The sequence below is a fragment of the Mitsuaria sp. GD03876 genome (genome assembly GCF_029840635.1).
In the GTDB taxonomy this organism is placed as follows: domain Bacteria; phylum Pseudomonadota; class Gammaproteobacteria; order Burkholderiales; family Burkholderiaceae_C; genus Roseateles.
In genome coordinates this window covers 56,261-111,737 of the sequence record NZ_JAOCCU010000010.1, presented here as the reverse complement: position 1 = coordinate 111,737, position 55,477 = coordinate 56,261, and the positions used below count along the sequence as shown (strand labels likewise).

The following is a 55,477-nucleotide window of genomic DNA, read 5'->3' as shown; positions in this document are numbered from 1 at the left end:
TCGAGGATCGCGGCTCGCGGATCAACGGCGCGGCGGTCGATCTCGCGGGCATGCTCCGTGCCGGGAATCCGGGCCGGACGATCGCGGGCGAGGCCGGCTGGACGCCGCCGTACCGGCTGGCCATCGAGCCCGCCGACGAGGCGGCCGCCCGGGTCCGCGCGGGCGCGGGCGCGGGACGGCTGTGGTGAAATCCCTTCTTTCCAAGAACACCTTGCGCATGGATGACGATCTGAACGACGGCAGGCAGCAGCCCGAATCGGTGGCGGCTGTCCTCAAGGTCTTTGCCATCCTGCAGGCCCTGTCGGAACGCAGCGACACCGGCATCTCCGAGTTGTCGGTCCGCCTGGCGATGCCCAAGGCGACGGTCTACCGCTTCCTGCAGACGATGAAGACGCTGGGCTACGTCCGCCAGGAAACCGACAGCGAGCGCTACGGGCTGGCGATGAAGGTCTTCGAGATCGGCGCCAAGGCGCTGCAGTACCCGGACCTGGTCGACCTGTCCAAGCACCACATGCAGATGCTGGCCGACGCCACCGGCGAGACGGTACACCTGGGCACGCTGATCGACAGCGAGATCATCTACGTCCACAAGGTCGATTCGAAGCACATGCTGGGCATGTACTCGCGCATCGGCCGCCGCGCGCCGCTGCACTGCACGGCGATCGGCAAGGTGCTGATGGCCTGGGAGCATCCGGACCGGCGCGCGCGGGTGCTGGCGGGCGCCGAGTTCCAGCGCTTCCGCGACAAGACGATCACCGACGCGACGGCGTTCCAGGCCGAGCTCGACCGGGTGCGGGCACAGGGCTTTGGCGAGGACCGCGAGGAGTTCGACGATCACATCCGCTGCCTGGGCGTGCCGATCTTCGACCGCCTCGGCCAGCCGATCGCCGGCATGAGCGTCAGCTTCCCGACCTTCCGCTACGACGAAGCCAAGGCGCCCGAGGTCGTGGCGATGCTGCAGGGCGCCAGCCGCGACATCTCGGCGCGGCTGGGCTGCGCCAAGTTCCCGCTGGACCAGGCCTGAGCCGCCGCCGCTTGCGCCTCCGGGACAATCCGCTGTCCCCCGCCGGCCCTTCCGACACCGCTGCATCGGCGCGACACCGCGAAAACGCGGTTGTCGTGCCGGCCTATGTTGTCGTACAACTTAACCCGTGATGACCGCTTCCCTGACCCGTTCTCGCCCGAAATCGCTGGCCCTCGGACTTGTCCGGGCGCTGGAGGACCGGATTCGCGCGGGCGCGCTGGCCGCGGGCGACAAGCTGCCGACCGAGGCGGCGATCATGGCCGAGTTCGAGGTCAGCCGGACGGTGGTGCGGGAGGCGATCTCCAAGCTGCAGGCGGCCGGGCTGGTGGAGACGCGGCACGGCATCGGCACCTTCGTGCTGGGGCTGGGGGAGGGCGGTCCGTTCCGGATCGGCGCAGAGCAGATGGCCACCTTGAACGACGTGGTCGCGGTGCTGGAGCTGCGCATCGGCATCGAGACCGAGGCGGCGGCGCTGGCCGCGCAGCGGCGCACGGAGGCGCACCTGCAGCACATGCGGGTGGCGCTGGCGGCGTTCGCGGAGGCGGCGGAGGCCGGGCGTGACGCGGTGACGCCGGACTTCCAGTTCCACCTGGAGATCGCCCGCGCCACGGGCAACCCGCACTTCGAGCAGCTGATGGCGACGCTGGGCGCGCCGAGCATCCCGCGGGCGCGCCTGGCGAGCCTGCGCGCCGCCGGCGACGAGGACCCGCTGGCGCAGCGGGACTACCTATTGCGGGTGAACGCGGAGCACGAGTCCATCCTCACCGCGATCGAGGCCCGCGACAGCGAGGCGGCACGGGCGGCGATGCGCACCCACCTGGCCAACAGCCGCGAACGGCGCCGCCGCGCGGCGATGGCGTTGCAGGAAAAGCGCTGATCCCACCAGCGCGCGGCGTCAGGCGTCGACCGTCGCCTCGCCCGAGTCCTGCTCGACCTCCTCGACCTTGAACCGCCAGCCCTTGCGGCTCGACGTGGCCACGATCCTTTGATGGACCAGGCGCTCGACGGTCATGATCTGGTCGAAGGCGGCCTTCAGCGATTCGTCTCCGGAAGCGTGCTTGAGATACAGAAGTCGCTGAAGCGTGTCGTTGGACTTGGGCACTCGGCCCCGGCGCTCCCACAAGCTGATGTTCTGTTCACTGACACCCTGGAGCTTGGCCATGGCGGCTTGCGACAGATGCATGTGCGACCGGAGGTAGCGGAACTCCTTGCCGGTCAGCCGCGCCGGCTTGCGCACCAGGTGCGCGGCGATGGCGTCGAGCAGCTCATCCAGCGCGGCGAAGGAGACGGCTGGTCCATACGCCGTGTCCTTGTACGCAAAGCCGTTCTGCAGCCAGACGTTGTCGAGCCCGCATTCGGTGAAGTGGTACAGCGTCATTTCTTCTCCTATGCAATCACGGTGACAACGATCAACTCCGGGTCGCCGTCGTCCAACCCCACGCAGACCGCCAAGTCGCGAGCGCCGCCGTACCACTGCATCCGGCAGACGATGTGTCCCGTCTGAAGGTCTTCCTCCGGAGGCAGGCCGATCCGGCCTTTTCGAAGACATTCCAGCGCATCGTCCAGGGAGACCCGTCGCTGGCGCATACGCTGCATGGCGTGATTCGTCCAATGGATCCGTGTGGAATGCGCGGCGGTCAAGCGGATGTGTCGCTCCAGCTGTGGGATGGAAAACTTCTTGAACGTCACGTCAGTCGCGCCTCCGCGCCCGTTGCTCCCCGTAATTTTTATGGGTTGCATCGTAGGCCCGGCCGGAAGGGCGGCGCGAAATCGGTGTCGCGAAAAACCCATAGTTTTTATGGGTTGCTCCCTCACTGCAATGGGTGATCCTCCGCGTTTTCCCTGATCGCCCAGCGGGCCGACACGCCTTGTCATCCATTTCAGTCAACTTGTATGATGACTGACAACAAGCCGCCAACGCGTCCCGGACCCGCGCCGTGAGACGCACCCAGAGCGGTTTCACGGTTCCTTCCGGAGACAACCCATGACCGTTCTGACCCGCCGCCTGGCCGTCAAGGCCGGTGCCGCCCTCGGCGCCGCCGTCCTCTCCCTGTGCTCGGCCGGCCTGGCCCACGCCAGCACCTTCCCCGACCGCCCGGTGACGATCGTCGTCCCGTTCCCCGCCGGCGGCTCGACCGACATGCTGGCCCGCGCCATGGGCGCCGAACTCCAGAAGAAGTGGGGCCAGACCGTCATCGTCGACAACCGCCCCGGCGCCACCGGCACCCTCGGCACCGCCCAGGTCAAGCGCGCCGCGCCCGACGGCTACACGCTGCTCGTGTCCTCGCTCGGCCCCTTCGTCATCGCGCCCCACCTGATCAAGGCCGTCCAGTACGACGCCCTCAAGGACATCGACCTGCTCACCGTCGCCATCCAGGCGCCCAACGTGCTGGTCGTGCCCGCCGCCTCGCCGCTCAAGAGCGTCAAGGACGTCGTCGACACGCTCAAGAAGGACCCCGGCAAGATGAGCTTCGCCTCGTCCGGCAACGGCTCCTCCGACCACCTCACCGCCGAGCTGTTCTGGCTGCAGACCGGCACCAACGGCCTGCACGTGCCCTACAAGGGCGGCGCCCCCGCCATCAGCGACCTGCTGGGCGCGCAGGTCGACGCCTCGTTCCAGAACGTCAACGCGGTGCTGCCGCACATCCTGGGCGGCAAGCTGCGCGCGCTGGCCGTCACCGGCGACAAGCGCTCGGCCGTGCTGCCCAACGTGCCCACGCTGTCCGAGTCCGGCATCAAGGGCGCCGACGTCTATTCCTGGCAGGGCGTCGCCGCGCCCCGCGGCCTGCCGGCCGCCGTGCGCGCCCAGCTGCAGAAGGACATCGCCGCCGCGCTGCACGAGCCCGCGGTGAAGCAGAAGTTCAGCGACATCGGCATCGAGACCGTCGCCAACACGCCCGACCAGGCGCAGGCCTTCCAGAAGACCGAGTTCGCGCGCTGGAAGCAGGTCATCGAGACCCGCAAGATCACCGCCGATTGAGCAGGAGCCTTTCGTGAGCAGTCCCCTCGTCACCTCCGCCCGCGCGATCCCCGTCGCGGGCCAGGACGGCATGCTGATGAACCTGAGCGGCGCCCACGCGCCGTTCTTCACCCGCAACCTGCTGATCCTCGAAGACAACGCCGGCCACGTCGGCATCGCCGAGATCCCCGGCGGCGAGTCCATCCGCAAGACCCTCGAGGAAGCCGGCGCGCTGCTGATCGGTCAGCCGGTGGCCAAGTGGAACGCGCTGCTGGCCCAGATCCGCGAGCGCTTCAAGTCGCTGGACAGCGGCGGCCGCGGCCTGCAGACCTTCGACCTGCGGACCACGATCCACGTGCTCACCGCCGTCGAATGCGCGCTGCTGGACCTGCTGGGCCAGCACCTGGAAGTCCCGGTCTGCGAGCTGCTCGGCGAAGGCAGGCAGCGCGACAGCGTCGCGATGCTGGGCTACCTGTTCTTTGTCGGCGACCGCGCGAAGACCGGCCTGGCCTACAAGACGCCGGCCGACGAGGCCGACAGCGACCAGCCGTCCGACGCCTGGCTCAAGGTCCGCCACCATGTCGCGATGACGCCGGAGACCATCGTCGAGCAGGCCGTCGCCGCGCAGGCGCGCTACGGCTTCAAGGACTTCAAGCTCAAGGGCGGCGTGCTGCGCGGCGAGGAGGAGGTCGAGGCGATCAAGGCCTTGAAGGCCCGCTTCCCCGAGGCCCGCATCACGCTCGATCCCAACGGCGGCTGGCTGCTGAAGGACGCGATCCGGCTGCTGCGCGACCTCGGCGGCGTGCTCGCCTATGCCGAGGACCCCTGCGGCGCCGAGGACGGCTTCTCCGGCCGCGAGGTGATGGCCGAGTTCCGGCGCGCCACCGGCCTGCCGACGGCGACCAACATGGTGGCCACCGACTGGCGCCAGTTCACCCACGCGCTGAGCCTGCAATCGGTCGACATCCCGCTGGCCGATCCGCATTTCTGGACGATGTCCGGCGCGGTCCGCGTGGCGCAGACCTGCCGCGACTTCGGCCTGACCTGGGGCTCGCATTCCAACAACCACTTCGACGTGTCGCTGGCGATGTTCACCCATGCCGCGGCCGCCGCGCCGGGCCGCCTGACCGCGATCGACACGCACTGGATCTGGCAGGACGGCCAGTTCCTGACCCGGCAGCCGCTGAAGATCGTCGACGGCGAGGTGGCCGTGCCGACCGCGCCGGGCCTGGGCGTGACGCTGGACATGCAGGCCGTCGAGGCCGCCCATCGGCTCTACCTCGAGCACGGCCTGGGCGCGCGCGACGACGCGATCGCGATGCAGCACCTGATCCCGAACTGGACCTTCGATCCCAAGCGGCCCTGCATGGTCCGCTGAGGTCGCGTCCCGCCATTCCCCAACGTCCCTGAGAGACACCCGGAGAGAGACATGCAAGATCGGAAGCCTTCCCGCCTCACCCGCCGCGCGCTGATCGCCGCGGCCGCCGTCGCCGCCACGGCGGGCGTCGCGCCGAGCGCCTTCGCCGAGGCCCCCTGGCCCAGCAAGCCGCTCAAGATCATCGTCCCGTACACGCCGGGCGGCTCCTCGGACATCATCGCGCGCATCCTGTCGCCGCTGCTGTCGGAGCAGCTCAAGCAGACCGTCATCGTCGAGAACAAGCCCGGCGCCAGCGGCAACATGGGCGCCGACCAGACGGCCAAGGCGGGTGACGGCTACACGATCATGCTGTGCGACGTCAGCGCGCTGGCCATCAGCCCGTCGCTGTACACCAAGCTGCCGTTCGACCCGTCCAAGGACCTGAAGGGCGTGGCGATGCTGGCGTACTCGCCGCACATGCTGGTCGTGCATCCGTCGGTGCCGGCCAACAACCTGAAGGAACTGGTCGAGCTGTCCAAGAAGTCCAAGATCGACTTCGCCGTCACCGCGATGGGCAGCGCGCCGCACCTGGCCGGCTACCAGGTCGCCAGCCTGACCGGCGCGAAGTGGGAGTACATCCCGTACAAGGGCGGCTCGCAGGCGGTCACCGACACGATCGCCGGCCAGACGCAGGTGCTGATGAACGGCATGCTGGCCACGCTGCCCTTCGTGCAGCAGAACAAGCTCAAGGTCATCGGCGTCAGCAAGTCGACCCGCGTGCCGCTGCTGCCCAACGTGCCCACGCTGGCCGAGCAGGGCGCCACCGGCTTCGAGTCCGGCACCTGGCAGGGCATCCTGGCCCCGGCCAACATGCCCAAGGCCCACATCGACAAGCTGTCGGCCGCGCTGATCGCCATCATCCGCACGCCCGACGTCCGCGCCCGCCTGGCCGCGCAGGGCGCCGAGGTCAGCACGATGAACGCCGCCGAGATGGACACCTTCTTCAACGCCGAGCGCAAGAAGTGGGCGGGCGTGGTGAGCAAGAGCGGGCTCAAGCTCGATTGACCTTCCCCCGACGCCCGAAAAGCCCGCACCCAGGAGCCCCGTCATGCCGACGCCGACCACGCCTTACTCCGCCTTCCCCAACACGCTGCGACAGCGCCTGATCGCGGGCGAGCGGCTGATCGGCTGCTGGTGCTCGCTGGCCAGCCCGATCAGCACCGAGGTGCTGGGCCTGGCCGGCTTCGACTGGCTGCTGCTGGACGGCGAGCACTCGCCCAACGACGTCAACAGCTTCGTGCCGCAGCTGATGGCGCTCAAGGACAGCGTCAGCGCGCCGGTCGTGCGGCCGAGCACCAACCACGCCGTCGAGATCAAGCGGCTGATGGACGCGGGCTTCTCCAACCTGCTGATCCCCTTCGTCGAGTCCGCCGAGCAGGCGCGCTACGCGGTGCAGGCCACGCGTTATCCGCCGCAGGGTTTCCGCGGCGTGTCGGTCGCGCAGCGCAACAACCGCTACGGCACGGTGCCGGGCTACTTCCAGGGCATCAACGACAACGTCGCGGTGATCGTGCAGATCGAGAGTCCGGCCGGCGTGGCCGCGGTCGCCGAGATCGCGGCGGTGGACGGCATCGACGCCGTGTTCATCGGCCCGCAGGACCTGGCGGCTGGCTACGGCCAGCTCGGCAACCCCAGCCATCCGGACGTGCAGGCCGCGATGGCGGCGATCTTCGAGGCGTGCAAGGCCGCCGGGAAGCCGGTCGGCATCCTCGCGCCGGTCGAGGCCGACGCGCGCCGCTACCTCGACATGGGCGCGACCTTCGTCGCCGTCGGCAGCGACCTGGGCGTGTTCCGCTCGGCCACGCAGGCGCTGCGCGACAAGTACAGAGATTGAAAGACAGGAGTTCCTGACATGAGCATCAAGATCGGCTTCATCGGCCTGGGCATCATGGGCGCGCCGATGGCGGTCCGCCTCGCGCAGGGCGGACACGCGCTGTTCGTCCACACCCGCAGCCAGGTCCGCGAGGACGTGACCGCCGCCGGCGCCACCGTCTGCGCCAGCGCCGCGGAGGTCGCCCGCCAGGCCGACGTGATCTTCACGATGGTGCCGGACACGCCCGACGTCGAGCGCGTGCTGTTCGGCGCGGACGGCGTCGCCGCCGCCTTCGCCGAGGGCCGGGGCGCGGGCAAGACGGTGGTGGACATGAGCTCCATCTCGCCGATGGCGACCAAGGACTTCGCGGCGCGGATCGAGGCGCTCGGCGCCGAGTGGCTGGACGCGCCGGTCTCCGGCGGCGAGGTCGGCGCGAAGGCCGGCACGCTGTCGATCATGGTGGGCGGCCGGGCGGCCACCTTCGAGCGCATCCAGCCGCTGTTCCAGCTGATGGGCAAGAACATCACCCTGGTGGGCGGCGCGGGCGCCGGCCAGACGACCAAGGTCGCCAACCAGATCATCGTGGCGCTGAACATCGCCGCCGTCGGCGAGGCACTGGTCTTCGCCGCCAAGGCCGGCGCCGATCCGGCCAAGGTGCGCGAGGCGCTGATGGGCGGCTTCGCCGCCAGCCGCATCCTCGAGGTCCATGGCGAGCGGATGATCAAGCGCACCTTCAACCCGGGCTTCCGCATCGCGCTGCACCAGAAGGACCTGAACCTCGCGCTGCAGAGCGCCAAGGCGATGGGCCTGGCGCTGCCCAACACCGCGGGCACCGCGCAGCTGATGCAGGCGGCCGCGGCGCAGGGCTGGGACCAGCTGGACCACTCGGCGCTGGTCAAGGCGCTGGAGCTGATGGGCAACCACGAGCTGGGCGCGGCGAACGCCTGAGGTCGCGAAGGCCCGATCCCTGACCGCCCGCGCCGGGGGGTCCCGTGCGCGGGCGCCCCGGGCGCGGCCCGGCCGCCCCACAATCGCCTGCCATGAGCCAGCCCCACGATCACGCCCCGGCGGCCGCGGATGCCGCGTCCCTCCTCGACGACCCCCGCGCGCTGCTGACGCATCTCTACCGCGTCGCGGTGGACCGGGCGCTGCCGGGAAAGATCCTCGCCGGCCACCTGCCGCCGGTCCCGCGCGGCCGCACGCTGGTGATCGGCGCGGGCAAGGGCGGCGGGTCGATGGCGCAGGCGCTGGAGGCGGCCTGGCCGGGGAACGCGCCGCTGACGGGGCTGGTGATCACGCGCTACGGGCACATGCCGCCGGGCTACGTGCCCCGGCGCCTGGAGATCGTCGAGGCCGCGCACCCGGTGCCCGACGCCGCCGGCGAGCGCGCCGCGGCCCGGATGCTGCAGCTGGTGCGCGACTTCAACCCCACGGCCGACGACCAGGTGATCTGCCTGATCTCCGGCGGCGGCTCGGCGTTGATGCCGTTGCCGGCGCCGGGGCTGACGCTGGCCGACAAGCAGGCGGTGAACCGCGCGCTGCTGGCCAGCGGCGCCAACATCGGCGAGATGAACTGCGTGCGCAAGCACCTCAGCGCGATCAAGGGCGGCCGGCTGGCCGCGGCCTGCGCGCCGGCGAAGGTGCTGACGCTGATGATCTCCGACGTCCCCGGCGACGACCCGCAGGTGATCGCCTCCGGCCCGACCGTGCCCGACGCGACGACCTGCGCCGACGCGCTGGCGATCTGCCGCCGCTACCGGATCGCGCTGCCGCAGGTGGCGGTCGACGCGCTCGGGCGCGGCGAGTGGGAGACGCCCAAGCCCGGCGACGCCTGCTTCGACGGCCATGAACAGCGCATCATCGCGGCGCCGCGCCAGAGCCTGCTGGCCGCGGCCGATGCGGCGCGCGCGCTCGGCCTCGTCGCCCACGTGCTGTCCGACGAGATCGAGGGCGAGTCCCGCGAGGTCGGCCGGGTGCACGCGGCGCTGGCCCGCTCGGTGGCGCGCCACGGCGAGCCCTTCGCCCGGCCCTGCCTGATCCTGTCCGCCGGCGAGACGACGGTGACGCTGGTGCCGCAGCCCGGCCGCGGCGGCCGCGCCGGGGAATTCGTGCTCGGCTGCGCGATCGCGCTCGACGGGGAGGACGGCATCTGGGGCCTGGCCGCGGACACCGACGGCATCGACGGCGTCGAGGACAACGCCGGCGCCTTCCTCAGCCCCAGCACGCTGCGGCGCGCCCGCGCGCTGGGCCTGAAGCCGGCCGAGATGCTCGCCGCCAACAACGGCTACGCGCTGTTCGAGGCGCTCGGCGACCTGCTGGTCACCGGGCCGACGCAGACCAACGTCAACGACTTCCGCGCGCTGCTGATCCGCTGATTGCGGCTGCAACCCGCGCGCGCCTGCCTTGGCTGACACGAGGCTGTCGGCCCTCCCTCCATCGAGCGATGGGGCGGAAAGAGTGAAGGGATGTTGACCAGCCTCAAGGCAATTTCCGGCGAGTGCCGCGACAGTCCGGCTTCCCCGATTTCCGAGACTGCCGTGAGCGCCCCCTTGACGTCCGATCCCGCCGAAGCCGCCTGCGGCGTTCCCGTGCATGCCGCCCCCGGGGCGGCTTTCCCCGCGCCCGCGGGCGCCCTGGTCCCCGGTCCCGCCCATCCCGTGCCCTGGCGCGCGCTGCTGGGCGACGTGCTGCTGGACGCCGACAGCTGGGCCGCGCTGGGCAGCATGACGCGGCTGCGGCGCTGGAAGGCGGGCGAGCTGGCGATGCACCGCGGCGACGCGGCGGTGTCGATGCTGGCGCTGTGCGAGGGCAGGCTGGTCGCGCGCGCGCCGCTGACCGGCCCGGCCTGGCTGGACCTGCACACCGCCTGGCTGGAGGGGCGCCACGAGGAGGACGCGCGGGTCGTGTCGGCGTCGGCGCTGGTGATGGAGTGGCCGATGCCGGTGGCGCTGCTGTGGCTGCGCACCCAGCCGCTGGTGCTGGAGGCGCTGGTGCGGGCGGTGTCGGCGGGGCTGGGCGACGCGCGGGCGGCGATCACCGCGCTGACGACCAAGGACGCGACCGGCCGGGTGGCCGCGTGGCTGCTGGCGCAGGCCGGCGGCGCGGCCGAGGTGCGGCTGGCCGAGCGCAAGCGCGACGTGGCGGCGCGGCTGTCGATCACGCCGGAGACGCTGTCCCGGACGCTGCGGCAACTGGCCGATCGCGACATCCTGACGGTCCAGGGCTACCGGATCGGCCTGCGGGACCGGGTGGCGCTGCTGGCGCTGGCGCGCTGCCGCTGAGCGTCATAGACTCGCCTCCACTGCCGCCCAACAGGCACAAGGAGGCACGCCGTGACGATCGCCCGCATGACCCCGGTGACCCCTGTCAGCTCCAGCGCGGAGCGATTCTTCGGAGGGCATGCCAGCCTTCCCGTGATGCCCGAGGTCGGGCGCAAGCTGCTGCGCAGCCTCGATGACGACGGGGTCTCGCTCGGCCAGATCGCCGAGCTGATCGGCAAGGACTCCACGCTGGCGGCCAAGGTGCTGCGGCTGGCCAACTCGGCGCGCTACAGCCCGTCGCACTCGATCGGCACGCTGCAGGACGCGGCGATGGCGCTGGGGCTGGAGACGCTGCGCAACCTGGCGATGGCGGCCAGCATCTCGGCCAGCTTCCCCGAGGTGAAGGGCCTGGACCGCCAGCGCTTCTGGCGCCACAGCGTGCGCACGGCCGGCTACGCGCGGCTGCTGGCCACGCTGCTGCGCGGCGACACGGACACCGCCTACCTCGCCGGGCTGATGCTGCGCACCGGGCAGCTGATGATGGCGATGTCCGAGGCGGCGCAGGTCGCCGACGTCGAGGCCCACGCGGCGGAGCCGGGCAGCCGGTTCTCGCTGGAGATGCACCGCTTCGGCTGCACCCACGCCGACGTGACGGCGGCGCTGGCCGAGCACTGGCACTTCCCGGCCGACCTGGTCGAGGCCTTCAAGGACGCCAACGCGCCGCTGGAGGTGCGGCCGTTCTCGATGCTCGCGGCGATCCTGCACCTGGCCGAGGTCATCGCCGACGCCTGCGACGCGGGCCTCGACCGGATCGAGGCCCTGACGCTGGCGGTGCCCGAGCTGGTCGAGCACGTGCGCCTGGACCTCGAGTTCCTGCGCGTGCGGCTGGACGGCTGCGGCGATCCGGGGCAGGACGTCGAGCTGATGCTCAAGTAAGGGCGGCCGCTCAGGCCGGCTGCGTCGCCAGCCAGTCCCGGAAGGACACCTGGCCCAGCCACGGCGTGACGCCCGTCGTGGGCACCAGCGTCGTGTCGTCCAGCCTGGCGCCGAAGTACAGCGCGGCGGGATCGCCCTGCACGCGGCGCGGATCCTTCCTGGCGTCGATCCACAACGCGACCAGTTCGTCGATCCGGAACCGTTCGGGGCCGGCGATCTCGCGCGTCCCGTTGAGCGGCTGGCCCAGGGCCGCGTCGGCCATGGCGTCGGCGACGTCGTCGGAGGCGATCGGCTGGATCGGCGCCGTCGGGAGACGGATCAGGCCGCCCTCGGTCGACGACTGCGCGATGCCGCCGCAGAACTCGAAGAACTGCGTCGCGTGCACGATGGTGAAGGGCAGGCCGGACGCCCGGATCAGGTCTTCCTGCGCCTGCTTGGCGCGGAAGTAGCCGCTGGCCAGCAGCCGGTCGGTGCCCACCACCGACAGCGCGACGTGGTGGCGGACGCCAGCCCGGGCCTCGGCGGCCAGCAGGTTGCGGCCGGAGGTGGTGAAGAGGTCCATGACGGCCTGGTCCTCGAAGGACGGCGAGTTGGCGACGTCGACGACGACGCTGGCGCCGGCGAGCGCGGCGTCGAGGCCGGCGCCGGTGAGCGTGTCGATGCCGGTCGAGGGCGATCCGACGACGACCTCATGGCCGGCGGCTTGCAGGCGGGCGACGAGCTTGGAACCGATCAGGCCGGTTCCACCGATGACGACGACTTTCATTGCTGACTCCTGGGGGTTGGCCGGCGCGGGGAATCGGCGCCGACACCGGTAAGACGGGATGGCGGGAGCGGTTGTGACATCCGCCTGTCGGAAGGCCGGTGAGGTAAGGTCGCCGGCTTCCAGACACTACGCAAGGTAGGAGACGGCATGACGACGTTCAAGGGAAGCTGCCACTGCGGACGCGTGGCCTATGAGGTGGACGGGGAGATCGACGGCGCGATGGCGTGCAACTGCTCGATCTGCCAGCGCAAGGGCTCGCTGCTGTGGTTCGTGCCGAAGGCACAGTTCCGGCTGCTGACCGACGAGGCGGCGGCGAAGGTCTACGAGTTCAACCGCCACATGATCAAGCACCGCTTCTGCCCGGAATGCGGCATCCATCCCTATGCCGACGGGACCGATCCGAAGGGCAACGCGATGGCGGCGATCAACGTCCGCTGTCTCGAGGGCATCGACCTGGAGAGCATCCCGGTGACCCATTTCAACGGCAGGGACATGTGATCCACACCGACGCCAACACCGACGCCAATACCGAGGCCCAACTCGCAGACGTCCAGGCGGTGCTGACGCGCCACCTGGGCGCGGACCTCGTCGCCGTGCACCTCTACGGCTCGGCGATGGCGGGCGGCCTCAAGCCGCAGAGCGACCTGGACCTGATGGTCACGGTGGCCGCGCCGATGACGGACGCGACCCGGGAGGCGCTGATGCGGGAGCTGCTGGCGCACTCGGCGCCGCCGCTGAACTCGGATGAACGCCGTCCCCTGGAGGTGACCGTCGTCGCGCGGGACGAGGTGGTGCCGTGGCGCCATCCCGCGCGGCGCGAGATGCAGTTCGGCGAATGGCTGCGCGAGGACATCGAGGCCGGGCGATTCGAGCCCGGGATGACCGACCCCGACCTCGCGATCCTGATCACGAAGCTGCGGCAACACAGCGCCTGCCTGCACGGGCCCGAGGCCGCGGTCCTCTTCGAGCCAGTGCCGCCGGCCGACTTCCGGCGCGCCTTGCTCGACACGATCGCGCAATGGAACGAGCCCGCCGACTGGGAAGGCGACGAGCAGACGGTGGTGCTGGCGCTGGCGCGCATCTGGTACAGCGTGTGCACCGGCGGGATCGCGTCCAAGGACGCGGCGGCGGCGTGGGCGATCGACCGCCTGCCGCCGAACCACGCGGCCGTCATGGCGCGCGCGGCCGCCGCGTATGTCGACGGCCGGCCGGACGACCTGGCACGGGATCCGGGGCCGCTCGCCGCGGCCATCCACTTCTGCAAGACGGAGATCCAGCGCGCGGCCGGGTGACCGCGGCGCTGGTGATGCACCCATGGCGTTTTTCGATTTCTTTCGCGGCGGCAAGCCCGACGGTTCACAGGACAAGGCGGATGTCGCCACGGAGCCTGGCAACCTGATCTCCATCGGCCATTTCAAGAACGAGACGGACAAGCCGATGCTCATCTTCCTGGAGATGCTGTGCCAGGAGATCTGGATGTCTCCCGGTCACGAGATCGAGCTGCTCGTCGAGGCGGAGCCAGACTTGCTTCCAGTGCAGATCTCCGTCGTCGAGAACGGCCTGGTGATCTATCCACTTCGCGTCTTCGACCCGAAGTGGATGGTCCGATTCAACGGCAAGCTCATTCCCGCCGGCTGGCCGACCCGCTTGTCGGATCACGAATGAGGGGACGGGTAGGCGACGCAGCCCTCACAGCTTCGTTACCCGCACCCAGTTCAGATTCCACCCACCGGCCTGCGCGTAGACGCCGAGGTTGTACGTCCCCGCGTTCACCGTCACGGTGTGGGACACCGTCGTCCAGTTCTGCCAGCCGCCGGTGGCCGGGATCGCCACCTGGCCGAGCTGGATGCTGCCGCCGTTCAGGTCCAGCGACAGCCGCGACCCGCTCGGGCTCGCCACGCGGTACTCGACGCGGTAGCTGCCGCTCGTCGGGAAGTTGACGTTGCCGTAGACCATCCAGTCGCCGGCGTCGATCCAGCCGACGTTGCGGCCGCCTTCGCTGCAGGCCTCGGTCTGCACGCCGTTCTGGTTGCTGTAGTTCTCGGCCTCGATCAGTTGCCCGGACGGCGGCGGCGTGGTGCCGCCGATCTCCGCGCGGATCGCGCCGAGCAGGCTGTTGGCGCCGGCCGCGTCCTGCGACAGCTCCCAGATCATCACGCCCGAGCCCTGCTGCAGCGCCAGCCGCGTCTTGGCCTTGATCGTCGGGATGCCGTTGTAGGTGATGTAGCCGCAGCTCGCGCACAGCGTGCCGATCAGGTCCTTCTGCGCGGCCGCCGCGCCGAACTGGTTGACGATGTCGTTGAACCCGTAGTCCGACGCGTAGCCGTTGAAACCGTAGCCGTAGAACGGCACGCCCAGCACCAGCTTGTCCTTGGACAGCCCGCGCGCCTGCCAGGTCGCGACATTGCTTTGCGCCAGCGACAGCGGCGAATGCTCGGTGCCGACCTGCCCCCAGCTCGGCCCGACCGCGTCGTAGGCCATGATCGTCACGAAGTCGAAATGCGGCAGCGAGGACACGGGGATCATCCCGCCCTCATAGGTCGCCGTCGCCGCGGTGACCAGCTTGCCGGGCAACGCGCCGCGCAGGCCCTGGATGAACGGCGTGTAGTTGCCCGCCTGGTCGATCGCGGTCAGCAGCGCGCCCTCGAGGTCGACATCGACCCCATCCAACCCGAAGGTGTTCACGAACTGCGCCAGGCCGTTGATCGTCGCCGCGCGGCTGCCGGGCTGCAGCAGCCCCTGCCAGTTGCCCGAGCAGCCCGGGATCACACCGCCCGCGACCGACACCAGCACCTTCACGCCGGCCGCATGCGCCTTCTGCACGACGTAGCCGATGTCGGCGCCGCTGGCCGATTCCATGCAGGTCGGATTGCCGCCGCTGAGGAAGCTGCCGCTGGCCGACGGATTCGCGAAGGCGAGGTTCAGGTGGGTGAGCTTGCTCAAGTCGGTCCGGTCGGCGACCGCGCGCAGGCCCTTGTACGACGGGATGTAGCCGACGACCTTGGTCTGCGCGAGCGCGCCGCCAGCGACGCCGCACAGGGCCAGCGCGGCGATCAGGGCAGGGCGGGTGAACGGGATGGGCAATGACATGACAGGCTCCCTTGAAGTGCGGACCCGGCCGGGACATCCGGCCGATCGGTGGGGGTCCGCGGCGATTCTGTGGGTTTCTTGAAACCGCTTTCAAGCATCTCCCCTGAATCGGCGACAGCGGTTTCGTATCCAGTGCAACCGGGCGTTGCAAGCGGTTGCGCCGTTTGTCTGTCTTGTGAAGCGCCGAAGGCGCAAAGCCGCGTTCGCGTGCTTACGAATCGGCGCCGCCGGTTGCAGGCCGTGCGAGGAGCGCTCCGAATAATCCGCCGCCTCCCCAAGCACCCCACACCCGAACTTCCAAGGAAGGACTCTCCATGTCGATCACCACGAGGCGCCCGGGCGGCGCCCCTCGTCTGCATCCGCTCGCCCTGTCGCTGGCGCTGGCCGGCGTGCTCGCCGGTTGCGGCGGCGGCGACGCCAACGATCCCGCGGTCGCGGCGGGCCGCCAGACCGGCGCCACCGGCGCGGTCTCCGGCACCGCGGCCGCCGCGGCGACGCAGGTCTGCTTCTACGAGCACGTGAACTACGGCGGCGCCAGCACCTGCCTGAGCGCGAGCTCCGCCTGGATCGGCAACGCCTGGAACGACCGCGTGTCGTCGGTCCGGGTGCCGGCCGGCTTCAAGGTGCAGCTCTTCGCCGACATCAACTACGGCGGCCGCTCGATCACGCTGAGCGCGGACAACGCCAACCTGGTCGGCGCCGGCTTCAACGACGCCACCTCGTCGCTGAAGATCACGACGCCGCCGGCCGCCGCGAAGGTGACGCTGGCCTCGGTGCAGTTCGCGCAGTCCATGCTGTACGGCAGCAGCGACAGCCAGCTGGTGCTGGTGGCCAACAAGCCGACGCTGCTGAAGGTCAACGTGACCGCCCCGGCCGGCACCGCCGCGCCGACGGCCACCGTGCGCATCGACAACACGCTGGACGGCAGCAGCCGCGACCTGGTGCTGAGCGCGCCGCGCCGCGGCCTGCCCACGACGGTGTCGGAGACGCAGTCCTTCGACGACGCCTACAGCGTCAGCGTGCCGGCGGAGTTGGTCAAGAGCGGCCTGAAGGTGACGGTCAACGTCGCCGGCGCCGCGGCGCAGAGCTTCACGCCGCGCGTGGGCGGCGGCGTGGCGATGCGCTTCGTGCCGATCCCGGTGAAGATCGCCGGCACCACCGGCCAGTTGCCGGTCGACCAGAGCGCGCACCTGCGCGCGCTGTTCCCGGTGTCGTCGGTGACGCTGCGCTCGCACCCGACCTTCGTGTCGGCCAAGGTGACCTCGCTGCCGGCCACCGACGCGCAATGGAGCGACGCGTTCGGCAAGATCCTGGGCGAGCTCAACGACCTGCACCGCATCGAGGGCGCCGGTCGCCAGGACTACTACTTCGGCTTCATCCCCAAGCGCACCTGGGGCCTGGCGGGCCTGGGCTACGTGCCGGGCACCTCGGCCGTCGGCTTCGACATGCCGAGCAATCCGGACACCGTGCGCGACGTCGTGGCGCACGAGCTGGGCCACAACTTCTCGCTGCCGCACGCGGCCTGCGGCGGCGCCGGCTCGCCGGATCCGAAGTACCCGTACCCCGATGCCAACCTGGGCAAGCCGGGCCGCTACATCTGGAGCTACCTGTCGGACACCAACACGTTCTACGACCCGCGTCCGACCGACCGCCACGACATCATGAGCTACTGCGGCGGCACGGTGTTCTCCGACTACAACTACCGCCTGATGCAGACCTTCCTGACGCCGGGCGACGCCGCGGCCGCGCAGGTCAAGGGCGCCGCGGCCTCGTCGGACGGCGATGCCAAGGTGTCGCCGCAGGACGTGCTGCTGGTCAGCGGCAGCATCCGCGGCAAGCAAGTCGAGATCAACCCGGTCAAGACGCTGGTGGCCAAGCCCGACGCGGCCGGCGGCCCGTACGTGCTGCGCGTGCAGACGGTGACGGGCGACGTCAAGGAGGTCGCGTTCACCGCGCAGGCGCTGGACCATGACGGCGAGCTGCTGCACTTCAGCGTGCTGGTGCCCAAGCTGGACAACATCGCCAGCATCAGCGTGCTGCGCGACGGCGCGACGCTGGGCCAGGCACAGGCGCGGGTGAGCAACGCGCGCCAGAAGGCCCTGGCCAGCGGCGCGAGCCGCGCGCTGGTGCGCCTGAGCGAGGCCGGCGGCAAGGCGGTGCTGCGCTGGGACGCGGAGGCGACGCCGTTCCTGAGCGTGACCTGGACCGACGGCACGCGGCGCCTGAACCTGGCGCAAGACCTGCAGGGCGGCGAGGCGACGCTGGACACGCATGAGCTGCCGGCCGGCGGCCGCTTCGAGTTCATCGTGTCGGATGGCCTGAACGCGCAGCGGATCGAACTGGCGCGCTGAGCGTCACCGTGCGCCCTCGCGGGCGCATGACCTTCGGGGAATCGGGCGGGAACGTCCGGTTCCCCGTTGTCGTTCATGGGGCGCGCGGCGGGCGACTTTCCCCGATCGGTGTCATCGCAAAGCCGGCGATGCCTGGCCACCGGCGTGTCACTGACGCGGCTCGGCATCGATGCCGGCCCCGCAACAACGATCGTCCCGCATGCGCCTCTTCACGACACGCCGTCGGCATCTCCTCCGTCGCCCTCCGGTGGCGACGTCGTTCCTCCTACTCGCGGCGTTCGCGGCCACCGACGCGGCGGCGGGCTCGGAACCCTGCTTCTTCGCGCACCCGCATTACGAAGACCTCGCCCTGTGCGGGAGGCACAGCAACCCTTGGGTCGGCCCCAGGTGGAACGACGCGATCTCCTCGGTCCGCGTTCCGGCGGGCCTCGTCGTCGAGCTGTTCGAACACGCCAACCATCGCGGTCGCTCGGTCCAGCTGACCGAGAACGTCAGGAAGCTCGTTGACATCGGCTTCAACGACATCACGTCCTCGTACCTCGTCTACACGAGACCGAACCTGATGATGGCGTCCGTGCAGTTCGCGCAGACCATGCTGTACGACAGCGCCGACGGCGACCTGGAGCTGGTGGCCGACAAGGCGGTGCTGCTGAAGGTCAATGTGACGACGGCGGACCGGGACGGCTCCCATCGGGCCGCGAGCGTGCGCATCGACAACACCATCGACGGCGGCAGCCGGGAACTGGCACTGAGCAAGCCGCTGTATGACCTGCTGCCCATGACGGTGTCGGAGACGCAGACCCTCCTTGACGCCTACAGCGTCACCATCCCGGCGGAGCTGGTGAAGCCGGGCCTGAGGGTGACGGTCACCATCGCCGGCCTCCCCGCGCGGAGCTTCACGCCGCGGGTGGGCGTCGCCGGGCCGATGCGGCTCGTGCCCATCCCGGTGCGTCTCGGCGGCGCGACGGGCCGGACGCCGGCGGACATGGCGGCGTTGACCGCGCGTCTGCAGGCGCTGTTTCCGGTGTCGACGGTGACGTCGACATCGCGTCCGGTCTTCGTGTCGGGCAAGGTGAAGACGCTGCCGACCGACGGAACGGCATGGAGGCGCGCCTTCGACCAGGTCCTGGTCGAGATGGAAGAGCTGCGACACATCGAGGGCGCGACGAGCCAGGATCACTACGTCGGCTTCCTTCCCAAGGAAAGCAACCGCGGTGACACGGGCGTCGCCTTCTGGCCGGGGAACGCCGCGGTCATCGCGGACCGGCCGGACCATCCGGACGCGGTGCGCGACACGGTCGTGCACGAACTGGGTCACAACTTCTCGCTGGACCACGCCCCGTGCGGCGGCGCCGGCTCGCTGAATGCCGACTACCCGTATCCCAATGCCAACCTGGGAAAGCCGGGGCGACATGTCTGGAGCTACCTGTCGGACACGAAGCGCTTCCACGACCCACGCCCGACCGATCGCCACGATGTCATGAGCTATTGCGACGGAACGGTGTTCTCGGACTATCACTACCGCAAGATGCAGCGCCACGTGACGGGCGGGCGCGGCGGCGTGGCGGCCGGCGCGTCGGCATCCACCGCGGCCGGGATGACGGCAAGCGTCGAGAAGGCCGCGCGGGAGGTGCTGCTGATCAGCGGGCTCCTGCGGGACGGCCAGGTCGAGTTCAGTCCGGTGAAGGCGCTGTTCGCCAAGCCGGACGCGTCGGCCGGCCCGTACCTGCTGCGCGTGCAGACGACGAGCGGCGAGATCCGGGATGTCGCGTTCACCGCCCGGTCGCTGGGGCATCGCGACGACGTGCGGCACTTCAGCGCGATCGTGCCCAGGGCCGATGCCATCGCCAGCATCAGCGTCCTTCGTGACGGCGTGATGCTGCGGCAGGTGCCGACGCCGTCCCGGGCGAACGGCGGGCGCACCAGGCGCGCCGTGCCCGCCGGAGGGACCTCCGGCGTGGCGGGCGCGCAGGTCCGGATGACGGAAGCCGCCGGCGAGGCGTCGGTGCGATGGCACGCGCAGGCCGCGCCGTTCCTGACCGTGACCTGGACCGACGGCACGCGACGCCTGAACCTGGCGCAGGACCTGGAAGGCGGCGAGGCGACGCTGGACACGCAGGCGCTGCCGGCCGGCGGCCGCTTCGAGTTCATCGTGTCGGACGGCCTGAACGCGCGGCGGGTCGAGCTGGCGCGCTGAGCCCGACCCGCGGGATGCCCATCGCGGCATCCACCCGATATCGATATGCGCGAATCCAACTTCGCGCCGCGCGGACGCCTGTCTACGCTGCGAGCCACTCGTCATAACAGGTGGCTCCGGGATGCACGTTCCCTCTTCCTCCGCTGAACTCATCGCGCTGCCCAGCGCGCCGCTGCACGCGCGGATCAAGGAGATCCTGCGCGGCCGGATCCTCGACGGCAGCTACCCGCCGCTGTCGCAGCTCCCGTCCGAGAGCGAACTCGGCGTGGCCTTCGGCGTCAGCCGCATCACGCTGCGCCAGGCGCTGGCCGCGCTGCAGCGCGAGGGGCTGATCTACACGCTGCAGGGCAAGGGCAGCTTCGTCTCGCGGCCCAAGGCCTTCCAGAACGTCAGCAGCCTGATGGGCTTCGCCGAATCGATGTCGGCGATGGGCTACGAGGTGCTCAACCAGCTGCAGGGCCTGCGCTTCCTCGACGCCGATCGCGAGGTCGCCGCCCGCCTGAACCTGGCCGAGGGAGCCCCGGTCGCCGAGATCCGCCGCGTGCGGCTGCTCAACCGCGAGCCGGTGTCGCTGGAGATCACCTACGTGCCGGCGGCGATCGGCAAGCGGCTGGCGCAGGCCGACCTCGTCACCCGCGACATCTTCCTGATCCTCGAGAACGAATGCGGCCTGCCGTTGGGCCATGCCGACCTGAAGATCGACGCGACCCTGGCCGACGCCGAGCTGGCCGCGACGCTGGGCATCGGCGAGGGCGCGCCGGTGCTGCGCATCGAGCGGCTCACGCACGACGCAAGCGGCACGCCGATCGACTTCGAATACCTCCACTTCCGCGCCGACGCCTTCCAGTACCGGCTGCGCGTGGACCGTCACCGCCAGGAGCGCTGAGATGCAGACCTTCGAGCATGAATACGACGTGGTCGTCGTCGGCGGCGGCACCGCCGGACCGATGGCCGCGGTCAAGGCCAAGCAGGCCGATCCGTCGCTGCGCGTGCTGCTGCTGGACAAGGCCAACGTCAAGCGCAGCGGCGCGATCTCGATGGGCATGGACGGCCTGAACAACGCCATCATCCCCGGCCACGCGACGCCCGAGCAGTACGTGCGCGAGATCACGCTGGCCAACGACGGCATCGTCAACCAGAAGACGGTGATGGCCTATGCCCGCGACAGCTTCGCGATGATCGAGGAGCTCGACCGCTGGGGCGTGCGCTTCGAGAAGGACGAGACCGGCGACTACGCCGTCAAGAAGGTGCACCACATGGGCAGCTACGTGCTGCCGATGCCGGAAGGGCACGACATCAAGAAGGTGCTGTACCGGCAGCTCAAGCGCACCCGGGTCGAGGTCACCAACCGGCTGGTCGCGACCCGGCTGCTCACCGCCGCCGACGGCCGCGTCTGCGGCGTGATGGGCTTCGATTGCCGCACCGCCGACTTCCACGTCATCCGCGCCAAGGCCGTGGTGCTGAGCTGCGGCGCGGCGGGCCGGCTGGGGCTGCCGGCCTCGGGCTACCTGTTCGGGACCTACGAGAACCCGACCAACGCAGGCGACGGCTACGCGATGGCGTACCACGCGGGGGCAGAGCTCTCGGGGCTGGAGTGCTTCCAGATCAACCCGCTGATCAAGGACTACAACGGCCCCGCCTGCGCCTACGTCACCGGCCCCTTCGGCGGCTACACGACCAACGCCGAGGGCCAGCGCTTCATCGAGTGCGACTACTGGAGCGGCCAGATGATGTGGGAGTTCTATCAGGAGCTGCAGGGCGGCAAGGGCCCGGTGTTCCTCAAGCTCGACCACCTGGCCGAGGAGACGATCGCCGCCATCGAGACCATCCTGCACACCAACGAGCGGCCCAGCCGGGGCCGCTTCCACGCCGGGCGCGGCACCGACTACCGCGAGCGCATGGTCGAGATGCACATCTCCGAGATCGGCCTGTGCAGCGGACACTCGGCCTCCGGCGTCTGGGTGGACGAGCACGCGCGCACGACGGTGCCGGGCCTGCATGCGGCCGGCGACATGGCCTGCGTGCCGCACAACTACATGCTGGGCGCCTTCGTCTACGGCAAGCTGGCCGGCGAGAGCAGCGCGCGCTTCAGCGCCGGGCACGACTTCGCCGCGGTCGACGCGGGCCAGGTCGAGGACGAGCGCCGCCGCGTCTGGGCGCCGCTGCTGCGCGAGGACGGCCTGCCGCCCAACCAGGTCGAATACAAGCTGCGCCGCATGGTCAACGACTACCTGCAGCCGCCGAAGGTGACCCGCAAGATGGCGATCGGCCTGGAGCGCTTCGAGGCGATCCGCGAGGACCTGTCGCGCCTGAAGGCGCGCGAGCCGCACGAGCTGATGCGGGCGCTGGAGGTGCACGCGATCCGCGACTGCGCGGAGATGGCGGCGCGGGCCTCGCTGTACCGCACCGAGAGCCGCTGGGGCCTGTACCACGCGCGCGTCGACTTCCCCGAGCGCGACGACGCGAACTGGTTCTGCCACGCGCAGCTGAAGAAAGACGAACGCGGCGAGATGGTCAGCTTCAAGCGCGCCATCGAGCCCTACATCGTCCCCATCGCCGATGCCGAGCGCCACGCGTACCGGCACCTGCGCATCGCCACTCCCGCCGAGGCCCTTCCCGCATGACTGCCATCGCTCCCCTGGCGTTCCATCCGAGCGCCGTTCCCGTCACCGTGGACGCCGACAAGTGCATCGCCGACAAGGGCTGCACCGTCTGCGTGGACGTGTGCCCGCTCGACGTCCTGGCCATCGACCTGGTCAAGGGCGCGGCCTACATGAAGTTCGACGAGTGCTGGTACTGCATGCCCTGCGAGAAGGACTGCCCGACCGGCGCGGTGCGCGTCGACATCCCCTACCTGCTGCGTTGACCCTGGAGAGCCCGTGAACCCCATCCGATCCCTGAGCGCCGCCGTGCTGGCGGTCATCCTCGCCGGCGTCACCGCCGGCGCGTCGGCCGAGACCATCCGCGTGGCCATCGGCACGCAGGACACGACGATCAACTGCGCCACCGGCGGTTTGCTGATCCGCGAGCTGAAGCTGCTGGAGAAGTACCTGCCGCGCGACGGCCGGTACAAGGACGTCAGCTACGACATCCAGTGGAAGAACTTCACCTCCGGCGCGCCGCTGACCAACGAGATGGTCGCGGACAAGCTGGACATCGGCTCGATGGCCGACTTCCCCGGTTCCAACAACGGCGCGGCCTTCCTGAAGGCGGGCAAGCGCAGCGTGTTCATCACCGTGCTGTCGGGCAGCACGCTGGGCAGCGGCAACGGCATCGTGGTGCCGCGCGACTCCAAGGTCACGCTGCTGTCGGAGCTCAAGGGGCACACGATCTCGGTGCCGTTCGCGTCCACGGCGCACGGCATGCTGCTGCGCGCGGTGGCGGCCCAGGGCTGGGATCCACAGAAGGACGTGACCATCATCACGCAGGCCCCCGAGGTCGCCGGGCCCGCGCTGCAGGCCGGCAAGATCGAGGCGCACGCGGACTTCGTGCCCTTCGTCGAGCTGTTCGAGCATCGCGGCGTCGCGCGCAAGATCTACGACGGCGCGCAGGCCCAGACGCCGACGTACCACGGCTCGCTGGTGAACGCGGCCTACGCGGAGCGGTATCCGGAGGTGGTCGTCGCCTTCCTGCGCGCGGCCATCGAGGCCGATCGGCTCATCGCCGCCGAGCCCGAGAAGTACAGCGAGCTGATCGAGAAGGTCACCGGCATCGACGCGGCGGTGAACTACCTCTATCACGGGCCGCAGGGGCTGCAGACGCGAGACTTCACCTGGAAGCCGGAGTACCGGCAGGCGCTGAAGACCTCGATCGAGACGCTCAAGCTGATGGGGCGAGATTCGCCGCTCAATGCCGAGACCTTCGTCGACGACCGCTACCTCCGCGCCGCGTTCAAGCAGGCGGGGCTGAACTACGAGCAGCGGCTGGCCAACAAGGACAAGCTGCCGTTGAAGGCGGTCGACGCGACGACCGGGAAGCCGATCGTGGACCTGCAGCGCGTGGCCGGCATCTGGGTGCAGGGCGAGCCCAAGGTGCGCCACTACGCGAGCATCGAAGGCGCGCTGGCCGACCTGCGCCGGATCGAGGCCGGCGGCGGCAAGGCGCGCGCGGTGTACGTGCATGACCTGATCCAGCGCATCAAGCTGCTGGCGCCGACCAGCTGGTACGCGATCGACGGGAAGGGGCAGTTGAGCGCCTTCCTGCAGAAGGACACGGCCGCGGCCTACGCGTCGGCCAACCGCGGCCGCGTGCTGGACTTCGCCGGCGCGAAGGCGGCCGTGAAGCCGGCGTCCTGAGCGGCGGATGCGATGAGCGCGCTCCCCACCGCCATCCCCGTCGGTACGGCGTCGACTTCGGCATCGGCATCGGCATCGGCGTCCGCATCGGCGTCTCCTCCGGATCACCGCGGGCGCCGGCCGGTGCCAATCGGCGGCTTGGCGCTACGCGTCGGCTCGATCGTGGTGTGCGTCGTGTTGTGGCACCTGGCCGCGACCGCGCGGTGGAACCTCGGTGTCATCACCTTCGCCAACGTGCCGCCACCCGCCGAGGTGCTGGAGGCGGCATGGCAGCTGCTGCGTTCGCCCAAGCTCGTGGCGCATCTGACGAGCAGCCTGCTGCGAGTCGGCCTGGGCTTCGGCGCGGCGGCGTTGGTGGGCATCGGGCTCGGGCTGCTGGTCGGGCGTTCGCGCTGGGCGCGGGATGCGTTGCTGCCGCCGCTGGAGGTGCTGCGGCCGATCCCCGCGGTGGCGTGGATCCCGCTGGCGATCCTGATGTTCCCGTCGTCGGAGGGCAGCATGGTGTTCATCACCTTCACCGGCGCGGTGTTCCCGATCCTGCTGAACACGATCCACGGCGCCGAGGCGGTCGACGCGCGGCTCGTGGCCTCGGCGCGCAGCCTGGGCACGCGGCGCGCGCGGTTGTTCCTCGAGGTGATCGCGCCGGGCGCGGCGCCCAGCATCGTCACCGGGCTGTCGATCGGCATGGGGACCTGCTGGTTCTGCCTGGTGACCGCGGAAATGATCGCCGGCCAGTACGGCATCGGCTACTTCACCTGGGAGTCGTACACGGTGCAGAACTACCCGAACATCGTCGTCGGCATGCTGTTGATTGGGGCGCTTGGCATGGGCAGCAGCGCGTTGATCCAGTGGGCCGGGAGGCATTGGATGCCGTGGTACCGGCCGCAGCGAGGCGCGCAATGACGGCGCCGTTGCTGTCGGAGCGAGCGGCGCCGCCGCAGGCGCGATCGCTTCAAGCGCCGTTGCCGTCGCCGCCACAAGCGCCGCCTCGGCCGAGGCCGTCGAGCGGCCATGTCGCGGTCGACCGCGTCAGCATCGAGGTGGGGCAGGGCGCCGCGCGCTTCGAGGTCCTGCACGACGTGTCGATCGACGTCGCGCCCGGGGAGTTCATCTGCCTGCTGGGACCGTCGGGCTGCGGCAAGTCGACGCTGCTGGGCGCGCTCGCGGGGCACCTGCGGATCGCGCGTGGCGAGCTGCGCGTGGACGGTGCGTCCATCGTCGGGCCCGATCCCGCGCGTGGGCTGGTGTTCCAGCAGCACACGCTGTTTCCGTGGAAGACGGTGCTCGGCAACGTCGCCTACGGCTTGAAGATGAAGGGCGTCGACCGCGCGACGCGCGAGCGCGAAGCTCGCGAGTTGCTCGACCTCGTCGACCTGTCCGGCTTCGAGCACCGCTACCCGCGCGAGCTGTCCGGCGGCATGCAGCAGCGCGTCGAGATCGCACGCGTGCTGATCAACCGGCCGCGCGTGCTGCTGATGGACGAACCCTTCGGCGCGCTGGACGCGTTGACGCGGTCGCGGATGCAGGAACTGCTGCTGTCGCTGTGGTCGCGGTTGTCGCCGACGGTGGTCTTCGTCACCCACGACATCGACGAAGCGCTGTTCCTGGCCGATCGCGTGCTGGTGATGAGCGCGCGGCCGGGGCGCATCGTCGAGGCGCTGCACGTGCCGTTCGAGCGCCCGCGCCGCGCGGAGCACCTCACCGATCCTGCGTTCGTCGCGCTCAAGCGGCGCTGCCTCGCGCTGCTGCGGCACGACACGGACGGGCCGCCGCTGGAGCGACTCACGCCGCTGGGCGCGCCGCCAACGCCGTCGCAATGGCGATTCGCCGTTTGAGGTCGTCCGACTGCCCGATCCCATCGACCCCTCGATCCATCGACCTGATGGGCGCCATCGATTCGGTTGCTTCCATTGGTCCCCAGGCCCCCCTTTGATGCCCATGACCTTCCTTTCATCCGATACCGATCCCCGCGTCGACGACCTGCGCCAGCGCCTGTCGAGCCCTGACGCAGGCGTGCGGCGTGTCGCCTTGCTCGACTTCACCGACGTGGAGGACGAGGCCCTGCTGCCCGCGTTGGTGGCGGTGTTGCGCCGCGATCCGCAAGCGACGCTCCGGGCCGAGGCCGCCCGCGTGCTGGCGGGCTGGAACGACGGCGACGTGGTCGACGCGCTGGCCGATGCGCTCCGCGACGAGGCGGAGGTGCGCGAGGCAGCGGCGCAGTCACTGGCCGAGCTGAAGGATCCGGTGGCGGGCGCGCGGCTCGTGTCCCGCGCGGATGACGCGGATGCGTTCGTGTCGGCGGCCGCGCTGCGCGCGCTCAAGGAGCTGCGCGTCCCGGCGGCGGCGGTGCCCGCGACGATGGCGCTCGCGCATGCCGACGTGGCGGTGCGCCGCGAGGCGGTGGGCGTGTTGGGTTGGTTGAAGCATTCGCCGTCGCTGCCTGCGCTCGCGGGCCTGGCCACGGAAGACGCGGATGCCGAGGTGCGCCGCGTGGCCGCTGGCGCGCTTGGCTTGGCGTCGCCGGGCGAAGCGGCATCGGTGTTGTCCGCGCTGTGCGCGGCGCTTCGCGACTCCGCGTGGCAGGTCCGCGAAGAGGCGGCGACGACGCTGGGCAAGCTGGGGCAGGGCGAGGCTTGCGAGGCGCTGAGGCAGGCGATGGCCGATGAGTACTGGCAAGTCCAGCTGCGCGCGGCGCGGTCGCTCGGCCGGCTGCGCGACGTGCAGGCGCTGCCGGTGCTCATCGAGGCGCTGACGGCGCGCGCCGGCAACCTGCGCAAGGAGGCCGCGATCGCGCTGGGCGAGATCGGCGATGCGAAGGCGCTGCCAGCGCTGGAGGCCGCGGACGCCGATCCGGATCCGGAGGTGCGCAAGGCCGCGAGGCTGGCGCGCCAGCGGTTGTCATGAGCGCCGGAGTTCAGAGCGCATCGGAGGCGCCCGAGGGCATCGAGGTCGCCGGTAGCGAGCTCCGGCTGCGATGGTCAGACGGCGAGCTGACGCTCAGCGCTACCTCGCTGCGCGCGGCGTGCCGTTGCGCCCACTGCGTCGCCGCCTCGCGTCGGGGCGAGGCGTCAGTGGTCGATCCAGGAATTCGGCTCATCGAGGCCGACCTGGTAGGGCATTACGCGTTGCGGCTCGGGTTCAGCGACGGCCACGCGAGGGGCATCTATCCCTGGTCCATGCTGCGCGATCTGGCGCGCGCGCCGGCGCCAGCCGGCTGAGCGATCGACGCCGATCCGTCACCCGCCGATCCGGGCCACGGCCGCCTGGATCTCGTCCCAGCGCTTGCGCAACGCGGCCTGATCCAGCGGTTCCGGCGTGATCTTGAACAGGAACGCCTGCTGCGACACCGAGCCAAACATGCGTTCCTCGGGGAAGCGGTTCAGGTCCGAGACGCAGGCGTTGTAGTCGAGGCACTGGAAGTTCTCCTGCGCGACGCGGTCACAGTCGCCGCGTTGATTGCAGGCACGCAGTTGCACCGCGAGCTGCAGCAGCGCGCGGTCGATGATCGCGGGCAGCTCGGTCGCGGGCTGCAAGCCGAACGGCGCCATGGCCGGGATGTCCAGCATCGTCCGCATGTGGTCCAGCAGCTCGATCGACTTCGTCTCGATCACCTGCTGGAGGAGCCGCTCGCGTCGCGCGGCATCGCGCATCAGGCCCCGGCCCGCATGCAGATCGGCGGCGAGCTCGCCAAAGCCGCCGTCGTCCTTGATGCCATAGAGCGGGCGGAACCTCAGCTCGCCGAAGCCTTCGCAGGCCTGGGCGGTGCGCTTGAAGGCCTGCTTCATGGTGTCGGTCACCTGGTCCTTGTGGAGATGCACGGCGGTCCGGAACTCGAGATCCAGGCGCGAGCAGCGCTGCCGCGCCTGCTCGACGGCCACCGCGTCGATCAGCGCGCCGCTGATCGCGGCCTGATGCGCGGCGACGCGGATGTTGGTCTGGCGAGCCTGGGCGAAGGCGCGGTCCCAGCGGAGCGCGGGGCTGAGGCTGGCGTTGGTCGCGGGTGCCGGGGCGGGCGTGGACGCTGCGTCCGATGACGGTAAGGCGGCGGGTCGTCCCGCGGGGAAGTTCCGCGATGCAGCGGTGTCAGACACCGCGCTTGTCGCTGCGTCACTCGCGGAGGACGCTTCATGCCCGCTGAAGAAGACCAGCACTGCGGCCAATGCGCCGAGAACGGCGCCCGCCGCGGCCAGCCACCACGTTGTCCATCTCACGACGTCCTCCCCAGGACCTTGTTTGGAGGCGTGACGATACAGGGTTGGGCGCCACACCGCCGGGGCGACGCGAGAGGGAAAGTCCGCGCCGGGTATCGGCGCTCGAGGCACTAGCATCGCCGCCGGGAGGAGGCGCCAGATGAAATGGCTGAAGGTCGTTCAGGTGCTGTTGTTCGCGGCCAGCGGCGCCTATGTCTTCCTGCCCGTCGTGCACGACAACTTTCCGTCTCTCTTCTTCATCCTGCTGCCGCTGATCCTCGTGATCGGGCCAGTGTCGGCCCGCGCGGCATTGAGGGAACGTAAGCGCAAGGACGAGGCGCCGGAGCGCTCGGGCGCCGAGGAGCGGTAGGCATGGCGCTGTGCACCTTCATCGCGGGCTACCGAGGTTCCAACGAATGCCGTTCTCAATGATTCGTTGCGTTGCAAGCGTGCCGCTGGTCGCGGCGACCACCTGCGCGCTGGCAGACGGAGTGAGCCGGCCCGACGAAAGGATCGTGATTCAGCGCACTTCGGACGCGGCGATCATCGGGTTCGAGTGGATCGACCCGATCGGGGATCGACTGACTTTGATTCGGGCGGGGTCACGCTTGTGTGCAGTTCGCTTCTCCGATCCGGTGACCCTGAATGATTCCTCCCGCCCTTCGACGTTCTCCAGCGGCGATCCCACTCGAAAGGTCGACGTCGAGATCTCGGAAGCCGACTGGCCTGTGGACGGCAAGGCGCCCATTTGGAGGAGAAGAACCGTCACCTTGTCGATGGGCGCCATGGTCGGCCTCGGGCATTGGTCCGTGCTGAAAGGGAAGTCCACGATCAAATGTGGCGCGACGCTCTTCGGCTGGATGTACCCCAGAGGGCTCGGCGTCCTGGATGGTCGAGCAGAGGTGTCGCCTACGGCTTGGCAATCCATCGGGGATGTCAATCTGCAGGACAAGAAGATGGCTTGGCACCTCCTGGACTCATCCGGCAATCGCGGCTGGATCGCGGTTCCTCTCGAAGCGCTGCCGGGCGCGAAGACCATGGGTCGCGCAGCCGCAACCGGCGTGAGCATCGGCGTCAAGGTATTTCCCAACTTCGCCAAGCCGGAGTGAAAACCCGCGAAACGTAGGTGCCGCTTGAAGCTCGTCCAAGTCACACGCAAGCATCCGCTCGATGCCGTCATCTGCGATCTCCTCGCGGAGCATCCGGCTTTCGTCGTTGCTTCGGAGAGGCGATGCCGAGCTCAGGCGATGCGGTCCAAGCCGGCCAGGGTGATCAAGGCGGCGGAGAAGAAGTTGGGAGAACAGAATTGACGTCATCTTCAGACGAAGGGAATGGCTTGTGACCGATCACCCAATCAAGCGACTGTTGACCGTCGTCGGCTGGATCTCCCTGGCGATGGGGGTGTGCGTGGTCGGCTACGTTGTTCGTGTGCTCATGACAGGGGAAGTGGTCCTCGCTTCCCGATCGACGTCCGACACAGTGGTGTCGATGTCGAGCGGCTGGCCCTTTTGGGTCGGCGTGGCGATCTATGCCGTCGGGGCCGTGACCTTCGTCTGGATCGCCCTGGCGCTCTTGCGGCCGAAGAAGGCCTAGCTCGCCGTATTCATGCTCCTGTCGACGCCCATTCCACTCGCTGAAGTAGCTGACAGGATGAAAAGGAGGCCTTCAATCGAAGGCGCAACACCATGAAATGGATCAAGTGGCTGCAGGTCCTGCTGGCCGTCAGCACGGCCGTCTACATCTTCGTGCCCACCCTCTTCGACATCTTTCCGGCTGGCTTCATCGTCGTTGTCGTTTGCCTCATCGTGACGGGTCCCATTTCAGCGCGCGCTTCTCTCAAGGCGATGAAGCGGACCCCAGCACCGCCTCCATCGTCTCCGGCATCGCCGGCGCTCGCGGCACCGGGCGATAGCGACGTCCCGCACGCAGCGCCGGCCTCATCGGCTCGGCCCGACCGGGCCGACGCCTAGAAGCTGAGCTTCAGGCCGATCTCCAGCTTGCGCTGGTTGAACTTGCCGAGCTGCGTCCGTCCGCTGCCGAACGATTCGAACTCCAGCGGCACGGACAGCGCATCGCTGAGCCTGGCCTCGACGCCAATGCCCCACATCGGACGGACCAGGCGATCACGGACCGACTGCCCCAGCGAGTCGCGGTACCGGAAGCGGTTCACCGCGAGACCGGCCTTGCCGAACACCGAGAACGTGTCGTCCAGATCCACCGAGTAGCGCCCCGCGATCGAGAAGACGTCGGACGAGATCCGCGCCGTGTCGCGCGGGCCGGACGTCAGGCCCGTGAATCGCCAGCTGCCGAAGGCGCCGTAGCCCGCCTCCAGCGACCAGGCGGGGGTAAATCGCAAGCCGCCGTACAGGCGCACGGCCGTGGGGTTGTTGTTGTTCTTGATCGTGCTCGAGGGCCCGTTGCTCAGGCGTGCCTCGCCGGGCGTGGCCCACGAGAAACCAACGTAGGGATCGGCTGCAAACGCCGCCGAGGCGATCCAGGCCAGCGGGATCGTCGCGAGAAGTCGGAGCGGAAACGTCTTCACTGCTGCTTTCAGAAGGCTGTCGACATTGACGGCGCCATTCTGAAAACGCGGACCTTAAGGAATGCCCAAGACCGAGGCCGGCACGTGCAGCTCGAAGCGCGCGCCGCGGCCATCGGCGCCGGCCTCCAGCGTGACGCGGCCGCCCAGGCGTGCGGCGGCCTGCCGCACGATCGCCAGCCCCAGGCCGGATCCCGGCTGGTCATGGTGGCGTCCGCGCCAGAAGCGGTCGAACACCTGCGCCCGATGTTCCACCGCGATGCCGGGCCCGTCGTCGGCGACGCTGAGCCGCAGACCGTGCCGCGGGTCGGTCGACAAGGCGACCTCGATGCGGCCACCCGCGGGCACGTAGCGCAACGCGTTGTCCAGCAGGTTCTGCAGGATCGATGCCATCGCCACGCGATCCAGGCGCGCCAGCACCCGGTCCGGTGCGTCCAGCGAGAGGGACAGCCCGCGTTGCCGGGCGTCCGCGTTGCGCTCCGCCAGCAGTCGCGCGCTGAACGCGGCGACGTCGACGATCTCCACGACGGGCGCGGCGCGCGGATCGAGCGACGCAAGGTCCAGCAATTGCTGCGACAGACGCGCGCTCCGCGCGACGGCGTCGAGCATCGCCGTCGACGCCTCGTCGCGCGCCGCCTCGTCCCGCGCGTGCACCAGCACGTGCGCCTGCGCGGCGATCACGGCCAGCGGCGTCCGCAGTTCGTGGGCGGCGTCATGGACGAAGGACTGTTCGCGCTCGACCCGCTCGCGCAGGCGCCGCAGCAAGGTGTCGAAGGCCTGACCCAGCGGGCGCAGCTCGGCATACCGCAGGTCCATGTCCAGCGGAGCCAGCGTCGCCTCCGTGTCGAGGCCCTCGATGCGGCGCGTGAAGCGGCGCAGCGGCGTCAGGCCCGTCCGCACGGCCACCCACAGCGGGAGGACCATCAGCGGCAGGGCCAGCAGCAGTTGCTTGGACAGCTCCCAGCCGGCGAAACCCAGCAGCCGGGCGTTGTCGATGGCCGGCTCGGCCACCCGCAGCGACCAGCGCGGACCGTCCGCGCGCCAGGTCCAGTGACGCCGCCCGGCCAGGACCTGCTCGCCGACACCCACGCGCGCGATGGGCTCGGCGTGCGCGGAGGCGTAGAGCAATGTCCCCGAGCGGTCGTAGAGCTGCAGCAGCACGTCGCCGACGAGGAGGTCGGCGTCGGCGTGCTGCCGCTGCCACTCGCGCTGTGCATGGAGATGGCGCGCATGGCCGGCGATCAGCCGGGCCGCCTGCGCCGCATCGTCGATTTCATCGAGTCCCGCGGCCAGCTGGCGGCCGAGTTGGCGGACGCCGGGGTCGGCGGCGAGCTGCTGGCGGACATCGATCTGGTCCTGCACCAGCACCAGCGCGGCCAGCAGCGCGACCGCCACCAGCAGCGCGCCGATCAGGCGCCGGGTCAGCGTCGGACCCAGCCAGCGGCCGAACCGGTCGCGCAACGACCGGCGCGCGGACCGCCGGGTCATGCGCACTCCAGCCAATAACCGACGCCGCGCACGGTGCCGATGCGCGCGGCGCCGATCTTGCGGCGCAGGTTGGCCAGGTGCACTTCCAGCGTGCCGAAGTCCAGCGGCTCGCCCAGCGGCGACAGGCGTTGCGCCAGCGCGTGCTTGGCGACCACGCCGCCGCGTTCGCGCGCGAGCTCGATCAACAGCTGGAACTCCCGCGGTGAGAGCGACAACTCCGCGCCATCGAGCAGCACGCGTCGACGGGCGGACTCGATCGTCAGCGCGCCCAGGCGCCAGCAGTCGTCGGCCTGCCGGGCGCCGCGACGAACCACGGCCCGCAGCCGGGCGATCAGTTCCGGGATCTCGAAGGGCTTGACCACGTAGTCGTCGGCGCCGCCGTCGAAACCAGCCAGGCGGTCCTGCAAGGCCGCGCGCGCGGTGATCACGATCACCGGCACCGTGCAGCCCTGGCGTCGCCAGCGCGTCAGCAGGCGATGGCCGTCACCGTCCGGCAGCGCCAGATCGAGCAGGACGGCATCCTGCGCGTCCGGATCGAGCTGGACCGGCGCATCGGCCGCGCGGCGCAGCCACTCGCTGTTGTGGCCTTCGATCCGAAGCGCGGCCTGCAAGGCGCGACCGAGATTGAGGTCGTCCTCGACGAGAAGGATGTGCATGCGGCGTGGCGGCGGAGTCACTGAGGTGGCGCGCATTCTGGCGCAAGGCCGCCGGCGGGCCGGTCGTTCAGTCGATCCGCGACGCCTTGGCCGTCTCCACTGCCTCCACCGCCTCCAACACCGCCTCCGGCGTCGCCGGCACCCGCAGCGGCGGATCGCAACGCGCCGGCCCGCACGCGGCCACCGCATCCTTGATCGCCAGCAGCACCGAGAACGGCAGCAGCAACGGCGGTTCCCCGACCGCCTTCGAGCGATGGATGCTGTCCTTCGCGTTCGGCGCGTCGAACAGCGCCACGCGGAAGTCCCGCGGCATGTCGTTCGCCGTCGGGATCTTGTACGTGCTCGGCGCATGCGTCAGCAGCACGCCCGACTGCGGATGCCACACCAGCTCCTCGCTGGTCAGCCAGCCCTGGCCCTGCACGAACGCGCCTTCCACCTGCCCGATGTCCAGCGCCGGATTCAGCGACTGCCCCACGTCATGCAACACGTCCGCGCGCAGCACCCGCGACTCGCCGGTCAGCGTGTCCACCAGCACCTCGGCCACCGCCGCCCCGAAGGCGTAATAGAAGAACGGGTTGCCCTGCAGCTTCGCGCGGTCCCAATGCAGCCCCGGCGTCGCGTAGAAGCCGTCGCTCCACAGCTGGATCCGCTCCAGGTAAGCCTTCGCGACCAGCTCCTTGAACCCGATCGCCCGCGCGCCCGCCGGGCCCGTGCCCCGCACCTCGCCGCCGTCGAAGACGAGTGCTTCCTCGTCGCAGCCCAGCAGCCGCGCCGCCAGCGGCATCAGCCGCCGCTTGATCTTGCGCGCCGCGTCCTGCGCCGCCTTGCCGTTCAGGTCCGAGCCCGTGGACGCCGCCGTCGCCGACGTGTTGGCCACCTTGCTGGTGTCGGTCGCGCTCGCGCGCACCTGACTGGCCGGCACGCCCAGCTCATGCGCCACCACCTGCGCGACCTTGGTGTTGAGCCCCTGGCCCATCTCGGTCCCGCCGTGGTTCACCAGCACCGAGCCGTCGGTGTAGACATGCACCAGCGCGCCCGCCTGGTTCAGGTGGACGACGTTGAACGAGATGCCGAACTTCACCGGCGTCAGCGCCAGGCCGCGCTTGAGCACCGGGTTCGCCGCGTTGAACGCCGCGATCTCCGCGCGCCGCGCGTGATAGTCCGAGGTCTCGATCAGCCGGTCCGTCAGCGGCTGGATCTGGTTGTCCTCGACGTGCTGCCCATAGGGCGTCACGTCCTGCCCGTCGCGATAGAAGTTGCGCTGCCGCACCCGTAGCGGATCCAGCCCCAGCCGACGCGCGACGCCGTCCAGGATCATCTCGATGGCCAGCGCGCCCTGCGGTCCGCCGAAGCCGCGGAAGGCCGTGTTGCTCTGCGTGTTGGTCTTCGCGCCGTAGCCATGCATCGAGACATTCGGCAGCCAGTACGCGTTGTCGAAGTGGCACAGCGCGCGCGCCATCACCGGCGCCGACAGGTCGGCGCTGTGGCCGCAGTTGGAGACGAGGTCGATCTCCGCGCCCAGGATCCGCCCCTCGTCATCGAAGCCGACCGACCAGCGGTAGTCGAAGCCGTGACGCCGGCCGGTGATCAGGAAGTCGTCGTCGCGGTCGACCCGCAGCTTGACCGGGCGGCGGAGCTTGCCGGCCGCGATCGCCGCGATGCACGCGAACAGCGCCGATTGCGATTCCTTGCCGCCGAAACCGCCGCCCATGCGCCGGCACTGCACCACCACTTGATGCGCCTGCCAGCCCATCGCATGCGCGACCAGCTGCTGCATCTCCGATGGATGCTGCGTCGAGCAGTGCACCAGCAGCGCCTGGTTCTCCTGCGGCAGCGCGTAGCTGATCTGGCCTTCCAGGTAGAACTGCTCCTGGCCGCCGACGGCCCATTCGCCGTCGAGCCGGTGCGGCGCCGCGGCCAGCGCCGCCGCCGCGTCGCCGCGCGCCAGGTGCATCGGCGGGACGACGTACTGCCCGATCGCATGCGCCTCGCGCGCGGTCAGCACCGCCGGCAACGGCGCGGCGACGATCGCCTGCTTCGCCATCGCGGCCGCGCGTCGCGCCAGCTCGCGATCGGTGGCGATCACCGCGTAGACGGGCTGGCCGACATAGCGCAGCTCGCCGTCGGCCAGGATCGGATCGTCATGGACCAGCGGGCCGCAGTTGTTGTCGCCGGGAATATCCGCCGCGGTCAGCACCGCGACCACGCCCGGCTGGCGCCGCAGCAGCGCGACGTCGACCGACATCAGCGTGCCATGCGCCAGCGGCGACAGCCCCAGCGCCGCATGCAGCGTGCCTTGCGCCTCGGCGATGTCGTCGGTGTAGAGCGCCTCGCCGCTGACGTGCAGGTGCGCGGCCTCGTGCGCGCGGCTGACGCCGACCTGCGGCTGCAGCGCGACCTCGGCCGTCACGCCGATCGGGAGATCCGCCGGCTTGTTCATGCGACGCTCCGCTGCAGGTTGACGGCCTGCCACACGCTGGCCGATTCGGCCGCGATCGGCGCGTTCGCGCGTGTCTCCAGCCAGAAGCGCCGGATCAGGTTCGCCGCCGCGCGCTCGCGGTACGACGCGCTGGCGCGCAGGTCGGTCATCGGGGAGAAGTCCTCGCGCAGCGCCTCGGCCGCGGCGAGCGACGCCGCCTCGTCCCAGGCACGGCCCGCGACGGCTGCTTCGGCCTTCGCCGCGCGCTTGACGATCGCGGCCATGCCGCCGAACGCGAATCGCGCGTCGCGCACCACGCCGTCCTCCAGCCGCAGGCTCAGCACCGCGCAGACGGCGGAGATGTCGCTGTCGTAGCGCTTGGCCAGCTTGTAGCCGCGCAGCCGCGTGCCGGCGGGGAGGGCGGGCACCTCGAGCGATTCGACGAACTCGCCAGCCTCCAGCGCGTTCTTCATGTAGTCCAGGTAGAAGTCCTCGAGCGGCATCGCCCGCCGCGTGGCGCCGCGGCGCAGCACGATGCGCGCGCCGAGCGCGATCAGCGCCGGCGCGCCGTCGCCGATCGGCGAGCCGTTGGCGATGTTGCCGCCCAGCGTCCCGGCATGCCGCACCGGCGGCGAGGCGAAACGCAGCCACAGCTCGCGCAGCGCCGGCACGCGCGCGGTCAGCGCGGCCCAGGCGTCCTCCAGCGACACCGCCGCGCCGATGCGCAGCAGGCCGTCCGGCGCCTGCTCGACGCGGCGCAGGTCGTCGACACGGCCGGTGAGGATCACATCGCCCAGTTCGCGCTGCTGCTTGTTGACCCACAGGCCGACATCGGTCGCGCCGGCGACGAGCCGCGCCTGCGGCATCGCCTCGCGCAGGGCGGCCAGCTCGTCGGCCGAGCGCGGGGCGAAGACGCGCTGCATCGCGCCCGAACGCGACGGCGCCTCGTAGTGGAGCGACGGATCGTCCCGCAGCGCGCGCAGCGCCTCGACGATCGGCGCGCGGTCCAGCGTGCGGACCGGCGCGTCGAACATGCGCTCGCCGGCGTCCAGGATTGGCCGGTAGCCGGTGCAGCGGCACAGGTTGCCGGACAGGTCGTCGGCCAGTTCCTGGCGCGCGGGGCGGGTGCCGGCGGCCTGGTGGCGCTCGTAGATCGCCTGCATCGTCATCGCGAAGCCCGGCGTGCAGAACCCGCATTGCGAGCCATGACAGTCGACCAGCGCCTGCTGCACCGGGTTCAGGTCGGCGCTGCCGCCGAGGTCCTCCACCGTCAGCAGCGCCTTGCCGTCGAGCATCGGCAGCAGCTGGATGCAGGCGTTGACGTTGCGCAGCTCGACCGCGTCGCCCTGCGCGTCCAGCTCGCCGACCAGCACCGTGCAGGCGCCGCAGTCCCCTTCGGCGCAGCCTTCCTTGGTGCCGGCGCAGCGGGCGTGCTCGCGCAGGTACTGGAGCACCGTGGTCGTCGGCGGCAGCCCGGCGACGGCGGTCAACTGGCCCTGGTGGACGAAACGGATCGGACGGGGAGCGGTCATGGCGGCGCGGAACGGAAGCGGGCGGGCAAGCAAGCAGCGAGCACGGCTGGCAGGCGGATGCAATCACCCCGAACGGTACTCTCGTGATCTCGACATGGATATACGATTGGCCATATAGCCTCTATATGTCATTGACGATGTCGGAAGAGCTGAACTTCGACAAGATCGACCTCCTTCTGGTGCGGGTCCTGCATACCTTGATTTCCGAGCGCAGTGTGTCCAGGGCCGCGATGCGGCTCGGCAGCACGCAGCCCGCCTTGAGCGCGCAGCTGCGGCGCTTGCGCACCCTGACGGGCGATCCGCTGCTGGTGCGCAGCGGCGCCGGCATGACCCCGACCGCCACCGCGCTCGAGCTGCTCGCCCCCGCCGAGCGCCTGCTGCGCGAGGCCGACGAGCTCTTCGGCGCGCGGCTGCGCAAGTCGGGCTTCGATCCCGCGAGTGCCGAGCTGCGGCTGCGCGTCGCGGCCAGCGACTACCTCGACCCGCTGTTCCTGCCGATGCTGGTGGCCCACCTGCAGCGCGCCGCGCCCGGCGTGCAGCTGGACCTGCAGCCGCTGAACGCCGATTTCGACTACCGCGCCTCGCTCGCGCGCGGCGAGGTGGACCTGGTCATCGGCAACTGGCTCGAGCCGCCCGGCGAGCTCCACATGGGCCGGCTGCTGGTGGACGAGGTCGTCTGCCTGGTGAGCCAGGACCACCCGGCCGCGCGGATGGCGCCGCGCGCCTGGACGCAGGAGCGCTACCTCGACTGCCAGCACCTGGCGCCGATGCCGCTGAGCCGCGGCCAGCCCGGCGTGATCGAGCAGCACCTGAGCTCGCTCGGCCTGGAGCGCCGCATCGCGGTGCGCTGCGCCCATTTCGGCCAGCTGCCGCAGATGGTGGCGCGCAGCTTGCTGGTGCTGACCACCGGGCGGCTGTTCTGCAACCGCTACCTGGACGAGCTGCCGGTGACCGTGCTGCGCTGCCCGGTCGCCTTCCCGCCGATGACGTATTACCAGCTGTGGCACGACGTCAGCCACAACAGCGCGCCGTTGCGCTGGCTGCGCGAGCAGGTGCGGGAAGTCGCCCGCGAGCTCGTGGCGTAAGGTTGCTTCCGCTTTCTCCGCTTTCTCCGCTTTCTCCGCTTTTCCGATTCCTGCTTCCACCGATGACGACCGACCGATCCGCCGCTCCGGCGCGCCTGGCCCTGAAGGGCGACCTGCTGGACTTCACCGCCACGCCGCACTGGGCGCGCGTGGACGACCCCGCCGTGCGCTTTCGTCCCGATCACTGGCTGCTGATCGAGGACGGCCGCATCGTCGGCGCGCAGGCCGAGGATCCGGGCGAGGGCTGGGTGCGCGAGGACCACTCGGGCCGGCTGATCCTGCCGGGCTTCGTCGACACGCATGTGCACAGCCCGCAGCTGGACGTGATCGCGTCCTACGGCACCGAGCTGCTGGACTGGCTCAACACCTACACCTTCCCGGCCGAGCAGCGCTACATGGACCCCGAGGTCGCGCGCTTCGGCGCGGACCGTTTCCTGGACGCGCTGCTGGCGCACGGCACGACCTCGGCGGTGGTCTACCCGACGGTGCACAAGGTCTCGGCCGACGCGCTGTTCGACGCCGCCGCCGCGCGCGGCATGCGGCTGATCACCGGCAAGGTGCTGATGGACCGCAACGCGCCCGAGGCGCTGCGCGACGATGTCGTCCAGGCCGAGCGCGATTGCCTCGACCTGATCGCGAAGCATCACAACCGGGCGCGCCTGGCCTACGCGGTGACGGTCCGCTTCGCGCCGACCAGCACGCCCGCGCAGCTCGCGATGGCCGGCGCGCTGTGCCGCGCCGATGCCAGCCTCTACATGCAGACCCACGTGGCGGAGAACCGCGGCGAGGTCGAGTGGGTCGCCAAGCTTTTCCCGGAGGCGCGCAGCTACCTCGATGTCTACGACCGCGTCGGCCTGCTGCATCCGCGCGCGGTGCTGGCGCACGGCATCTGGCTGGACGACGAGGATCGCCGCGTGCTGACCCGCACCGGCGCGCACATCGCGCATTGCCCGTCGTCCAACCTGTTCCTGGGCAGCGGGCTGTTCGATTGGCCGCGCGCGATCGAGGCCGGCGTGCGCGTCAGCGCGGCCAGCGACGTGGGCGGCGGTACCTCGCTGTCGGCGCAGCGCACGCTGGCGGACGGCTACAAGGTGCAGGCGCTGCAGGGCCAGCGGCTGACCGCCTGGGCGGGGTTGCACGCGGCCACGCGCGGGGCGGCGGAGGCCCTGGGTTTGTCGGAGGAACTGGGCCACTTCGGCGTGGCTACACTGGCCGACGTCTGCATCTGGGACTGGGCCGCCGGGCCGGTCGCCGAGGCCCGCATGGCCCTCACCCGCGACCCGCACGAACGCGCCTTCGCCTGGATGACGCTGTCGGACGATCGCAACCTGGTGGCCAGTTACGTCGCGGGCGAGCCGCGCTACCGGAGATCCTGAGGACCCTGCCATCCCCATGACGCCGCCACGCCTGGAACTTCGCCGCATCAGCAAGCAATACCCAGGCGTGAAGGCCAACGACGCGGTCTCGCTGTCGGTGGCCGCGGGCGAGATCCATGCGGTGCTGGGCGAGAACGGCGCCGGCAAGTCCACGCTGATGAAGATCATCGCCGGCGCGGTCGCGGCCGACGCCGGCGAGCTGCTGTGGGACGGGCAGCCGCGGGCCATCCGCTCGCCGTCCCAGGCCCGGGCGCTGGGCATCAGCATGGTCTACCAGCACTTCTCGCTTTTCGACGCGCTGACCGCGGCGCAGAACATCTGGCTCGGGCTGGACAAGGCGCTGTCGCTGGACGAGGTGCGCGAGCGCGTCGCGCGGCTCTCGGCCGAGTACGGCCTGCCGCTGGACCCGGAACGCCCGGTGCACGCGCTGTCCGTCGGCGAACGCCAGCGCGTGGAGATCCTGCGCGCGCTGATGACGGCGCCGCGGCTGCTGATCCTGGACGAGCCGACCTCGGTGCTGACGCCGCAGGCGGTCGAGGCGCTGTTCGGCACGCTGCGCCAGCTCGCCGCGCAAGGCTGCGCGATCCTCTACATCAGCCACAAGCTCGACGAGATCCGCGCGCTGTGCCAGCGCTGCACGGTGCTGCGCGCGGGCCGCGTGACCGGCGAGGTCGATCCGCGGCAAGAGACGAACGCCAGCCTGTCGCGGCTGATGATCGGCGCGGAGCCGCCGGCGCTCGCCACCCGCGCCGCGCGGCCGCTGGCACCGGCCCGGTTGCGGGTGAGCGGCCTGCGCCTGGCGCCTGAGACGCCGCATGGCACGGCGCTGGACGACGTCTCGCTCGAGTTGCGCCAGGGCGAGATCCTCGGCCTGGCCGGCGTGTCGGGCAACGGGCAGCAGGAGCTGCTGCGCGTGCTGTCCGGCGAGGACCGCCGCGCGCCGCGCGGCGTGATCACGTGGATCGGCGATGCCGGGGCGAGATCGACCTCGGGCCGGCTCGCGGGCGACGCGGATCGCGTCGGCCATGCCGGGGACGCGGGGGACGCGGGGGAGGCGGGTCGTGGGGCGGGTGCCCCGGTGGACCTCGGCCCGCTCGGCCCCGCGAAGCGCCGCGCGCTCGGCCTGCATCACGTGCCGGAGGAGCGGCTGGGCCGCGGCGCGGTGCCGTCGATGTCGCTGGCGCAGAACACGCTGTTGACCCGGCGCGAGCCGGTCGGCCGCTTCGGCCACGTGTCGTCGGCGAAGGCCGCGGCGCTCGCGCGGCACCTGATCGAGCGCTTCGGCGTCCGCGCGGCCGGGCCACAGGCGGCGGCGCGCAGCCTCTCCGGCGGCAATCTCCAGAAATTCATCATGGGCCGCGAGATCGACGCGGCGCCGAAGGCGCTGATCGTCGCGCAGCCGACCTGGGGCGTGGACGTCGGGGCCGCGGCGCAGATCCGGGCCGAGCTGCTCGCGCTGCGCGACGCCGGCTGCGCGCTGCTGGTGCTGAGCGAGGAGCTGGACGAGCTCTTCGCGCTGAGCGACCGCCTGATGGTGATGGCGCGGGGCCGGCTCTCGCCGGCGATCCCGGTGGCCGAGGCGACGGTCCAGCGCATCGGCCTGTGGATGAGCGGCCTGTGGGAGGACGACCATGCTGCGGCTTGAACCGCGCCCTCAACCGTCGGCGGCGATGTCGCTGGCCTCGCCGCTGCTGGCGCTCGCGCTGACGACGCTGATCGGCGTCGCGATCTTCGTGGCGCTGGGCAAGGATCCGGTGCAGGGGCTGCGCATGTTCTTCTGGGAGCCGCTGCGCAACGGCTACGCGCTCGGCGAGCTCGGCCTGAAGGCGACGCCGCTGGTGCTGATCGCGCTCGGCCTGGCGGTGGCCTTCCGGGCCAACGTCTGGAACATCGGCGCCGAGGGCCAGTTCGTCGCCGGCGCGCTGGCCGCCGGCTGGGTCGCGATGCAGGCCGACGCCGGCAGCGCCAAGCTGATCGTCGTGCCGATCCTGCTGGCCGGCGTGCTGGGCGGCATGGCCTGGGCGTCGATCGCGGCGTTCCTGCGCGACCGCTTCCATGCCAACGAGATCCTGGTCAGCCTGATGCTGGTCTACATCGCCGAGCTGTTGTTGCAGTACCTGGTCTACGGCCCGTGGAAGGACCCGGCCGGCTACAACTTCCCGCAGACCATCACCTTCCTGCCGGCGACGCAGCTGCCCAAGCTGTTCCCCGGCACGCGGCTGCACATCGGCGTGTGGGTCGCGCTGGCCGCGGTGCTGGGCGTCTGGTGGCTGCTGTTCCGCTCGATGGCCGGTTTCGCGCTGCAGGCCGGCGGCATCGCGCCGATGGCGGCGCGTTATGCCGGCTTTTCGTCGCGCGGCGCGCTGTGGGGCGCGATGGCGCTGTCCGGCGGACTGGCCGGCCTGGCCGGCGCGCTCGAGACCGCCGGCCCGCTCGGCCAGCTCACGCCCTACGTGCCGGTGGGCTACGGCTTCGCGGCGATCATCGTCGCCTTCGTCGGCCGGCTGCATCCGGTGGGCATCGTGCTCTCCGGGATCCTGATGAGCCTGTTCTACATCGGCGGCGAGCTGGCCCAGTCGCGGCTCGGGTTGCCCAAGGCGATCACCGGCGTGTTCCAGGGGCTGCTGCTGTTCAGCCTGCTGGCCTGCGACACGCTGATCCACTACCGCGTCCGGCGCGTGGCCGGCCTCGCCGGCACCGCCGGCCCCGCCCGCGAGGAGGCCCGCTGATGGACGCCTGGGCGCTGCTGATCGCCGCGACGCTGAACGCGGGCACGCTGGTCGCGCTCGCCGCGCTGGGCCTGCTGATCAACGAACGCGCGGGCGTCGTGAACCTCGGCGCCGAAGGGATGATGCTGGTCGCCGCGATCGCCGGCTTCGCCGCGGCGGTGCACAGCGGCAGCGACGTCGTCGGTTTCCTCGCCGGCATCGGCGCGGGCGCGCTGATGGCGCTGGCCTTCGGGCTGCTGGCGGTTTATCTCAACACCAACCAGTACGCGACCGGCCTGGCGCTGAGCCTGTTCGGCGCGGGTTTCTCGGCCTTCGTCGGGCAGGGCTACGTGCAGGCCAAGCTCGGACCGCGGCCGTCGTTCGCGGTGCCGGTCCTGGCCGACATCCCCTTCATCGGCCCGGCCCTGTTCCGGCAGCACCCGCTGGTCTACGGCGCGATCGCGCTGGCCGCGCTGCTGGCCTGGGCGCTGGCGCGCACGCGCGCGGGGCTGGTGCTGCGCGCGGTCGGCGAGTCGCCCGAATCGGCCCATGCGCTCGGTTATCCGGTGCGGCGCATCCGGCTGGGCGCGGTGGTGACCGGCGGCGCGCTGTGCGGGCTGGCGGGGGCCTACTGCTCGGTGATCTACACGCCGCTGTGGGTGGAAGGGATGATCGCCGGCAAGGGCTGGATCGCGCTGGCGCTGACCAGCTTCGCCACCTGGCGCCCGGGCCGCGTGCTGCTCGGGGCCTACCTGTTCGGCGGCGTCACGATGCTGCAGTTCCACTTGCAAGGCCAGGGCGTGCAGGTCGCCAGCCAGTTCCTGAGCATGCTGCCCTACCTGGCCACCATCGTCGTGCTGGTGCTGATCTCGCGCGACGAAGGCTTCATCCGCGCCAACATGCCGGCGTCGCTGGGGCGGCCGTTCCACCCCGGTGGCTAGCCGTCCCGGCCGCGCCCGATCCGGTCCGAGTCCTTTCGCCTTCCTGGAGAGTCCATGAGCCCGAGTCCGCTGCTTCGCCGTTCCCTGCTGATCGCCGCCTCCGCGGCCGCCGCGCTGGCGCTGGCCGCCTGCGGCAGGAAGGACGACGCGCCCGCCGGCGCCGCGTCCGCGCCGCAGGCCACCGGCGCGTCGGGCGGCGCGACCGCACCGCTGCATGTCGCCTTCGCCTACGTCGGCCCCGTCGGCGACGGCGGGTGGACCTTCGCCCACGACAACGCGCGCAAGAAGCTGGAGCAGGAATTCGGCGGCCGCATCAAGACCAGCTTCGTCGAGAAGGTGCCGGAGGCGGCCGATGCCGAGCGGGTCTTCCGCGACCTGGTCCAGCAGGGCAACACGCTGGTCTTCGGCACGACCTTCGGCTACATGGAGCCGCTGATGAAGGTCGCCGCGGACAGCCCGCAGGTGAAGTTCGAGCACGCGACCGGCTACAAGCAGGCCGCCAACCTGCGCACCTACGACGCGCGCACCTACGAGGGCGCGTACATGGCCGGCGTGGTCGCCGGCGCGATGACCAAGACCAACACGCTGGGCGTCGTCGGCTCGATCCCGATCCCCGAGGTGATCCGCAACATCAACAGCTTCACGCTGGGCGCGCAGAGCAGCAACCCGAAGGCGACGGTGAAGGTGGTGTGGGTCAACGAGTGGTTCAACCCGCCCCAGGAGACCAACGCGGCGCAGACGCTGATCAACGCCGGCGCCGACGTGTTGATGCAGAACACCGATTCCAGCGCGGTGCTGCAGACCGCGGAGAAGAACGGCAAGTACGCGTTCGGCTGGGACTCCGACATGAGCGCCTACGGGCCCAAGGCGCACCTGGGATCGGCGGTGATCGACTGGTCGCCGTACTACATCGCCACGGTCAAGGCGGCGCTGGACGGCAGCTGGTCCGCCGGCCCGGGCAAGCACAGCTGGTGGGGCGTCAAGGAAGGCGCGATCGACCTGGTCGCGCTGAATGCCGCCGTGCCCGCCGAGGTGAAGGCGCGGCTCGACCAGGTGAGGGCGGGTCTCAAGGACGGCAGCTTCGTGATCTGGAAGGGACCGATCGCCGGCCAGGACGGCCGGGAGGTCCTGGCCAAGGACGCGATCGCCGACGACAAGTTCCTGCAGAACATCAAGTTCTACGTGAAGGGCGTCGAGGGGCAACTGCCCTCCGGCAAGTAAACCGGTTCAACCAGGGAGGACAAGCACATGGGTTCGATGAAGTTGCGCGCCACGGTCGGCGCGTCGTGCCTCGCGATCGCGGCGGCAATCGCCGCCACGCCGGCGCAGGCCGCGAAGGCGTCGGAGAAGCCGGCGCAGCAGGCGCCGAAGACGCAGAAGACGCTGAAGGCGGCGGCGAAGCCGGAGGCCGCGCGCCGCGCCGCCAAGCCCTACACGATCGAGCAGTTCATGGCCACGACCTCGGTCAGCGGCGCCTCGTTCTCGCAGGACGAGCGCCGCATCCTGTTCAGCAGCAATGCGACCGGCATCTTCAACGTCTACAGCATCTCGGTCGACGGGGGCGAGCCCGTCGCGCTGACCGCGTCCAAGACCGACAGCCATTACGCCGTCGGCTACTTCCGCAACGACGACCGCGTGCTGTTCACCCGCGACCAGGGCGGCAACGAGAACAACCACCTGATCGTGCGCGAGCTCGACGGCAGCGAGCGCGACCTCACGCCCGGCGACAAGGTCAAGGCCGGCTTCAGCGGCTGGAGCCGCGACGGCGACAGCTTCTTCGTCACCACCAACGAGCGCGACCCGCGCTACATCGACGTCTACCGCTTCGACGCCAAGACCTACGCGCGCACGCTGGTCTACCAGAACAACGACGGCAACGCGGTGTTCGGCGTCAGCGGCGACGGGCGCTGGGTGGCGCTGGGCAAGACCAACACGACGGCCGATTCGGATGTCTACCTCTACGACACGCAGTCCAAGGAGACCAAGCACCTGACGCCGCATGAAGGCGTGGCGACGTTCAGCGCGACGGGCTTCGATCCGGAATCGAAGACGCTGCTGATCCTGTCCAACGAAGGCGCCGAGTTCACGCGGCTGGTGGCCTACGACCTGGCGTCGGGCCGCACCCGCGACCTTGAGAAGGCGGACTGGGACATCGTCTACAGCAGCTACTCGCGCGACGGCCGCTACCGCGTGACCGGCGTCAACAACGACGCCAGCCTGGAGCTGCGCATCGTGCAGGCCGCCGACGGCACGCCGGTGACGCTGCCCAAGCTGCCGGGCGGCGAGCTGCGCGGGGTCACGTTCTCGAAGAGCAGCCAGCGCATGGCCTTCTACCTGAACGGCGACCGCTCGCCGAGCAACCTCTACGTCTACGACTTCGGGACGAAGCAGGCGCGGCAGCTCACGCGCAGCCTGTCGCCGGAGATCGATCCCGAGGAGCTCGTCGAGGCGCGCATCGTGCGCTTCCGCTCGTTCGACGGCATGGTGATCCCGTCGGTCTACTACGAGCCCAAGGAGGCGTCGCCGACGAACAAGGTGCCCGCAGTGGTGCTGGTGCACGGCGGGCCGGGCGGGCAGACGACGCGGGGTTACTCCGCGATGATCCAGTACCTGGTCAACCACGGCTACGCGGTGCTGGGGATCAACAACCGCGGCAGCTCGGGCTACGGCAAGACCTTCTTCACCGCCGACGACGGCAAGCACGGCCGCGAGCCGCTGTGGGACTGCGTCGAGGCCAAGACCTACCTCGCCGGCACCGGCGTGATCGATCCCGAGCGCATCGCCATCGCCGGCGGCAGCTACGGCGGCTACATGACGCTGGCGGCGCTGGCCTTCCGGCCCGAGGCCTTCAAGGTCGGCATCGACATCTTCGGCGTGTCCAACTGGCTGCGCACGCTCGAGTCGATCCCGCCGTACTGGGAAAGCTTCCGCAAGGCGCTGTACCTGGAGATCGGCGATCCGGTGAAGGACAAGGACTTCCTGGTCGCGACCTCGCCGCTGTTCCACGCCAAGGAGATCCGCAAGCCGCTGCTGGTGATCCAGGGCAAGAACGACCCGCGCGTCATCAAGCCCGAGAGCGACGAGATCGTCGAGGCCGTGAAGAAGAACGGCGTGCCGGTCGAGTACGTCGTCTTCGACGACGAAGGCCACGGCTTCTCCAAGAAGAAGAACCAGATCGAGGCCAACCAGCGGATGCTGGCTTTCCTGGACAAATACCTGAAGCCTGGAATCAAGAACTGAATCCGTGTGAAGTTGCACGGTTTACAGCCTGTTGCCCCGGCCCGCGTGCGCTAGCGCAGCATGCACCCCCAGAAGCCCGGCCACGCGCCGGGCTCTTTTGTCCGAAAGAGAGAAGCGCCCGGTCGAGGGCGTCAAGCGGGCCACGAGTCCGCGACGCAGATCGGGCGTTCTAGAAGATGGGGGAATCAATCATGCGGTTCGAAGGGACGTTGGACAGCTGGTACGCCGAGCGCGGCCACGGCATGGTGCGGTCCGAACAGGGCGGCGAACCACTGTTCGTGCACGTGTCGGCCTTTCCGATGGACGGCCAGGTGCCGCAGGAAGGCGAGCGCATCAGCTTCGAGGTTGTGTCCAGAAGTGACGGCAGCAAACAGGCCGTGCGGCTGCACCGCCTCCAATCCCACAAGCTGCCCTCGCAGCTGCGCCCGTCGCGCGTGGGCTCCCGCCCGCCGCGGCCCATCGCCCGCCGGCGTACCTCGCCGCTGACCTGGATGGTGCTGGTGCTGCTCGCCCTGGGCGTCGGCGCCACCGTCTGGTCCCCCGCCAGCCATGCGCTCGGCACCAAGACGCAAACCCAGCGCCACTGACAAGTTGACTCCTTGGAGCTGGCACCTGCAGCTCCGTCGCCCTCGCGGAGGCGCTCTACGCTCCGCTTTTCGCAGGCTGCCCTTCGCGGGGCAGCCTTTTTTGCTTTTCGTCGGGACCCTGCACTGCGCACGTCATCGAAAGCCGGGCAGGGGCCTCCTCATACTTGTCGCATGCTCCAAAAATCGTCGGCCCCTGCCCGCCTTCCGATGACTCGGAATCAGGTCTGCGGCGAGCGCGGGCTCACACCTTCAGTTCGAGGCGGAGCGTCCACACGGTGAAGCTGCGGCCGGTGCTCTCGCCAGTCACGATGCGGCCCGGCGTCGTCGTGATACTGCCGTTGCCATAGGTCAGCGGGACCAGGTTGCTCGCGGCCAGACGCACCGCCACCATCGGCGAGAAAGTCCACATCGCCGAGACGTCGATCACCCGCTTCTTGTCGATCTCGTTGAGCACCTGCGCACTCTGCTGCAACAGCGTCGACGGCGTGTAGTTCAAGGACGCGCCCAGCGTCAGCGGGACCGAGCGCAACCGGTAGTCCGCGCCCAGGTTGGCCGTGTAGCGCGGCTGCTGGTCCAACTTGTTGTCCGGGCCCGGAATGCCATCCACCGCCGAATGGAACAGCGACAGATTGCTGCGCACATTGATCGGCAGCGCGCTCTCGAGGTACTCGTCCAGGCGGAACTTGGCCTCGAGCTCGACCCCGTAAGTCTTTGCGTTGCCGATGTTGCGCGGTCGCACGACGTAGCGCTGCACCGGCGCGTACGGCACCGTCTCGAGCACCGCCTGGCTGCGGATCAGGTCGGTGATGCGGCGATAGAAGAAATTCGCGCTCAGCAGGCCGCCCTTCGAAAGGTATTTCTCGTAACCGATCTCGACACCCGTCGCCATCTCCGGCTTGAGGTCGGGGTTGCCGAGACGGTCGGGCGACTCGAGGCGGTTCTCGCCGCAAGGGATGTCCGGCGGCTTGCAGTTGTAGCGGCTGCTGATGCTCAGCCGGCCGACGACGTCGTTCAGGTTGGGCGACTTGTAGCTGCGGGTGAGGCTGGCCCGGATCTGCTCGCGGCTCTTCTCGTCGAGCTTGTAGACCGCGTGCAGCAGCGGCGTGACGACGCTGGAACTGTTGTCGACCGGCCCCTGGTTGTTGGTGCTCTTGGTCTGGATGCCCTCCCAGCGCAGCCCGGCGTAGAAGCCCCATTGCTTGCCGACGCTCCACTCGTCCTGCGCGTAGGCGGCGAAGCGGCGCGTGGAGGCGGTGACGTTGTCGCCGAAGTCCGCCAGGAAGGCGCAGTTGGACCAGGCGGCATCGGTGCCGTAGAGCTGCTGGCAACTGCGCGTCTGCTTGCGTTCGGTGCCTTCCCCCTCGACGCCGGCGACGAGGCTGTGCTCGTTGTCCATCTGGTGCGTGAGCTTGGTGTTGAAGCTCCACTGCGTGTCGCGGCTCTTGGTCGTGTCGTCCTGGCGGCGGAAGAAGGTCTCGTCGGTGCGGCGGGAGTCGTCCTCCTCGCGGTGCGCGACGCTGGTCATCGTCATGCGGCCCGCGCCGAGCCGCGTCTCCATGCGGGTCTGCTCGCCGAGGCGCTTGTTCCACTGGACGTTGAGCCGCGCCATGGTGGCGCGGCTGGTGCCGTCGGTCTGGACGCCGTCGTAGTCGAGGCGGTCGATGTCGGTGGGCGGCAGGTCGGGCGTCTGCGACTGCGCGAAGACGCTGCTGCTCTTGCCGCGATTGGCCATCAGGAAGGGCTGGATCGCGATGGTGTCGCCGCCGTCCAGGCGCAGCTGCAGCCGGCCGGTGAGGTTCAGCGACTTGCGCTCGTCGCGCGACTGGCCGAGGTTGGTCAGCAGCGTCTGGCGCTGCAGCGCGCCGGCGCCATCGAAGGTCTGCGTGAGCGAGTGCGAGTCCACGTCGTCGACGCGCTTGTGCTGCATCGCATTGACGGTGAGGTTGTAGGCGCCGCCGTTGTCGTCGAGCTTGTCGTTGCGGGTCCAGCTCAGGTGCGGGGTGACGTGGTCGCGCTCGAAGGCGGTGGCCAGGCGCACCTCGTTGAGGCGGCGCTGCAGCGCCTCGCGCAGGACGACGTTGATGGTGCCGGCGATGGCGCGGGCGCCGTATTCGGCGGTGGGGGCGCGCATGACCTCGATGCGTTCGATCTGCTCGGGCGGGAGCTCGTCGAGCGAGAAGCCCGGCGGCATGCGCTCGCCGTTGACCAGGATCTGGGTGTAGCCGCCGCCCATGCCGCGCATGCGGACCTCGCCGCCGCGGCCCGGGCGGCCGCCGGTGGTGACGCCGGGCAGGCGCTTGAGGACCTCGCCGATGGTGGAGTCGCCGTAACGCTCGATCTCATCGCGGCCGATGATGATCTTGGAGGCGGTGGAGGCCCGGCGCTGGTCGTCGTCGCGCGAGGTGCCCTGGACCTCGACGCGGTCGAGCTGCGTGGGGGCGTCGGCGTTGTCCTTGCTGGCCGGTGGCGGCGCGGGACGCGCGCGCTGGGGGGCCGGTGCGGGGGCAGGCGCCTTGGCCGGCGGCGCGGCGGGCGGGGACGGCGGCGCGGTCTGCGACCAGGCGGGTGTGCTCAGGCCGAGCAACAGGGCGACCGAGAGCGGTGTCAGGGCGGGGCGGCGGAGGCTTGTCATCGATGAAGCAATGGCGGGACAAGCGCGGCCGATCTGGCGATGGCTGGACGGAAGCGCGGAGAACTTGGAAGCGGGAGCGGCGCCGATCGACGGGGATCAGCGGCGAAACGGGCGGAAGCATCGCACGCTGTACGTTTCGTTTCTAAGCCCGGGAAGGACTTTCAAGCTTCTTTACCTGGGGTGATGGGCGGGCGCGACGAATCTTCGGGGAAACCCGAATGAACGTGGCCACCACCCGCGACGTCTTCCAGCACCTTAAGTGAGATTTGCCTCGAATGGGTGGAAGACGTATGAGTCATGTGCTGACCCATGCGATTGGCCAAACGCTTGACGATCTGCACAGTTTCGAGGTCGGGCGCTGCTGTCGCTTTCCCCCGACTTATTCATTTTCCAGAAACGCAGACTCGTGGAGGGGTGTGTGACCCTAGGTGATGACTGGAATTCAACCGAGTTCCTGGAAGGCTATTACGAGCGCAGGCCATGGCTGGCGCGAGGGGCCTGCGCCGTTCGATATGGCTGGGAGCAAGTCAATCGTGGGCTTTTCGGCTGGGACCCATCGGACGGCAGGCTTCGTCTATTCAACGGAGAGTTCTTGCCCGTCGACGTATTCGTTGAATTGGTCGAAGAGTTGGGATCCCGAAGATTTCGAATCATGAAGGATAGGCTTCGCGAGCACATGGCCAACGGCGCAACCCTCGTGATGAATAGGCTCGAGCTGAAATGTCCCGATATTGCGGAGATCAACTTCCGGGTTGCCTCATTCTTGAGCGAACAGACGGTGTCGAACGGCTACGCCTGCTTCGGCGGGACAGGGGCGTTCGGTCGTCATTGGGACACGCATGATGTATTCGCTGTGCAGTTGATTGGGCAGAAACTCTGGCGGGTATTTGAGCCGACGCTAGAGCTCCCTTTGCCGGAGCAGCGCAGCAAGGAGAGGAAGGATGAATGTCCGACGCAGCACGCACTTGAGGTACTACTGAAGCCGGGGGACGTTCTGTACGTCCCAAGAGGCTGGTGGCACGCAACTGAAACACCGCCTGGTGAGGAGTCCTTCCATATCGCTGTGGGTGTTCATCCCCCTCGGGTGAAGGACTATGCGAGCTGGCTATGCGAGCACGTGATGGGAGATCACTTGGCGAGCCGACGTTCGTTGCAATGGCAAGACCGCGAGGCGGATTGCAAAGCTAATGAGTTCTTGGCTGCTTTCAGCGAGGAAGTTTCTCAACCTGCCAATCTAAGGCGCTTTCAGGAGTTTCGTGCCGATAGCGTCAGGCAAGAGACCGCATTTCTTATTGAGAAATGGAATAGTGACTTGGGTGCGCCGCTGCAAGAGGTGCTCGAAATCAACTCACCATTTCGTCAGGATCCGACGTCGTCTCCTGTGATCGCCAATGGAGTCAAGCTGGCAATGGATGAGCGGGCTCGTCACTCCCTGTCTGCAACGTTGAAGGGCAGGCAATCTGTCCTTGATTCGGAAGGGCGGCGATTTATCAATGAGCTATCGCTAAGAGATATCTTGCGGCCAAAAAGGATGGGTTCATGAAAAGTTCGATGGCCTGTTTTTTGTTGGGTGGCGGTGCCTGTTTTGGCTTCGTCGTTTATTGTTTTCGAGATGATTTGTCTCAAGCGGGGATTCTTCAGAATATTCCCGTTCTTGGGATTCTTGGTCTTGCTGGTGTTTATTTCTTCTGGAGGTTTCTTAGGGTAAATGCAAGAAATATCGACGAGATCGCAAGCGGTCGGCGGCCATTCGATGCCTTAATGCGGCTGGTATTCGGTCGCGTGTTCAAGTTTCCAAGGAGCAAGTAATGCGAGAACTGCAAGTCAGTGAATACGAATTTGTGTTTGGCGGCGCCGATATGTCGCCGGGTGACCTGATGGGTTGGGCATCGGGAATAGGGGGTGGGATTGGCCTGAGTCGAGGCGCGACTCTTGGCCTCGGCGCGCTAGAGGCTGTCGGACTGGCCGGGGTAGGCGCCGCCACCGCCGGAGGTCTGATGGCGGCGGGAATCGGGGGCTGGAAGTTGGGGCAAGCACTGAACGACCACACCCCCGTTCAACGGTGGATCGCCCAGGGTCTCGAGTGGCTCGATAAGACCGTCGATGGCGATGAATAGCGCCAAAGCCGCTTGGGGGCTCGCTCTTTGCTTGTGCTTCGTCGAACTGTCGACGCTGTTTCTAGGCGGCTACGTCGCGCTTGGCATTCTTGTGGATGGACAAGTCCAAGCAAACGAGAAGCTACTTGGCGTCAGCGTTGCCTATGGCCTTGTCATGGCGATGCTCTGTGGTGGCCGATCGATACCACGTTCCTGCCGCCGACCCTGAAATGAAAGAAGCCACCCGTCGGGGTGGCTTCTTCCTGAAGAGGGTATCCGTGACGCTGGTGACGGGTTCCAGCTTTCTGCCCTATGTCGCAGCCGGTTGTTGTCTCGGATGCCTTGCATTCTGCCGGCCCCATGTGACGGCCAGTTGACGAAAAGCCTGGCGACTCCGGCTCAGTTCCAGCCTTGGGCGATTGCCGCGCCGCCGGACCGCCGCCCGTTCATGGATTGGCCTTGGCCCAGGCCACCAGCGCCTGCAGCTCATCGAACATCGGCATCGTCGGATTGAAGTCGAAGGCGCCCATCTCGACCATCTGCACCGCGCGCGAGCACGCCGCCTCGCGATCCGGCCGGTCCAGCATGTTCTGCACGGTCGTCGCACCGTTGCGCTGCACCGCGGCGGAGAACTCGCGCATGACCGCCTCCTTGCGGGCGTTGCCGCCCTCGGCTTCGGCCTCGGTCAGGCGCTTGTCGAAGTAGTGGACCGAGGCGTCCGCGAAGGACTGGTTGCGCTGCTTCCACGCGGCGACGAACGCCTGCGGCGTGTCGCTGCGCTTGAGCAACGCCAGGCACTCCCGGCCGATGCGGCCGATGACGAAGTTCGCCGTGCCGATCGCCCCCATCGCCGCATCCCGGCTCTCGGTGCCGACGCCACCTGGCTTGTAGGTCGTCGCCGCCACGGCCGCAGACCCCGGCGGCACCACCTTGCATTGCGTCAGCAACTCGCGCGTGCGCAGGTTGAGTTCGCCGTTCGCCTGCGTCCCCCGGATCAGCCCGCTTTGCAGATAGGTCCGGACCGCCGGCACCGTCGCGGCCTGGTCCAGCTGGCGCTTGTCCTCGGCCGTCCATTCCGGCATCGGCTCCGGCAGCGGCTGTTTCATCGTGACGTAGGTCTGCAGCTCGAGGCGCAGCGTGAACTTGCGGCCGATCGGCGTGCGCAGGAAGGCGTCGATCTGCGCCTGGTCCTCGATGCTCAAGCGGTCCGCGAACTTGCGCATCACCGCGTGGTACGAGTCCGCCGGCAACGCCTGCATGCAGGCCTTCGCCGCCGGGTCGATCTTGCCGCGCATCATCGGCTCGACCATCGTCTGGATGGTCCGCAGCGCCACCGCGCCGTTGTCCTCGACCAGCGGCGCCTCGGCGAATGCCGGCGCGCCGCAGAGCGTTCCCATGAGCAGCGCCAGGCTGCCGAGCTTGCGATGAATGTGCATCGCGCGATTATTCGTGAAGGCCGGGCTGGCGCCGCATCGCGCTTACCCGTCGGTTACGCCGCGCCCAGGCGGCGCGTGGACTCCCTCACGATCAGCTGGGGCGCCGGCGGCAGCACCGCCGAACCGCCGGTGCGCAGCAGGTCCAGCATCGCGGACGCGGCGCGCCGGCCGAGCTCCGCGATGTGGACATCGACCGTCGTGCGGGGCGGACTGGCGTGGGCGGTGTTCAGCAGGTCGTCGTAGCCGACGAGCGAGATGTCCTCGGGCACGCGGAAGCCTCGGCCATGGAGCACCCGCGCGGCGCCCGACGCCATCTGGTCGTTGGCCGCGAAGACCGCGGTGAAGCGCGACCCGGCCTCGAGCATCCGCGTCATCGCCCGCGCGCCGCCGTCCTCGACATAGTCGCCGCCGGCGATCAGCGCCTCGTCCACCTCGAGCCCGGCGTCCGCCAGCGCGAGGCGATACCCGCGCTCGCGCTCGCTCGAATCGGCGTGCGTCGCATCGCCGCCGATGAAGGCGATGCGCGTGTGGCCGCGCTCGATCAGATGGCGCGTCGCGGCCCGGGCGCCTTCGACGTCGTCCGTCTTCAGCGCATGCAGGCCCGGCGCGCGCAACGCCCGTCCGGTGACCACGACCGGCAGCTCCCGCGCCAGCTCGACGAGGAACTCGTCCGTCAGCCCGCCGGTCAACACGATGATCCCGTCCACCCGCCGCGACCGCAGCGAGGCGACGCAGCGCCGTTCCTCCTCCGGATTCCAGTGGCCGCTGGCGACCACCAGCCCGTAGCCGGCGGGCGTCAGCACTTCCTCGATGCCGCGCAGCAGCAGCGCGTAGTACGGGCTCTCGAAGACCTGCGCCAGCAGCCCGACGTTGAAGGTCCGGCCGTCCGCGAGCGCCCGGGCGATCGTGTTGGGCACGAAGCCCAGCGCGTCGATCGCTCGCCGGACCCGTTCGGACTTCTCCGCGCTGACTTGCGCGCTGCCGCTGAGCACGCGGGACACGGTGCTGGGCGAGACGCCGCTGGCCGCGGCCACCATGCCCAGGGTGACGTCGCTCGAGGTCGACAGGAGGGGCTTCTTTCTCTTCATGGGGAAAGCGCTTTCAAGGTCGCGTGATCCTACTCCCGCGCGGGCGGGGAGAATGCACCGGGTCCGCCGATTGCTCTGGCGGCTCCAAACTGCCCTCGATGTCCACCATGCCGGATCGCCTCAAGGTGCTGGTCGCCGACGACCAGCCCGATTCCCTGGAGCTGCTGCGCGAGCTGCTCACCGTCTACAACTTCGAGCTCCGGGTCGCGCCGACCGGGCTGGAAGCGATCCGGATCGGCCTGAAGTGGGAGCCCGACCTGCTGATCACCGACATCGCGATGCCCGACGCCGACGGACGCCACGTCGCGGGGCGGCTCAAGCTGAGCCTGCCGGCGCTGGTCGCGATCGCGGTGAGCGGCACGCCGCTGAACACCGACTTCGCGTCCGACGACGACCTGGTCTTCGACGACTACTTCGTCAAGCCGATCGACTTCGGCCGGCTGCACGCGGTGCTGACGCGGCATGGCGCCAAGACGGCCGAAGGCGCCGTCGCGCCGGCGCCGTCGGCCGCGCCGCCCGCCTCCCGCGGCGGGTGACGCGCGCCGGGCGGCGCTCGTATCATGGCCCGCACCGTTGTTGTCACCCGGGAGGAGTCACGATGCGTCGCCTGTTCACATTCCCGTCCGCCGCGCTGGGCGCGGCCGTCCTGCTGGGCGCGTTGGCCGTCGGGCCGGTCCAGGCCGCCGGCTGGGTGGCCGCGCTGAAGAACACGCCGGCCGAGGCCTTCGACGCCGAGGACCTCCAGATGTTCCTGAACGCCGCCGGCCAGGCGTTGAACGCCGAGGGCACGCCCGAGGTGATCACCTGGAGCAACCCGGCCACCGGCGCCGGCGGCCGCTTCCAGGAACTGCGCCGCAGCGCGGGCGCCGATGGCCGCACCTGCAAGCGGATGCGCGTCTGGGTGTCGTCGAAGAAGCGCGCGGAGACCGCCTCGGTCTGGAACGCCTGCAAGTCGACCGAGGGCCGCTGGGAGCTGAGCGCGGCGAAATGAGGTCGCGTCCGACCGAGGGCCGCCTGCGATGAGGCGGCTGCTGCACCTGACCAGCCGCCATCGCGCGCCGTCGACGAACCGGGCGCTGGGACTGCTGCTCGCGTTCAACGCCGGGGCGGTGAACGCGGGCGGCTTCCTGGTGCTGCAGCGCTATACCTCGCACATGACCGGCTTCGCGTCGCAGCTCGCGGACGGCGCGGTGCTGGGGCAGGGCACGCTGGTGCTGAACGCGCTGGGCGCGATCCTGGCGTTCCTGTGCGGCGCGGCGGTCTGCGCGATGCTGGTGAACTGGGCGCGCCAGCACGGACTGCGCAGTGTCTACGCGCTGCCGCTGATGCTGGAGGCGGCGCTGCTGTTCCCGTTCG

At 69.7% G+C, this 55,477-nt stretch carries 56 protein-coding genes (2 of these 56 cut by a window edge); 43 read left to right on the top strand and 13 right to left on the bottom strand.

Annotated features, from left to right (window positions below):
* The 3 genes from N5D62_RS08630 to N5D62_RS08620 all read left to right on the top strand — a co-directional run.
* Nucleotides 1-188 carry the 3' portion of a pectinesterase family protein gene (locus N5D62_RS08630; RefSeq protein WP_279757291.1) on the top strand. 2,230 nt of this gene lie to the left of the window's left edge, so 188 of the gene's 2,418 nt are visible here — the last part of the coding sequence; its start codon lies beyond the left edge, outside the window; its stop codon occupies nt 186-188.
* A 29-nt stretch (nt 189-217) separates the two neighbouring features.
* Nucleotides 218-1,024, top strand: coding sequence for a DNA-binding transcriptional regulator KdgR (kdgR, locus tag N5D62_RS08625; protein ID WP_279757290.1), 807 nt, complete (start codon nt 218-220; stop codon nt 1,022-1,024).
* A 130-nt stretch (nt 1,025-1,154) separates the two neighbouring features.
* Nucleotides 1,155-1,901, top strand: coding sequence for a FadR/GntR family transcriptional regulator (locus N5D62_RS08620; protein ID WP_279757289.1), 747 nt, complete (start codon nt 1,155-1,157; stop codon nt 1,899-1,901).
* Between the two features lie 18 nt (nt 1,902-1,919).
* Here the strand turns inward: N5D62_RS08620 and N5D62_RS08615 are convergent, their stop codons facing one another.
* Nucleotides 1,920-2,402: a hypothetical protein gene (locus N5D62_RS08615; protein WP_279757288.1), complete on the bottom strand. Its 483-nt coding sequence runs from the start codon at nt 2,400-2,402 to the stop codon at nt 1,920-1,922.
* An 8-nt stretch (nt 2,403-2,410) separates the two neighbouring features.
* Entirely contained in the window at nt 2,411-2,713 is a 303-nt protein-coding gene (locus N5D62_RS08610) for a DUF4258 domain-containing protein (protein ID WP_279757287.1), read from the bottom strand.
* 295 nt (nt 2,714-3,008) lie between these two features.
* Between N5D62_RS08610 and N5D62_RS08605 the strand changes: the two genes are divergently transcribed.
* The 8 genes from N5D62_RS08605 to N5D62_RS08570 all read left to right on the top strand — a co-directional run bounded on the left by N5D62_RS08605 (nt 3,009) and on the right by N5D62_RS08570 (nt 11,409).
* The gene (locus N5D62_RS08605) at nt 3,009-4,004 is read left to right on the top strand and encodes a tripartite tricarboxylate transporter substrate binding protein (RefSeq protein ID WP_279757286.1); all 996 of its coding nucleotides are present in this window, start codon (nt 3,009-3,011) and stop codon (nt 4,002-4,004) included.
* Between the two features lie 70 nt (nt 4,005-4,074).
* Nucleotides 4,075-5,361 carry an enolase C-terminal domain-like protein gene (locus N5D62_RS08600; protein WP_279757327.1) on the top strand — a complete coding sequence of 429 codons (1,287 nt, stop codon included), beginning with the start codon at nt 4,075-4,077 and terminating at the stop codon, nt 5,359-5,361.
* A gap of 51 nt (nt 5,362-5,412) precedes the next feature.
* Nucleotides 5,413-6,405: a tripartite tricarboxylate transporter substrate binding protein gene (locus N5D62_RS08595; protein ID WP_279757285.1), complete on the top strand. Its 993-nt coding sequence runs from the start codon at nt 5,413-5,415 to the stop codon at nt 6,403-6,405.
* 43 nt (nt 6,406-6,448) lie between these two features.
* Entirely contained in the window at nt 6,449-7,234 is a 786-nt protein-coding gene (garL, locus tag N5D62_RS08590; RefSeq protein WP_279757284.1) for a 2-dehydro-3-deoxyglucarate aldolase, read from the top strand.
* Between the two features lie 18 nt (nt 7,235-7,252).
* Nucleotides 7,253-8,161, top strand: coding sequence for a 2-hydroxy-3-oxopropionate reductase (locus N5D62_RS08585; RefSeq protein ID WP_279757282.1), 909 nt, complete (start codon nt 7,253-7,255; stop codon nt 8,159-8,161).
* A 92-nt stretch (nt 8,162-8,253) separates the two neighbouring features.
* Nucleotides 8,254-9,588: a glycerate kinase gene (locus N5D62_RS08580; protein WP_279757281.1), complete on the top strand. Its 1,335-nt coding sequence runs from the start codon at nt 8,254-8,256 to the stop codon at nt 9,586-9,588.
* Between the two features lie 162 nt (nt 9,589-9,750).
* Entirely contained in the window at nt 9,751-10,494 is a 744-nt protein-coding gene (locus tag N5D62_RS08575) for a Crp/Fnr family transcriptional regulator (RefSeq protein WP_279757280.1), read from the top strand.
* A gap of 51 nt (nt 10,495-10,545) precedes the next feature.
* Nucleotides 10,546-11,409: an HDOD domain-containing protein gene (locus N5D62_RS08570; protein ID WP_279757279.1), complete on the top strand. Its 864-nt coding sequence runs from the start codon at nt 10,546-10,548 to the stop codon at nt 11,407-11,409.
* Between the two features lie 10 nt (nt 11,410-11,419).
* On the opposite strand, the gene N5D62_RS08565 is transcribed toward N5D62_RS08570, so the two are convergent.
* Nucleotides 11,420-12,175 carry an SDR family oxidoreductase gene (locus tag N5D62_RS08565; RefSeq protein WP_279757278.1) on the bottom strand — a complete coding sequence of 252 codons (756 nt, stop codon included), beginning with the start codon at nt 12,173-12,175 and terminating at the stop codon, nt 11,420-11,422.
* 147 nt (nt 12,176-12,322) lie between these two features.
* Here N5D62_RS08565 and N5D62_RS08560 point away from each other — a divergent pair, with 147 nt between their 5' ends.
* Genes N5D62_RS08560 through N5D62_RS08550 form a run of 3 tightly spaced genes read left to right on the top strand, consistent with a single transcriptional unit; the run spans nt 12,323 to nt 13,840 of the window.
* Nucleotides 12,323-12,673 carry a GFA family protein gene (locus tag N5D62_RS08560; RefSeq protein ID WP_279757277.1) on the top strand — a complete coding sequence of 117 codons (351 nt, stop codon included), beginning with the start codon at nt 12,323-12,325 and terminating at the stop codon, nt 12,671-12,673.
* Nucleotides 12,673-13,467 (top strand): aminoglycoside adenylyltransferase family protein, encoded by a 795-nt coding sequence (locus tag N5D62_RS08555; RefSeq protein WP_279757326.1) that lies wholly within the window; start codon nt 12,673-12,675, stop codon nt 13,465-13,467. Before N5D62_RS08560 ends, N5D62_RS08555 begins: the two co-directional genes overlap by 1 nt.
* Before the next feature lie 22 nt (nt 13,468-13,489).
* A complete protein-coding gene (locus N5D62_RS08550; protein WP_279757276.1) occupies nt 13,490-13,840 on the top strand; it encodes a hypothetical protein in 351 nt (116 codons plus the stop codon).
* A gap of 24 nt (nt 13,841-13,864) precedes the next feature.
* Here N5D62_RS08550 and N5D62_RS08545 read toward each other — a convergent pair whose 3' ends face one another.
* A complete protein-coding gene (locus tag N5D62_RS08545) occupies nt 13,865-15,265 on the bottom strand; it encodes a carbohydrate-binding protein (protein WP_279757275.1) in 1,401 nt (466 codons plus the stop codon).
* A gap of 314 nt (nt 15,266-15,579) precedes the next feature.
* Here N5D62_RS08545 and N5D62_RS08540 point away from each other — a divergent pair, with 314 nt between their 5' ends.
* The 10 genes from N5D62_RS08540 (at nt 15,580) to N5D62_RS08495 (ending at nt 27,326) form a co-directional block, all read left to right on the top strand.
* Nucleotides 15,580-17,616, top strand: coding sequence for a peptidase inhibitor family I36 protein (locus tag N5D62_RS08540; protein ID WP_279757274.1), 2,037 nt, complete (start codon nt 15,580-15,582; stop codon nt 17,614-17,616).
* 247 nt (nt 17,617-17,863) lie between these two features.
* Entirely contained in the window at nt 17,864-19,813 is a 1,950-nt protein-coding gene (locus N5D62_RS08535; RefSeq protein WP_279757273.1) for a hypothetical protein, read from the top strand.
* 121 nt (nt 19,814-19,934) lie between these two features.
* The gene (locus N5D62_RS08530) at nt 19,935-20,699 is read left to right on the top strand and encodes a GntR family transcriptional regulator (protein WP_279757271.1); all 765 of its coding nucleotides are present in this window, start codon (nt 19,935-19,937) and stop codon (nt 20,697-20,699) included.
* A gap of 1 nt (nt 20,700) precedes the next feature.
* A complete protein-coding gene (locus N5D62_RS08525) occupies nt 20,701-22,437 on the top strand; it encodes a fumarate reductase/succinate dehydrogenase flavoprotein subunit (RefSeq protein WP_279757270.1) in 1,737 nt (578 codons plus the stop codon).
* Nucleotides 22,434-22,679, top strand: coding sequence for a ferredoxin family protein (locus N5D62_RS08520; RefSeq protein WP_279757269.1), 246 nt, complete (start codon nt 22,434-22,436; stop codon nt 22,677-22,679). Before N5D62_RS08525 ends, N5D62_RS08520 begins: the two co-directional genes overlap by 4 nt.
* Before the next feature lie 31 nt (nt 22,680-22,710).
* Complete coding sequence (locus N5D62_RS08515; protein ID WP_279757325.1) at nt 22,711-24,108, top strand: ABC transporter substrate-binding protein; 1,398 nt, start codon at nt 22,711-22,713, stop codon at nt 24,106-24,108.
* A gap of 138 nt (nt 24,109-24,246) precedes the next feature.
* Entirely contained in the window at nt 24,247-25,011 is a 765-nt protein-coding gene (locus N5D62_RS08510; protein ID WP_279757267.1) for an ABC transporter permease, read from the top strand.
* Complete coding sequence (locus N5D62_RS08505; RefSeq protein WP_279757266.1) at nt 25,008-25,943, top strand: ABC transporter ATP-binding protein; 936 nt, start codon at nt 25,008-25,010, stop codon at nt 25,941-25,943. Before N5D62_RS08510 ends, N5D62_RS08505 begins: the two co-directional genes overlap by 4 nt.
* A 103-nt stretch (nt 25,944-26,046) precedes the next feature.
* Nucleotides 26,047-27,012: a HEAT repeat domain-containing protein gene (locus N5D62_RS08500; protein ID WP_279757265.1), complete on the top strand. Its 966-nt coding sequence runs from the start codon at nt 26,047-26,049 to the stop codon at nt 27,010-27,012.
* Nucleotides 27,009-27,326, top strand: a complete 318-nt coding sequence (locus tag N5D62_RS08495) for a DUF971 domain-containing protein (RefSeq protein ID WP_279757264.1) — start codon at nt 27,009-27,011, stop codon at nt 27,324-27,326. The genes N5D62_RS08500 and N5D62_RS08495 overlap by 4 nt, the downstream gene beginning before the upstream one ends.
* A gap of 18 nt (nt 27,327-27,344) precedes the next feature.
* Here the strand turns inward: N5D62_RS08495 and N5D62_RS08490 are convergent, their stop codons facing one another.
* Nucleotides 27,345-28,376, bottom strand: coding sequence for a hypothetical protein (locus N5D62_RS08490; RefSeq protein ID WP_279757263.1), 1,032 nt, complete (start codon nt 28,374-28,376; stop codon nt 27,345-27,347).
* A gap of 82 nt (nt 28,377-28,458) precedes the next feature.
* On the opposite strand from N5D62_RS08490, the gene N5D62_RS08485 reads away from it, so the two are divergent.
* From N5D62_RS08485 to N5D62_RS08465, 5 genes are all read left to right on the top strand, one after another.
* Complete coding sequence (locus N5D62_RS08485) at nt 28,459-28,668, top strand: hypothetical protein (RefSeq protein ID WP_279757262.1); 210 nt, start codon at nt 28,459-28,461, stop codon at nt 28,666-28,668.
* A gap of 58 nt (nt 28,669-28,726) precedes the next feature.
* Nucleotides 28,727-29,407 (top strand): hypothetical protein, encoded by a 681-nt coding sequence (locus N5D62_RS08480; RefSeq protein WP_279757260.1) that lies wholly within the window; start codon nt 28,727-28,729, stop codon nt 29,405-29,407.
* A gap of 24 nt (nt 29,408-29,431) precedes the next feature.
* On the top strand, nt 29,432-29,608 hold the full coding sequence (locus N5D62_RS08475) for a hypothetical protein (RefSeq protein ID WP_279757259.1): 177 nt from the start codon (nt 29,432-29,434) through the stop codon (nt 29,606-29,608).
* A 55-nt stretch (nt 29,609-29,663) separates the two neighbouring features.
* On the top strand, nt 29,664-29,891 hold the full coding sequence (locus N5D62_RS08470) for a hypothetical protein (protein ID WP_279757258.1): 228 nt from the start codon (nt 29,664-29,666) through the stop codon (nt 29,889-29,891).
* A 92-nt stretch (nt 29,892-29,983) separates the two neighbouring features.
* Entirely contained in the window at nt 29,984-30,268 is a 285-nt protein-coding gene (locus N5D62_RS08465) for a hypothetical protein (protein ID WP_279757256.1), read from the top strand.
* Here the strand turns inward: N5D62_RS08465 and N5D62_RS08460 are convergent.
* The 5 genes from N5D62_RS08460 to xdhA all read right to left on the bottom strand — a co-directional run bounded on the left by N5D62_RS08460 (nt 30,265) and on the right by xdhA (nt 36,932).
* On the bottom strand, nt 30,265-30,840 hold the full coding sequence (locus N5D62_RS08460) for an outer membrane beta-barrel protein (RefSeq protein WP_279757255.1): 576 nt from the start codon (nt 30,838-30,840) through the stop codon (nt 30,265-30,267). The genes N5D62_RS08465 and N5D62_RS08460 overlap by 4 nt on opposite strands.
* Before the next feature lie 54 nt (nt 30,841-30,894).
* A complete protein-coding gene (locus tag N5D62_RS08455) occupies nt 30,895-32,325 on the bottom strand; it encodes a HAMP domain-containing sensor histidine kinase (protein ID WP_279757254.1) in 1,431 nt (476 codons plus the stop codon).
* On the bottom strand, nt 32,322-32,981 hold the full coding sequence (locus N5D62_RS08450) for a response regulator (protein ID WP_279757253.1): 660 nt from the start codon (nt 32,979-32,981) through the stop codon (nt 32,322-32,324). Before N5D62_RS08450 ends, N5D62_RS08455 begins: the two co-directional genes overlap by 4 nt.
* A gap of 67 nt (nt 32,982-33,048) precedes the next feature.
* Nucleotides 33,049-35,421: a xanthine dehydrogenase molybdopterin binding subunit gene (gene xdhB, locus N5D62_RS08445; RefSeq protein WP_279757252.1), complete on the bottom strand. Its 2,373-nt coding sequence runs from the start codon at nt 35,419-35,421 to the stop codon at nt 33,049-33,051.
* Nucleotides 35,418-36,932: a xanthine dehydrogenase small subunit gene (gene xdhA, locus N5D62_RS08440; protein ID WP_279757251.1), complete on the bottom strand. Its 1,515-nt coding sequence runs from the start codon at nt 36,930-36,932 to the stop codon at nt 35,418-35,420. Before xdhA ends, xdhB begins: the two co-directional genes overlap by 4 nt.
* A 125-nt stretch (nt 36,933-37,057) precedes the next feature.
* Between xdhA and N5D62_RS08435 the strand changes: the two genes are divergently transcribed.
* The 8 genes from N5D62_RS08435 to N5D62_RS08400 all read left to right on the top strand — a co-directional run bounded on the left by N5D62_RS08435 (nt 37,058) and on the right by N5D62_RS08400 (nt 46,869).
* Complete coding sequence (locus N5D62_RS08435) at nt 37,058-38,017, top strand: LysR family transcriptional regulator (RefSeq protein ID WP_279757250.1); 960 nt, start codon at nt 37,058-37,060, stop codon at nt 38,015-38,017.
* A gap of 62 nt (nt 38,018-38,079) precedes the next feature.
* Nucleotides 38,080-39,393, top strand: coding sequence for a guanine deaminase (gene guaD / locus N5D62_RS08430; RefSeq protein WP_279757249.1), 1,314 nt, complete (start codon nt 38,080-38,082; stop codon nt 39,391-39,393).
* Between the two features lie 16 nt (nt 39,394-39,409).
* The gene (locus tag N5D62_RS08425) at nt 39,410-41,038 is read left to right on the top strand and encodes an ABC transporter ATP-binding protein (protein ID WP_279757248.1); all 1,629 of its coding nucleotides are present in this window, start codon (nt 39,410-39,412) and stop codon (nt 41,036-41,038) included.
* Complete coding sequence (locus N5D62_RS08420; protein ID WP_279757247.1) at nt 41,025-42,122, top strand: ABC transporter permease; 1,098 nt, start codon at nt 41,025-41,027, stop codon at nt 42,120-42,122. The genes N5D62_RS08425 and N5D62_RS08420 overlap by 14 nt, the downstream gene beginning before the upstream one ends.
* The gene (locus N5D62_RS08415) at nt 42,122-43,042 is read left to right on the top strand and encodes an ABC transporter permease (RefSeq protein ID WP_279757246.1); all 921 of its coding nucleotides are present in this window, start codon (nt 42,122-42,124) and stop codon (nt 43,040-43,042) included. The genes N5D62_RS08420 and N5D62_RS08415 overlap by 1 nt, the downstream gene beginning before the upstream one ends.
* 54 nt (nt 43,043-43,096) lie before the next feature.
* The gene (locus N5D62_RS08410; protein ID WP_279757245.1) at nt 43,097-44,263 is read left to right on the top strand and encodes a BMP family ABC transporter substrate-binding protein; all 1,167 of its coding nucleotides are present in this window, start codon (nt 43,097-43,099) and stop codon (nt 44,261-44,263) included.
* Between the two features lie 27 nt (nt 44,264-44,290).
* Complete coding sequence (locus tag N5D62_RS08405; RefSeq protein WP_279757244.1) at nt 44,291-46,282, top strand: S9 family peptidase; 1,992 nt, start codon at nt 44,291-44,293, stop codon at nt 46,280-46,282.
* Nucleotides 46,283-46,491: 209 nt separating this feature from the next.
* Entirely contained in the window at nt 46,492-46,869 is a 378-nt protein-coding gene (locus N5D62_RS08400; protein ID WP_279757243.1) for a cold shock domain-containing protein, read from the top strand.
* A 241-nt stretch (nt 46,870-47,110) separates the two neighbouring features.
* Here the strand turns inward: N5D62_RS08400 and N5D62_RS08395 are convergent, their stop codons facing one another.
* The gene (locus tag N5D62_RS08395; protein ID WP_279757242.1) at nt 47,111-49,501 is read right to left on the bottom strand and encodes a TonB-dependent receptor; all 2,391 of its coding nucleotides are present in this window, start codon (nt 49,499-49,501) and stop codon (nt 47,111-47,113) included.
* 418 nt (nt 49,502-49,919) lie between these two features.
* On the opposite strand from N5D62_RS08395, the gene N5D62_RS08390 reads away from it, so the two are divergent.
* Genes N5D62_RS08390 through N5D62_RS08380 form a run of 3 tightly spaced genes read left to right on the top strand, consistent with a single transcriptional unit; the run spans nt 49,920 to nt 51,618 of the window.
* A complete protein-coding gene (locus N5D62_RS08390; protein ID WP_279757241.1) occupies nt 49,920-51,044 on the top strand; it encodes a cupin domain-containing protein in 1,125 nt (374 codons plus the stop codon).
* On the top strand, nt 51,041-51,310 hold the full coding sequence (locus N5D62_RS08385) for a hypothetical protein (protein WP_279757240.1): 270 nt from the start codon (nt 51,041-51,043) through the stop codon (nt 51,308-51,310). The genes N5D62_RS08390 and N5D62_RS08385 overlap by 4 nt, the downstream gene beginning before the upstream one ends.
* Nucleotides 51,310-51,618 carry a hypothetical protein gene (locus N5D62_RS08380; protein ID WP_279757239.1) on the top strand — a complete coding sequence of 103 codons (309 nt, stop codon included), beginning with the start codon at nt 51,310-51,312 and terminating at the stop codon, nt 51,616-51,618. Before N5D62_RS08385 ends, N5D62_RS08380 begins: the two co-directional genes overlap by 1 nt.
* A gap of 425 nt (nt 51,619-52,043) precedes the next feature.
* Here N5D62_RS08380 and N5D62_RS08375 read toward each other — a convergent pair whose 3' ends face one another.
* Both N5D62_RS08375 and N5D62_RS08370 read right to left on the bottom strand, forming a co-directional pair.
* Nucleotides 52,044-53,033: a hypothetical protein gene (locus tag N5D62_RS08375; protein WP_279757238.1), complete on the bottom strand. Its 990-nt coding sequence runs from the start codon at nt 53,031-53,033 to the stop codon at nt 52,044-52,046.
* Between the two features lie 53 nt (nt 53,034-53,086).
* On the bottom strand, nt 53,087-54,121 hold the full coding sequence (locus N5D62_RS08370) for a LacI family DNA-binding transcriptional regulator (RefSeq protein ID WP_279757236.1): 1,035 nt from the start codon (nt 54,119-54,121) through the stop codon (nt 53,087-53,089).
* A gap of 107 nt (nt 54,122-54,228) precedes the next feature.
* On the opposite strand from N5D62_RS08370, the gene N5D62_RS08365 reads away from it, so the two are divergent.
* The 3 genes from N5D62_RS08365 to N5D62_RS08355 all read left to right on the top strand — a co-directional run.
* A complete protein-coding gene (locus N5D62_RS08365) occupies nt 54,229-54,657 on the top strand; it encodes a response regulator (RefSeq protein ID WP_279757235.1) in 429 nt (142 codons plus the stop codon).
* Between the two features lie 62 nt (nt 54,658-54,719).
* Nucleotides 54,720-55,112, top strand: coding sequence for an RT0821/Lpp0805 family surface protein (locus tag N5D62_RS08360; protein WP_279757234.1), 393 nt, complete (start codon nt 54,720-54,722; stop codon nt 55,110-55,112).
* Nucleotides 55,113-55,140: 28 nt separating this feature from the next.
* Nucleotides 55,141-55,477, top strand: partial view of a YoaK family protein gene (locus tag N5D62_RS08355; RefSeq protein WP_279757233.1) — the beginning only. The gene runs 425 nt beyond the window's last position; the window shows 337 of its 762 coding nt (coding positions 1-337); its start codon is at nt 55,141-55,143; the stop codon falls past the right edge of the window.

Excerpts from the sequence above, each read along its gene's own strand:
- kdgR (WP_279757290.1), top strand. The coding sequence starts at position 218 with ATGGATGACGATCTGAACGACGGCAGGCAGCAGCCCGAATCGGTGGCG.
- N5D62_RS08620 (WP_279757289.1), top strand. The coding sequence starts at position 1,155 with ATGACCGCTTCCCTGACCCGTTCTCGCCCGAAATCGCTGGCCCTCGGA.
- N5D62_RS08615 (WP_279757288.1), bottom strand. The coding sequence starts at position 2,402 with ATGACGCTGTACCACTTCACCGAATGCGGGCTCGACAACGTCTGGCTG.
- N5D62_RS08605 (WP_279757286.1), top strand. The coding sequence starts at position 3,009 with ATGACCGTTCTGACCCGCCGCCTGGCCGTCAAGGCCGGTGCCGCCCTC.
- N5D62_RS08600 (WP_279757327.1), top strand. The coding sequence starts at position 4,075 with ATGCTGATGAACCTGAGCGGCGCCCACGCGCCGTTCTTCACCCGCAAC.
- N5D62_RS08595 (WP_279757285.1), top strand. The coding sequence starts at position 5,413 with ATGCAAGATCGGAAGCCTTCCCGCCTCACCCGCCGCGCGCTGATCGCC.
- garL (WP_279757284.1), top strand. The coding sequence starts at position 6,449 with ATGCCGACGCCGACCACGCCTTACTCCGCCTTCCCCAACACGCTGCGA.
- N5D62_RS08585 (WP_279757282.1), top strand. The coding sequence starts at position 7,253 with ATGAGCATCAAGATCGGCTTCATCGGCCTGGGCATCATGGGCGCGCCG.
- N5D62_RS08580 (WP_279757281.1), top strand. The coding sequence starts at position 8,254 with ATGAGCCAGCCCCACGATCACGCCCCGGCGGCCGCGGATGCCGCGTCC.
- N5D62_RS08565 (WP_279757278.1), bottom strand. The coding sequence starts at position 12,175 with ATGAAAGTCGTCGTCATCGGTGGAACCGGCCTGATCGGTTCCAAGCTC.
- N5D62_RS08560 (WP_279757277.1), top strand. The coding sequence starts at position 12,323 with ATGACGACGTTCAAGGGAAGCTGCCACTGCGGACGCGTGGCCTATGAG.
- N5D62_RS08550 (WP_279757276.1), top strand. The coding sequence starts at position 13,490 with ATGGCGTTTTTCGATTTCTTTCGCGGCGGCAAGCCCGACGGTTCACAG.
- N5D62_RS08545 (WP_279757275.1), bottom strand. The coding sequence starts at position 15,265 with ATGTCATTGCCCATCCCGTTCACCCGCCCTGCCCTGATCGCCGCGCTG.
- N5D62_RS08540 (WP_279757274.1), top strand. The coding sequence starts at position 15,580 with ATGTCGATCACCACGAGGCGCCCGGGCGGCGCCCCTCGTCTGCATCCG.
- N5D62_RS08530 (WP_279757271.1), top strand. The coding sequence starts at position 19,935 with ATGCACGTTCCCTCTTCCTCCGCTGAACTCATCGCGCTGCCCAGCGCG.
- N5D62_RS08525 (WP_279757270.1), top strand. The coding sequence starts at position 20,701 with ATGCAGACCTTCGAGCATGAATACGACGTGGTCGTCGTCGGCGGCGGC.
- N5D62_RS08520 (WP_279757269.1), top strand. The coding sequence starts at position 22,434 with ATGACTGCCATCGCTCCCCTGGCGTTCCATCCGAGCGCCGTTCCCGTC.
- N5D62_RS08505 (WP_279757266.1), top strand. The coding sequence starts at position 25,008 with ATGACGGCGCCGTTGCTGTCGGAGCGAGCGGCGCCGCCGCAGGCGCGA.
- N5D62_RS08500 (WP_279757265.1), top strand. The coding sequence starts at position 26,047 with ATGACCTTCCTTTCATCCGATACCGATCCCCGCGTCGACGACCTGCGC.
- N5D62_RS08495 (WP_279757264.1), top strand. The coding sequence starts at position 27,009 with ATGAGCGCCGGAGTTCAGAGCGCATCGGAGGCGCCCGAGGGCATCGAG.
- N5D62_RS08485 (WP_279757262.1), top strand. The coding sequence starts at position 28,459 with ATGAAATGGCTGAAGGTCGTTCAGGTGCTGTTGTTCGCGGCCAGCGGC.
- N5D62_RS08480 (WP_279757260.1), top strand. The coding sequence starts at position 28,727 with ATGATTCGTTGCGTTGCAAGCGTGCCGCTGGTCGCGGCGACCACCTGC.
- N5D62_RS08465 (WP_279757256.1), top strand. The coding sequence starts at position 29,984 with ATGAAATGGATCAAGTGGCTGCAGGTCCTGCTGGCCGTCAGCACGGCC.
- N5D62_RS08455 (WP_279757254.1), bottom strand. The coding sequence starts at position 32,325 with ATGACCCGGCGGTCCGCGCGCCGGTCGTTGCGCGACCGGTTCGGCCGC.
- N5D62_RS08450 (WP_279757253.1), bottom strand. The coding sequence starts at position 32,981 with ATGCACATCCTTCTCGTCGAGGACGACCTCAATCTCGGTCGCGCCTTG.
- xdhB (WP_279757252.1), bottom strand. The coding sequence starts at position 35,421 with ATGAACAAGCCGGCGGATCTCCCGATCGGCGTGACGGCCGAGGTCGCG.
- xdhA (WP_279757251.1), bottom strand. The coding sequence starts at position 36,932 with ATGACCGCTCCCCGTCCGATCCGTTTCGTCCACCAGGGCCAGTTGACC.
- N5D62_RS08435 (WP_279757250.1), top strand. The coding sequence starts at position 37,058 with ATGTCATTGACGATGTCGGAAGAGCTGAACTTCGACAAGATCGACCTC.
- guaD (WP_279757249.1), top strand. The coding sequence starts at position 38,080 with ATGACGACCGACCGATCCGCCGCTCCGGCGCGCCTGGCCCTGAAGGGC.
- N5D62_RS08425 (WP_279757248.1), top strand. The coding sequence starts at position 39,410 with ATGACGCCGCCACGCCTGGAACTTCGCCGCATCAGCAAGCAATACCCA.
- N5D62_RS08420 (WP_279757247.1), top strand. The coding sequence starts at position 41,025 with ATGCTGCGGCTTGAACCGCGCCCTCAACCGTCGGCGGCGATGTCGCTG.
- N5D62_RS08415 (WP_279757246.1), top strand. The coding sequence starts at position 42,122 with ATGGACGCCTGGGCGCTGCTGATCGCCGCGACGCTGAACGCGGGCACG.
- N5D62_RS08410 (WP_279757245.1), top strand. The coding sequence starts at position 43,097 with ATGAGCCCGAGTCCGCTGCTTCGCCGTTCCCTGCTGATCGCCGCCTCC.
- N5D62_RS08405 (WP_279757244.1), top strand. The coding sequence starts at position 44,291 with ATGGGTTCGATGAAGTTGCGCGCCACGGTCGGCGCGTCGTGCCTCGCG.
- N5D62_RS08395 (WP_279757242.1), bottom strand. The coding sequence starts at position 49,501 with ATGACAAGCCTCCGCCGCCCCGCCCTGACACCGCTCTCGGTCGCCCTG.
- N5D62_RS08385 (WP_279757240.1), top strand. The coding sequence starts at position 51,041 with ATGAAAAGTTCGATGGCCTGTTTTTTGTTGGGTGGCGGTGCCTGTTTT.
- N5D62_RS08380 (WP_279757239.1), top strand. The coding sequence starts at position 51,310 with ATGCGAGAACTGCAAGTCAGTGAATACGAATTTGTGTTTGGCGGCGCC.
- N5D62_RS08375 (WP_279757238.1), bottom strand. The coding sequence starts at position 53,033 with ATGCACATTCATCGCAAGCTCGGCAGCCTGGCGCTGCTCATGGGAACG.
- N5D62_RS08370 (WP_279757236.1), bottom strand. The coding sequence starts at position 54,121 with ATGAAGAGAAAGAAGCCCCTCCTGTCGACCTCGAGCGACGTCACCCTG.
- N5D62_RS08365 (WP_279757235.1), top strand. The coding sequence starts at position 54,229 with ATGCCGGATCGCCTCAAGGTGCTGGTCGCCGACGACCAGCCCGATTCC.
- N5D62_RS08360 (WP_279757234.1), top strand. The coding sequence starts at position 54,720 with ATGCGTCGCCTGTTCACATTCCCGTCCGCCGCGCTGGGCGCGGCCGTC.